Below are 56,497 nucleotides of genomic sequence, written 5' to 3'. Positions count from 1 at the left end.
AGATCGCCGCGGCGTGGATGTCCGTGGGCGTCGGCCTGTCGGTCCACACGATGTCGTGTTACGCGCTGGCCCACCACGGCACCGACGAGCAGCGGGACCGCTGGCTGCCCGGCATGCTGGAGGGTGGGCAACTCGGCGCCTACGCCCTGTCGGAGCCGCACGCCGGTTCGGACGCCGCCGCCCTGTCCACGCGGGCGCGCCGCGACGGTGACACCTACGTGGTCACCGGGGTCAAGGCGTGGACGACCCACGGCGGCGAGGCCGACTACTACACGACGATGGTGCGCACCTCGCCCGACGGCGGCCGGGGCATCAGCTGCCTGCTCGTGGACGGCGCGACTGCCGGGCTCTCGTCCGCGCCCCCGGAGCGGAAGATGGGCCTGACCGGCTCCACCACCACACAGATGATCTTCGAGGACGCCCGGGTGGACGCCGATCGGCTCCTTGGCGCCGAGGGAGACGGCCTAAAGATCGCGCTGTCCTCGCTCGCCTCCGGCCGCCTCGGCATCGCGGCGTGCTCGGTGGGCCTGGCGCAGGCGGCACTCGACGAGGCCGTGGCCTACGCCCGGCAGCGCACCCAGTTCGGCAAGCCGATCATCGAGTTCCAGGGCCTGGAGTTCCTGCTCGCCGACATGGCCGCCGCCGTCGACTCGGCGCGCGCGACCTACCTCGACGCCGCGCGCCGACGCGACCGGGGCCTGCCGTTCCAGCGGCAGTCGTCGGTGGCGAAACTCGTCGCCACCGACGCCGCCATGAAGGTGACCACCGATGCCGTGCAGGTGCTCGGCGGCGCGGGCTACACCCGCGACTTCCCCGTCGAGCGCTACCTGCGGGAGGCCAAGGTCCCGCAGATCTTCGAGGGCACCAACCAGATCCAGCGCATGGTCATCGCGCGGGAGCTGCGCGGGGCGTGAGCGTCACTCGCGGAAGCGCCGCTCCGCGACGACGCCCTCGCCCGAGGTCTCGTCGAAGTGGTACACCTCGCGGCCCCGGACGAACACGCGCAGGGCCCGGTTCATGACGTCGAGCGGGTCACCCGACCAGATCGCCACGTCGGCGTCGAGACCGGGCCGCAGCGCGCCCACCCGGTCATCGAGACCGAGGATGCGGGCCGGGTTGACCGTCAGCGCGCGCAGCGCGGTGTCGCGGTCCAGCCCGTCCTTCACCGCCAGCGCGGCCTGGTAGACGAGGAAGTTGATCGGCACGACCGGGTGGTCGGTGGTGATCGCGATCCGCACGCCGGCCCGCGCGAGGATGCCGGCCGAACGCAGGGTCCGGTGGCGGACCTCGACCTTGACGCGACTGGTGAACAGCGGACCGAGGATCACCGGGATGTCGCGCTCGGCGAGGAAGTCGGCGATCAGGTGGCCCTCGGTGCCGTGGTTGACCACGAGGTTGTAGCCGAACTCCTCGGCCAGCCGCACGGCCGTCACGATGTCGTCGGCGCGGTGGGTGTGCTGGTCCCAGTACAGCTCGCCGTCGAGGACCCGGTTCAGCGTCTCCAGCGTGAGGTCGACGTCGAACGGCTTGCCCTCCGCGCGGGCGTGGTCGCGCCGGGCGGCGTAGTTGCGGGCCTCGGTGAACGCCTCCCGCAGCACGGCGGCGACCCCGAGCCGGGTGGACGGCGTCTTGTCCTTCTCGCCGTACACGCGCTTGGGGTTCTCACCGAGCGCGCTCTTCACGCTGACGCCCTCGGCGAAGAGCATGTCGAGGACCGTGCGGCCCCAGGTCTTGACGCCCACGGTCTGGCCGCCGATGGGGTTGCCCGAACCCGGCTTGATCACCACGCTGGTGACGCCACCGGAGAGCGCGTCGTCGAAGCCGATCTCGAACGGGTCGATCCCGTCGATGGCCCGGAACCGGGCGCCGTTGGGGTCGGTCATCTCGTTGGTGTCGTTGCCCGACCAGCCCTCGCCGTCCTCGTGGACGCCCAGGTGCGCGTGCGCGTCGAGGAAGCCGGGCAGGACCCAGGCCCCCGCGGCGTCGACGACCTCGGTGCCGCCGTCGAGTTCGACGTCGCTCGCGGACCCGACCGCGACGATGACGCCGTCGTCCATGAGCACGGTGCCGCCGTCGATCGGGTCGCCGTCGACGGGGACCACATAGCCGTTGGTGATCGCAGTCTTCATAGTTTGCGAGGCTAACGAATATCGACGAGGATTCCCCACGAGCCACGCCAGGACGTGCCGGGTTCCAGCTCGATCAGGTCCGTGCCCGAGTTCAGCGCGTCGGGCGGGCACGTCATCGGCTCCACCGCGACCGCTCGCCCCCGGCCGGGGAAGTCGGCGGGGGTGAACACCTGCACCCACGCGAAGTCCGGGTCGGTCCACACATCGAGCGTGGTGTCGTGATGGTGGAGCAGGTGGTGGTGCCTGCCGTCGTCGTAGGGGACCAGCCCGCCGAACGCGGTGTCGAGGTCGAGCCCGCCGACGATACGGCCGCCGCCCAGGTCGTACTCCGTTCCCGCGACATCCTGCTCCGGCCCGAACGGCCACGACTGCCCCGCGACGTGCGGGCGCACCCGCGACGCGGCCAGCGTCAGGGTCAGCTCGTCGGTGGGGCTGTCACCGAGGCGCAGGTACGGGTGGGTGCCGAGGCCGAAACCCACGGGCGCGTCGCCCTCGTTGCGGACCTCGTGCGTGACGGTGAGCCCGCGCGGCGCCAGCTCGTAGGTGATCTCCGCGCGCAGCGGGACCGGCCAGCCCGGGTCGGCGCCGACGTCCACGGCCAGCCGGATGAACCACTCGCCGTGTTCCAGCAGTTCCCACTCCCGGTCCCGCACGAGGCCGTGGATGGCGTTGCCCCGGTCGGGTTCGGTGATCTTGAGCTCCTGCGGCTCGCCGTCGTGGGTCCAGCGGGCGTCCCGCGTGCGGTTGGGCCACGGCAGCAGCACCTGGCCCGCCGCCTTGGGAGGCGCGGAGTCCTCGCCGAAGGTCTCCAGGTAGGGCACCCGGTTGATCTCGAACGCGCGCAGTCCCGCCCCGATCTCGGTGACCACGGCGCGGGCGCCGCCCCTGGTCAGCTCGAACTGTTCCCCCGTCGGATTCGCCATGCCCGAAACGATACCCACCGGGGACTACGCGAACTGCGGACACGGCTACCCAGGCTGCGGACACGGCGCCACAACGCCGTGTCCGCAGGTTACGTAGCCGTGTCCGCAGGTTACGTAGTCTTGTCCGCGGTTTCCGTCGGCGCTCGGTAGCGCCAGAACGCCGGCAGCAGTAGCACCGCCACGACCAGGCCCACCAGCACGAGCACGCCACCACCCGACGTCGCCGCCGTGGTGCCCACCGCCGCGGCGGCCCAGCCGTGCGTGAGGTCCGCGACGCGGGGCCCGCCCGCGACCACGACGGTGAACGCGCCCTGCATCCGCCCGCGCATCTCGTCGGTGGCCGCCGTCTGCAGGATCGCCTGGCGAAAGATCGCGCTCACCATGTCGGCTGCCCCGCCGAGCGCCAGGAAGCAGACCGCGACCCACAGCGACGACGACAGCCCGAAGCCCACCATCGCGACACCCCACACGCCGATGGCGGCCACGACCGCCACGCCGTGCCGGCTCACGCGATGCGCCCAGCCCGACAGCAGACCGATCAGCAACGCGCCCAGCGGCAGCGCCGCGTACAGCCAGCCCAGCGCGAGCCCACCGCCGGGCGGATCGCCGAAGGTGCGTTCGGCGAGTTCGGGAAACAGCGCCCTCGGCATTCCGGCCACCATGGCGACGATGTCCACGACGAACGACGCGAGCAGCACCTTCTGGGTCGCCAGGTAGCGGAAGCCGCCGACCACGTCGCGCCACCCCGCCCGGCGGACCTGCCCCGACAGCGGTGGCAGCGACGGCAGTCCCCACACGGCCCACAGCACCGCGACCAGCGCCACGGTGTCCACGACGTACAGGGTGGACAGCCCGATGAAGGGCAGCAGTGCCCCGGCCATCATCGGCCCGAACACGGCGCCGAACGTCATGACCGTGCTGGTCAGCGCCGCGGCGGAGGACAGCAGGTGTGGTGGCACGACACGCGCCACGACGGCCTGCCGGGTGGGCATGTTGATCGCGAAGAACGCCTGGTTGACGCTGAGCAGACCGAGCACGACCCACACGGACCCGAGCTGCACGAAGGCCTGCGCCCACAGCAGCAGGGCCGTCACGGCGATGCCCACATTGCTGACGAGCAGCAGCACACGCCGGTCCACGGTGTCGGCGATGGCACCGCCCCACAGGCCGAAGACCACGAGCGGCACGAACCCGAACACGCCGGTGAGCCCGACGTAGGCCGACGAGCCGGTGAGATCGAAGATCTGCTTCGGCACGGCGACGGCCGTGAGCTGGCTGCCGACCGCGGTGACGATCGAGCTCACCCACAGCCTGCGAAACGCCGGAATGCGCAGCGGCCTGCGGTCGGCCACGACCGAACCGACGGCTCGGCGCAGGCGGCTCGGACGCCCGGAGGGTGCGGTCTGCTCAGTCACGGACCAGGAGCTTAGCGGAGCTAACGAACTGGTCCGTCACCGTTTCTAGGGTGCGACGCGGCGCACCCGCCAGCCGTCGTCGGTGTCGACGTAGCGGAGCCGGTCGTGCAGCCGGTCCTGCCTGCCCTGCCAGAACTCGACCACGGTGGGCCGGATGCGCCACCCGCCCCAGTGCGGCGGCACCGGAATTTGCTCGACGTCGCGGAACCGCCGCTCGATGGCGCTCAGTGCGGTGTCGAGCGCACGCCTGCCGTCGACCAGCTGGGACTGCGGCGACGCCCACGCCCCGAGCTGGGAACCCCGGGGACGTTCGGCCCAGTAGGCGGCGGTCTCGGCCTGCTCGACTTTCTGGACCTCGCCACGCACGTGGACCTGTCGCTGCAGCCCGTACCACGGGAAGGTGGCGGAGGCGTACCGCGTGATGGCGAGGTCGTGGCTCTTGGCGGAGGTGTAGTTGGTGTAGAACACGACACCGCGCTCGTCGAGCCCCTTGCACAGCACGGTGCGCGAGGAGGGAAGCCCGTCGGCGTCGGCGGTGGCGAGCACCATCGCGTTGGGCTCGGCGAGTCCGTTTGCGATCGCCTCGTCGAGCCACGCCTGGAGCTGTTCGGTCCAAGTGGGTGCGAGGTCCGTCTCGTCGAGCGAGCCGCCGTTGTAGGCGACCCGCATGGCGGGCAGCCTGACGGCCACGTCCGCGGTGTTTCCCAGCTCGCTCATGCCAACCTCCCGCACCCGATCTCCCCGGCTTCTGGCCGACGGTAAATGGTCCCGTGGATACGCGAAAGTACGCGGACGGTGATGGGAGCCACTCGGCCCGGCCACGGGTTTCCTGAATCGTTCTCGGAATCGTGACGGAAACCACCGCGCCCGTGATTGCTACCGCTGGGTAATAGGTGCAAAGTCACTATTCACCGCGCGACGGGGCGCGTGATCGTTGTGCCCTGGCGACCGACGGCCCACCGGCGTTTCGCACGAAAGGTCCACTGCCATGACATCCACCACGAGCGGGCAGCAGGCGGCACAGGGTACGGCGGGGACCGAGCCGGACGACGGTTTCCGGCCGGGCCTCGAAGGTGTCGTCGCGTTCCGCACCGAGATCGCCGAACCGGACCGAGACGGCGGCGCTCTGCGCTACCGGGGCGTGGACATCGAGGACCTCGCGGGCACCGCGGGCTTCGGCGACGTATGGGGGCTGCTCGTCGACGGCCATTTCGACGATCCCCTGCCCGCGGAGGACCCGTTTCCGCTTTCCGCGCGCAGCGGCGACGTCCGCGCCGACGCGCAGGCCGCGCTGCCCGCGCTCGCGCCGCGGTGGGGACTCGGGCCGCTGCTCGACGTCTCCGACACCGAGGCGAGGGGCCAGCTCGCCCGGGTGTCGGCCACCGCACTGTCGATCATCGCGCAGTCCGCGCGCGGCACGGCGCTGCCCGACGTGCCACAGCGCCGGGTCGACGACGCGCGCGGCACGACCGAGCGGTTCCTCGTGCGCTGGCGCGGTGAGCCCGACCCGGCCCACGTCAGGGCGCTCGACGCCTACTGGGTCTCGGCGGCCGAGCACGGCCTCAACGCCTCCACCTTCACGGCCAGGGTGATCGCCTCGACCGGCGCCGATGTCGCCGCCGCCCTCTCCGGGGCGATCGGCGCCATGTCCGGCCCGCTGCACGGCGGAGCTCCGGCCCGGGTCCTGCCGATGATCTCCGAGGTGGAGCGGACCGGCGACGCCCGCGCCGTCGTGCGCGGCATCCTCGACCGCGGGGAACGGCTGATGGGCTTCGGGCACCGCGTGTACCGGGCCGAGGACCCGAGGGCGCGCGTGCTGCGGCGCACGTGCCGGGAACTCGGCGCGCAGCGCTACGAGGTAGCCGAGGCACTGGAGCAGGCCGCGCTGGCCGAGCTGCGCGAACGGCGGCCGGACCGGGCGATCGAGACCAACGTGGAGTTCTGGGCCGCCGTCATCCTCGACTTCGCCCAGGTTCCGCCTTCGATGATGCCCGCGATGTTCACGGCGGCGCGGACGGCGGGCTGGGCGGCGCACGTCCTGGAGCAGAAGCGCACCGGACGGCTCGTGCGGCCGTCGGCGAGCTACGTCGGGCCGGGCCCCAGGGCCCCGCGCGACGTCCGGGGCTGGGCTCGCGTGGCCGCCGGGGCCTGACCCGGCCGCACGCTCGGCCTGTTCAGCGCCGGCGCAGGGCCGCGCGCAACAGTCCCGGTGTCCAGCGGGACAGCACGCGGGCGGCCTTCGCCTCGGCCGTGGGTGTCACGACGGCGCGGTTGTCGAGCACCGCACGCAACACGTCCTCAGCCACCGCCTCGGGGCGCGCGTTGCGCGCGGTGTAGAAGCGCTGCGCACCGCGCCGCCGTCGCCGCTGCTCGGCCTCGTCGGTGCCCGCGAACCGCGTCGCCTCGACGATGCCGGTCGCGACGAACCCGGGGCACACGGCGCTGACGCCGATCCCCGAGGACGCCAGTTCGGCCCGCAGGCACTCGCTGAACATGAGCACGGCCGCCTTGACCGTGGAGTACGCGGGCAGGAAGCCGTTGGGCAGGTAGGCCGCCATCGACGCGACGTTGACCAGGTGCCCGCCCTCGCCGCGCTCGACCATCCGCTCGGCGAACAGCGTGCAGCCGCGGGTGACGCCCCAGAGATTGACGTCGGCCAGGCGTTGCCACTCGGCGTCGGTGGTGTCGAGCACCCTGCCCGCCAGTCCGATTCCCGCGTTGTTCACCACGACGTCGGGCACGCCGGACTCGCGTGTCACGGTGTCGGCGAACGCCGCGAGCGCGTCGCCGTCGGCCACGTCGAGCAGGTGGGTCGTCACGTCCACACCGAGTGCGCGGGCCTGCTCCGCCGCCGTGTCGAGCGACGCCGCGTCGAGGTCGGCGAGCGCCAGATCGGCACCCTCCCGCGCGAACGCCAGCGCGGTGGCCCTGCCGATGCCACCACCCGCGCCGGTGACGACGACGAGCCGCCCGTCGAACCGGCGCCGGTGCGCCGCGCCACGGCGGGACCGCCGCAACGCGCGAGGCTCGGGCCCGCCCTCGGTGTGGGCGACCAGCTCGGCCGTGGCTGCGGCGATGCGGCGAGGGTCTGCGCGCACGACCCAGTGGCTGCCGGAGATCCGCCGCACGCGAAGGTCCGGCACCCAGTTCCCGAGTTCGGTCTGCATCGGCGTGCCCACGAATGGGTCGTCGCGGGGCGCGAGCACCTGCACCGGCACCTCGACGCGGCCCGGCTGCCGCGGGCCCCGGCCCCGGATGTTGGCGCGGTAGAGCTCCAGTCCCGCGACGGCGTCGGCGGTCACGGGCTTCGGCTCGGCCGGCTCGGCCCGCCGCACCACGGCCGCCGCGATGCCGGAGCGCCAGGCCAGTTCCGGCAGCCGGGGAAGCTGGAAGAAACCCAGGTACGCGGAGTGCGCGAGCTGCCGCGCCACGGTCGGCAGCGTGCGCGGGCGGCGCAGTCCGGAGCGCAGCCACCGGGCCGCGTGGTCGAGCGACGGGCCCGAGATCGAGGTGAACGACGCCGCCCTGCCGGTCAGCCACGCCCCCGACAGCGCGTGCCAGGTCTGGATGGAGCCCCAGTCGTGTGCGAGCAGATGCACCGGCCGGTCGGGCGAGACGGCGTCGACGACGGCACGCAGGTCCTCGGCGAGCCGGTCGAGCCGGTACGCCTCCCGGGTGCGGGGCCGGTCGGAGTCCCCCGCTCCGCGCACGTCGTAGGTGACCACGCGCAGTGTGTCCGGCAGTTCGGCGAGCACGCCGTCCCACAGCGTCGCGTTGTCCGGGTAGCCGTGAACGCACACGAGCGTCGGCGCGTCCGGCCCCGCCTCCCGCACGCGCACCGCCAGCCGCACACCGTCGCCGACCGTCACAGTCGTTCGCATCGGCTCATGCTACGGCGCCCCCTTCGCCACTCGAACTATTGACGCCGGGCGCACCCGCTGTAACACTTTGTGACCCTGACAACATGGTGGAAGTCACATTCCGCCATGTGAAAGGCCACTCGAACCTCCAACGAAGGCGGGGCGGGCATGGACAACCTGGCAGTGCTGAGTGTGGTCGCGCTCGCGCCCATCGCGGTCATCGGCTTCCTGCTCGTGGGCCTGCGCTGGCCGGCCAAGTACGCCATGCCGATCGGGTTCGCCGTCGTGGTCGCCATCGCCGCCTTCGTGTGGGGCGTCGAGCCCGTCGTCATCGCCGCCTCCGGCATCGAGGGACTCATCCTCGCCGTCGGCCTGCTCTACATCGTGTTCGGCGCGTTGCTCCTGCTCGGCACCCTGGCCGGCAGCGGCGCGCTCGCCACCATCAGGGCCAGCTTCACCGACATCAGCACCGACCGCCGGGTGCAGGCCGTGATCATCGGCTGGCTGTTCGGCAGCTTCATCGAGGGCGCGTCCGGGTTCGGTACCCCCGCCGCCGTCGTCGCACCACTGCTGCTCGCACTCGGCTTCCCCGCGATGGCGGCGGTGATGGTCGGGCTGGTCATCCAGAGCACGCCCGTCACGTTCGGCGCGGTGGGCACTCCGGTGCTGGTCGGGGTCACCGACGGGCTGAGCGGCAGCCCCGCCGTCGAGGATCGGGCCTCGCTGCTCGGGCTGCCGCTGCCCGACTACATCGCCACCATCGCGCTCGACGCCGCGATCATCCACGCGCTCATCGGGACCCTGGTGCCGCTGTTCCTGGCGTGCCTGCTCACCGGCTTCTTCGGCCCGGACGACCGGCCGAGGCTGCGACGGTTCGCCGACGGCCTGGGCATCTGGAAGTTCGCGCTGTTCGCCGCGGTGTCGATGACGGTGCCGTACGTACTGGTCGCCGCCCTGCTCGGCCCGGAGTTCCCCGCGCTGATCGGCGGCCTCGTCGGCCTGGCCGTCGTGGTCGCCGCCGCGCGGCGCGGACTGTTCCTGCCCCGCACGCCGTGGGACTTCGCGCCCCGCGAGCGCTGGCAGCCCGGCTGGATGGGGGCGGTCAAGCCCGACGCCGACGTCGCGGAACGCACGATGCATCCACTGCGGGCGTGGGCGCCGTATCTGCTCGTGGCCGTGCTGCTGGTGCTCACGCGCACGATCGACCCGCTCACCGAGTTCCTCACCGGGCTGTCCCTCGACTTCGACGCCATCCTCGGCACCGGCATCGACGAGAGCCTGCAACCGTTCTACCTGCCCGGTTTCGTCCTCATCGTCGCCAGCGTGTCGGCCTACGCACTGCATCGCATGAACCGGGCACAGATCGCCGCGGCCTGGACGGTGGCGGGCAGGCAGATCGCGGGCACGGCCGTGGCGCTGTTGTTCGCCCTGCCGCTGGTCCGGGTGTTCATCAACTCCGGGGAGAACGGGTCGGGCTACGAGAGTATGCCGCTGACGCTGGCCGACGGCGCCGCGGCGGCCGTCGGCGACGCCTGGCCGGTGCTGGCACCGTGGATCGGGGCACTCGGCGCGTTCGTCGCGGGCAGCAACACGGTGAGCAACCTGATGTTCTCCCTGTTCCAGTTCTCCACAGCCGAGCAGATCGGCGTCGCGCCGGAGACGGTCGTGGCCGGTCAGGCCGTCGGTGGCGCGGCGGGCAACATGATCACCGTTCACAACGTCGTCGCCGCGTCGGCGACGGTGGGGCTACTGGGCCGGGAAGGCGAGACCATCCGGAAGACGATCATCCCGATGGTCTACTACTGCCTGTTCGCCGGTGCGCTGACCTTCGTCCTCACCTCCGGGATCGGGGTCAACCTCGGCACGCTCATGCTGGTGGTGCTGCTGGCCGCGGTCGCGGCGGTGATCTACCGCCTGCAGTCCGGCCGCCCGGCGCGCACGGGCTGAGCAGGCGGCAGAATGGCCGCCATGCTGCCTACCACCGAACTCGCCCTGCTCCGCCGTGTCGCCACCGAACAGTCCGCGGGACGCGCACCGTCGCTCGTGGCCGGCGTGGTCCGCGACGGTGAGCTGAGGTGGTGGGCCGCCCGCGGCACGGTGGGCGGCGAGGGCGACCGGCCGGGCCCCCGCACGCTCTACCGCATCGGATCGATCACCAAGTCGCTGGTCGCCGCCGTGGTGCTGCGGCTGCGCGACGAGGGCAAGCTCGACCTGAACGACCGGCTGGAGACCCACGTCCCCGGCACGAGTTTCGGCGACACGACGGTGGCGCACCTGCTCGCGCACACCAGCGGCCTCACCTCCGAGTCGCCGGGCGCGTGGTGGGAACGCAGCCCGGGTGGCGACTGGGCCCAGCTCAGCGCGACCCTCGGCCCCGCCGAGGTCAAGCACAGGGCGGGGCGCCGCTTCCACTACTCCAACGTCGGCTACGGCGTGCTGGGCGAGCTGGTCGCCCGCCTGCGGGGCACCGACTGGCTGACCGCCGTGCGCGACGAGATCCTGCGCCCGCTGGAGATGACGCACACCACCGACCGGCCCACCGCCCCGCACGCGCGGGGCTACGCCGTGCATCCGTTCGCCGACGTTCTCCTGCCCGAACCCGAGCACGACGCGGGAGCGATGGCACCAGCGGGGCAGCTGTGGTCCTGCGCCGACGACCTCGCCCGCTGGACGGCGTTCGTCGGGGGCGACACCGGTGAGGTGCTGCATCCCGACACGGTCGCGGAGATGCGCGAGGCCGCCGTCATCGACGACAGCGGGCCGTGGACCGCCGGTTACGGGCTCGGCCTGCAACTCGCCTGGGCGAACGGCAAGCGCCTGGCCGGGCACACCGGGTCCATGCCCGGCTTCCTGGCCTGCACCATGATCGACCCGGCGACCGGGACCGGAGCGGTGACCTTCGCCAACGCCACCTCGGGGGTCGGCATCCTGTCGCTGGCGGCCGACCTCGTCGCGATGGCCGACGACTACGAGCCGCCGCTGCCCGAGGAATGGCGGCCCGCGCCCGTCGATCCCGCGCTGCTCGAGCTGACCGGGCTGTGGCACTGGGGCCCGTCGCCGTTCCACCTGCGCGCCCTGCCGGAGGGCTGGCTCGACCTCGCTCCCGCCGGCGGTGCGGGCAGGGCGTCCCGATTCCGGCCGCTCTCCCACGACCGCTGGGTGGGCCTCGACGGCTACTACGCGGGCGAGACCCTCACCGTCGTCCGGGACGGCGCGGGGCGCCCGCACTACCTCGATCTGGCCACCTTCGTGTTCACCCGCACGCCCTATGACCCGAGCGCCCCCGTCCCTGGCGGCGTCGACGAGGCCGGCTGGCTTGGGTCCGAGGGGTGAGACACGTCATTCACCCCTCGGGCACACCGTGAAAGACTGAGGCCATGACCGAAGCCGTTGAGTTGACTCTGCCCGCGGAACTCAAGCCCTCCGACGGCCGGTTCGGGTGCGGCCCGTCCAAGGTGCGCCCCGAACAGCTCGCGAACCTCGCCAGGGAGGGGGCGAACGTCCTCGGGACCTCCCACCGGCAGAAGCCGGTGAAGTCCCTGGTCGGCCGGGTCCGATCCGGCCTGGCCGAGCTGTTCGGCCTGCCCGACGGCTACGAGGTCGTGCTGGGCAACGGGGGCACCACGGCGTTCTGGGACGCGGCGGCCTTCGGTCTCGTGCGGGAGCGCGCGCAGCACTTCACCTACGGCGAGTTCTCGTCGAAGTTCGCGAAGGTGACGGACAAGGCGCCCTTCCTCGGCGACTCGATCGTCGTCAAGGGCGAACCCGGCAGCGCTCCCGAGATCACGTACGACGCGAGCGCCGACCTCGTGGCCTGGGCCCACAACGAGACGTCGACCGGCGTGGCGGTGCCCGTCCGGCGCCCGGCGGGTAGCGAGGGCGCGCTCGTCGCGGTCGACGCCACCTCGGGTGCGGGTGGGCTGCCGGTCGCCGCCGCCGACTTCGACGTGTACTACTTCGCGCCACAGAAGTCGTTCGCCTCGGACGGCGGGCTGTGGGTTGCCCTGATGTCCCCCGCCGCCGTCGAACGGGTGAACGAGCTCGGCGAGTCGGGCCGCTGGGTGCCGGACTTCCTGTCCCTGCCCACCGCGCTGGACAACTCGCGCAAGGACCAGACCTACAACACGCCGGCCGTGGCCACCCTGTTCCTGCTGGCCGACCAGATCGAGTGGATGCTCGCCCACGGCGGCCTGGAGTGGACCACTGCCCGCACCAGGGAGTCCTCCGACCGGCTGTACGAGTGGGCGGAGAAGACCTCCTACACCACGCCGTTCGTCAGCGACCCCGCGTTGCGTTCGCAGGTGGTCGGAACCGTCGACTTCGACGACTCCCTCGACGCCGCGCAGATCGCACGCACCCTGCGGGCCAACGGCATCGTGGACGTGGAGCCCTACCGCAAGCTCGGCCGCAACCAGTTGCGCGTGGGCATGTTCCCCGCCATCGAGCCCGACGACATCACCGCACTCACCCGATGCGTCGAATACGTGGTGGAACACCTCACACAGTGAGTGTCAGCGGTTTCGCCTGATCGGGAAGCGGGTAGACCGGCGCGTCGGCACTGGCATGTGGGCCTTATCGAGCACCATCGATAACGGATGTACAGGGAGTTCGGCGCGCCTCACCCGTCAAGGCGACGCGCCGTTCTACCGTGGACACCCACAGAGGTGATGTTTTTCGGAGGCGGTCATGCGAACGCTACGAGTGGTCGGGTTGCACGAGGACGGCGTGTCCATCGTGTGCGAAGACCCCGAGCGACATGAGCGGTTCCTCCTGCCCGCGGACGAGCGGCTGCGTGCCGCCGCCCGGGGCGACATCGCCCGGCTCGGCCAGATCGAGATCGAGCAGGAGAGGTCGATGCGCCCACGGGAGATCCAGGCCCGCATCCGGGCTGGCGAGTCCGTCGAGGAGGTCGCTTCGGCCGCGGGGATGTCCACCTCGCGGGTCGAGCGGTTCGCCTACCCGGTGTTGCAGGAGCGGGCTCGCACCGCCGAGCTGGCCCAGCGTGCCCACCCGGTCCGCGAGGACGGACCCGACGTGGTGACGCTGGGTGAGACCGTGGCGCACTCGTTCGCCCTGCGCGGGCAGGACTACACCCAGGCGAGCTGGGACGCCTGGCGCCCCGAGGACGGCAAGTGGGTGATCGGGCTGACCTGGGCCGCGGGCCGCTCCGACAACCGCGCGCACTGGTCGTACTCCCCCGGCGCCCACGGTGGCACCGTCGTGGCACTGGACCAGCTCGCGGAGACCCTGCTCGACCCGGAGGCCCACCGCATGCCCAGGGCCGTCGGCGACCGGGCTGAGCCCCCGCGCGCCGACGAGGAGGCGGTGGCCGACCCGTTCGCCCCCGAGCCCGAGCGCGCCACGGTGATCGAGGCGCCGATCCCCCCGCCGCCCCAGGAGGACGACCGCGAGGTCGCGGGTACCGGCGGTGCCGGTGACGACGCCCGGTTCGTGCCCGAGCAGCCCTCGTCGGGACCGGCGGCCCAGACCAAGCCACGCAAGGGCCACCCCACGGTGCCGGCCTGGGAGGACGTACTGCTCGGCGTGCGCAGCCAGCGCGGCTGACGAGACCCCGACACAGTCGAAGGCCCCCGCGACCGATGTGCTCGCGGGGGCCTTCGACGTGTCACGTCACGAGTTCTTGGCGCTCGCCCACTTCACCGTGGGCAGCATGATCTCGTTGTTCACGCGGTCCTTGTTCGCCTCGACGATCGGGAACAGCGACTCGATCAGCGTGTCGGAGAGCAGGTGCGGCTTGAGGCCCAGCTCCAGCAGGCCCGTGTGCTTCACGTTGTAGTAGTGCTCCTCCAGCTCCCAGCGCGGGTTCTCGAGGTAGTCGATCTCCACGGAGCCCGGGAACGTCTCGGCGACGAGCTCGGCGACCTGCTTCACCGAGAAGCTCTCGGTCATCTGGTTGAACACCCGGAACTCACCACGGTCGGCGGGGTTCTCCACCGCCAGCCGCAGGCACTCCACGGTGTCGCGGATGTCGAGCATGCCGCGGGTCTGCCCGCCCTTGCCGTAGACGGACAGCGGCTGGCCCAGCACGGCCTGGATCACGAACCGGTTCAGCACCGTACCGAAGACCGCGTCGTAGTCGAGCCGGGTGGCCAGGCGCGGGTCCCGAGAGGTCTGGTCCGTCTTCTGCCCGTACACCACGCCCTGGTTGAGGTCGGTCGCGCGCATTCCCCAGATCCGGCAGCCGAACTCGATGTTGTGCGAGTCGTGCACCTTCGACAGGTGGTAGAACGAGCCCGGCTTCTTCGGGTAGAGCATCCGGTCCTTGCGACCGTTGTGCTCGACCTCGAGCCACCCCTCCTCGATGTCGATGTTGGGGGTGCCGTACTCGCCCATGGTGCCGAGCTTCACCAGGTGAATCTCCGGGTTGATCTCGGCGATGGCGTACATGACGTTGAGGTTGCCGACCACGTTGTTGTACTGCGTGTACACGGCGTGCTCGCGGTCGATCATCGAGTACGGCGCCGCGCGCTGCTCGGCGAAGTGAATGATGGTGTCGGGTTCGAACTCCCGCACGATGCGGTACACGAAGTCGGCGTCGACCAGGTCCCCGACGTAGAGCGGCAGCTCCTTGCCCGAGACCTCCTTCCACGCCGCGACCCGGACCTCGAGGTCCTCGATCGGGACGAGGCTCTGGGAGCCGAGTTCCTCGTCGTACTTCCTGCGCGCGAAGTTGTCGACGACGGCAACTTCGTGGCCGCAGTCCGAAAGGTGGAGGGCTGTCGGCCACCCCAGATATCCGTCACCACCGAGAACGAGGACTCGCACGACTCGACTGCCTCCAGATCGTTACTCCACAGCACACCCCACGTTGACCTTACTGTGGGTGCGCCCCTCTGCATCCAGGTCTACCGTGTACCACTCGGGGGCACGGATCAACCCGCTCGGAGGATACGGACGCACCGCGGCCACCTGAATGGCGGGTATGCACAATGGAAGAGTGAGCACCGCTTCGACGGCCGCGGCGGAACCTCCGCCAATGCCGGTGACACAGCCCCGACTGGTGGTCCGGTTCTTTCGGGCCGCCACGAGTTCCGCGCTCGCCACCGCCATCAGCCAGGTGATGTTGATCGGGCTGCTGTGGTGGGGTGCCGCTCCCGCGCTGGCCAGCGCCGTGGCGTTCGTCTCGGGGGCCATCCCGAACTTCATCATCGCCCGGCGCTGGGCCTGGGGCCGCAGGGGCAGCCCGCCCGTGAAGGGCGAGTTGCTGCCCTACTTCCTGGTCATCGGCCTCGCCGGTCTCGCCTCGGTGGGCCTGACCACCCTGGCCGGCTACCTCATCGAGCCGCTCGACCTCTCCGGGTTCGTGCGCATCGTGGTGCTCGACGCGGTGTTCCTCGGCGGCTACGTCCTGGTCTTCCTCATGAAGTTCGCACTGCTCGATCGGCTCGTTTTCCGCGGCGGAGAAGGTACTCGCGGAGCCAGGTCCCGGTCATGACCCTCGCGTAGTTGGCGCCGTAGGCGACGCTGCGGCCCTTCTTGCTGGCCCCGTTGTTGCGCAGCCGCATGGTCATCGGGACCTCCCGGACCCGCGCGCCCTGGGCCAGCACGCCGAGCAGCAGCTCCGACGACTGGTACTGCGGTTCCCGCAGCGTCACCGAGGTGGCGAGGTCGGCGCGCATCGCCCGGAAACCGAACGACGTGTCGGTGATCTTGCGGAAGGTCAGTACCGTCGCCAGCCACGCGAAGACGCGCACACCGACCCAGCGGATGGTGCTGTCGTGCTGGTAGCTGCCGAGCCTGCGCGACCCGGTCACGAAGTCGGCCGTGCCGTCCAGCAGCGGCGCCATGAGCAGCGGCATCTCACTGTTGTCGTACTGACCGTCGGCGTCGGTGGTGACGATGTAGCGCGCGCCACACTCGGCGGCGAGGTGGTAGCCGAGCCGCAGCGCGGCACCCTGGCCCCGGTTGCGGCTCGCCACGCACACGTACGCACCGGCCTCGTGGGCGATCCGCGCGGTGTCGTCGGTGGAGCCGTCCACTACGACGAGCGTGGAGACGGGCAACTCGCCGCAGTGGGTCGGCATCTCCCGCAACACGGTCCCGATGCCCTTGGCCTCGTTGTAGGCCGCGATCACCACGACCAGCGGGGTCAGCGGGCTGGTGCCGTACCGCTGCCGGAAGTCGGCAGCCGCCCCGGCGTCGATCTCATCGGGGTAGTCGTCCAACGTGGGCCTCCGACCTCGTGACTGGGGTGAGTGGGGGTTCCGGGGGTACCGGGGTGACACGCCGGACGCCGCCGCGCGCGCACCCAGGATCGCAGCGAGCCCGAGAGCGCCGCCCAGGGGGAGCAGGACCAGGGCGGGGATCTGGTAGCGCCACGAGAACTCGAACGACGCGGCGCCCGCGAGCAGGATCAGGCCACTACCGGTGGCGAGCAGTGCGGCGGCCCGGAGCCCGGACCGGCGTGCCCGGCCGAGGCCGGCCGCCCCCAGCAGCCCGAGCAGCGAGAACGCGGCGAGCAGCGGGCCCCACGTGTAGCCGCCACCGAGCTGGTACGACCGCAGGAACGCCGTGAGATCGGTGTTCGCGTCGGGCAGCACGCCGTCGTAGGCGTAGGTCACCTGGTTGTAGTACTCCAGCGACGACTCACCGACGTTGTAATACGGGTAGGTCAGCTGGAACTGCCACCGCTCGACCGGCACGTCCTTCGGATGCGTGCGCTTGATCGGGTCGAAGTTCTTCAGGAAGTCCCGCATGATGCCGGTGGCGAAGTCGATCGGCTGGTTGAGGATGACCTCCCTGGCGAACTGGTTGGCCAGGTCCTCCTTGGTCCGCTCGTCGGGCAATCCCTCCGCAGGCCAGTCGGGATCGCCGTACACGAAGTGCGTGTAGTAGTCGATCTTGCGGCGGTCGTTCAGCGGCTCGTCGGGGCAGAACAGCTGGAGCCCCGCGTCGTCCTCCGGCAGTTGCGAGCAGTCGGCGATGGTGGCCGTGCGCCCGTAGAGCACGTTGCCGGTGGCGCCCGTCAGCCCCCAGTAGCCCGCCTGCGAGTAGAAGTACGCGGAGTACGGCAGGAGCACCGCCACCAGGCCGAGTACCCCGGCCGCCGTGCGCACGCCGATGCGTTTCCAGCCCGCCCTGCTGCGCCACGCTCCGCCCGCCAGCACCAGATAGACCAGCAGGGGCAGCACGAGCGTCATGCCGATGGACCTGGTGAGGACCGCGCAGGCGATGAGCGCCCCGGCCAGCCCCGCCCGCCACCACGTCGGCTCGCCCCGGCCCAGCAGCGCCCACAGCGCCCCGACCAGCAGCGCCTGGAACCAGACCTCGGACATGATGAGCGCTTCGACCTGCAACTGGTACGCGTCGAGCAGCACGGGAGCGGCGACCAGCGCCCCGAGCCACGTTCTCGACGTGTAGCGCAACGTCAGCGCGTAGAGCGACACCGCGAGCAGCAGGCCGACCAGGTGTTGCACGGCCTGCACGAAGGCGAGCCCGCCGAACGAGAGCAGCGCCTTGAGCACCACCGTGTACCCGAGCGGGTTGAGGTCGGTGGGCCGCAGGTCGTCGAGGTTGCCCAGATACCGGAAGCTGTCGATGTAGAGCAGCGCCGGCTCGTAGGCCAGCCACGTCAGCACGCGCAGCGTGAGGCCACCGGCGAGCAGAACGAGCAGCAACCAGTGGCGGCGGAGGAAGCCGGTCACTCAGAACACTTTCTGCCTGTCGTGGTCGAGGAAGTACTGCCAGGTGGCCGCGAGCCCGTCCCGCAGGGAGTACGACGGGCGGTAGCCGATGGTGTCCGCGCTGCGGGAGACGTCGACGACCACCGCGGGCATCTCACCGCCCGGAGCGGGAACGTGCTCGACCGGGATCGGGCAGCCGGTGACCTCCCGCACGGTGTCGATCAGTTCCAGCACCGACACCGAGTGGCCCGCGCCGACGACGGCTCGGCCGACGTGGCCCGAGTCCCAGGCCAGTTCGATGGCGCGCACCACGTCGTCGAGAAACACGAGGTCGCGCCGCTGGCCGCCGTCACCGTAGACCTTCACGCCACCGCCGGTCAGCGCCGCGCGCATGAGCCGGGGCACGAAGCTGTCCTTGTGGCTCATGCCGGGCCCGTAGACGTTGGTGAACCGCAGGGCGCAGGTGGCCATGTCGTAGGCGCCCGCGTAGCCGGACATCAGCATCTCGCACGCGGCCTTGGTGGCACCGTACGGCGTCAGTGGCCGCAGCGGCATGTCCTCGGTGATGGTGGCGGTGCCGACGTCGCCGACGACGGCGTTGGTCGAGGCCAGGACGAACCGCCGCACCCCGTGCATGCGCGCCAGTTCCAGCAGCTCGTGGGTGTTGGCGACGTTCTCGGAATACGTCCTCGACGGCATCTCCACCGAGCGCAGCACCGACGTGATGGCCGCGAGATGCACGATGCCGTCGGTCCCGGGGACCACCGCGCGCTCCCGCACCTCGGGGTCGGCCAGGTCGCCCTGCACGGCGACGACGCCCTCGTCGGCGACGGTCACCGGTTCCCGGTCCACGATCGTCACCCGCGCGCCACGCCTGCGGAAGGCGGCGACGACCGCGCGTCCGATGAAGCCGCAACCACCCGTGACCACGACGTGGGGCGAGCCTGAGTTCGTGGGCGAAGACATGTGGTCAAAACTACCCCGTGCGCCGATCGGCCCAACGCCATACCCGCACCACAGCGCGGTCCACTGCGCACGGGCGGGTCACGAGAAGGCGATGACCAGCACTCCGAGCCACGACACGGCGGTGCCCACCACCGCGCCGAGGACGAGCCAGCGCACCACGGGAACGGTCCGGCCCAGCCACAGCGACGGAGCGAGTCCCGCGCTCACCACGGCGGCGGCGAGGATCGCGACCCAGCCCGCGGTCTCCGAGGCCAGTGTCGAGGCCAGCGCGAGCATCGCCACGACGACGAACACGGCGGCGAACGCCGCGACGGTGAGCCCGGTGGCCCACGGCGGTGTGGGGTCGACCGTGCGCCCGTGCGGGGGCCGGGCGAAGGCGGGTGAACGTCCCGGCCTGACCACGCGGCTGTGCCCGCTCGCCGGGTCGCGGTAGCGCACCGGCCCGCCCAGCCGCACGGCGACTCTGCCCGCGAGCTGGCGCCCCCGGCGGGAGACGACCTCGCTGCCCGCGCCGCTGCCGGTGCGCGACATCGCCGCGCACACCCGCGCCCACTCCGCGAGCGCGTCGGCGAGGTCGGCGCCGAGCACGTCGGCCAGCTCGGCGCTCCGCTGGTCCGTGTCGCCGTTCTCGCGGCGTGTGGGCAGCACGAGGACGGCGCGGTCGTCGCGCAACAACAGCTCGGCCTCGTCAGTCACGCCCGCTCACCGGCTCGCATGTCACCTCGTCACCTCGTAGAACGCGACGGCCGCCGCCGTGGCGACGTTGAGTGAGTCCACGCCCTCCGACATCGGGATGCGCACCGCGCTGTCGGCGGCGGCGAGCGCGGCGTCGGAGAGGCCGTGCCCCTCCGAACCGACCAGCAACGCCAGCCGCTCGTGACCCGCGTCGCGGACGTCGCGCAACGCTACCGCGCCGGGCCGCGGCGTGAGAGCCGCGACGTGGAACCCGTGGTGGCGCACCTCGGCCAGCTCGGCGGGCCAGCGCGAGGCGAGGGCGAACGGCACCCGCAGCACGTGCCCCATCGACACCCGCACGCTGCGCCGGTATAGGGGGTCGGCACAGCCTGCGCCCAGCAGCACCCCGTCCACCCCGAGCGCGGCGGCGTTGCGGAACAGCGATCCGAGGTTCTCGTGGTCGTTGACGCCTTCGAGCACGGCGAGCACGCGGGCACGGGACAACACGTCGGGCAGCGACGGGCTCGGCGCGCGGTCGGCGACCGCGAGGACACCGCGATTGAGGTGGAAGCCCACGACCTCCGACATGGTCTCCGCCGAGGTGACGTACGCGGGGACGGCGAGCCCGGCCAGGTCGTCGCGCAGCTCGGCGATCCGCTTCGGCACGCCCAGCAGCGCACGTACCGGGTAGGGCGAGTGCAGCAGCCGCCGCACCACGACGGTGCCCTCGGCGATGACCAGCCCCCGCCCGCCGGGGCGGTCGGGCCTGCGGTCGGCCGTGGTGAGGTCGCGGAAGTCGTCGAGGCGCTCGTCGTCGGCCCGGTCGGTCTCGATCAGTGTGGCCACGCCCGGAGTCTCGCACTCCGCCATTACGGCAGGCGTTGGTGCTCCGAATGCGGGGTAGCCCGGTCGTACGAACGGGCCTTCGCGTGCGCAGCGTTAAGGGCAGGTGACCCAGAGCACCAGATTGGCCGCTAGTCGCGGCCCCGACGGTGTGTCACGGTTGCCGCCTGGCAAGGGGTCAACGCCAAGGCGTTCGGGTGTGCCGAGGCCGAGCAGGAAAAGGACGATCCCATGGGTAAGGACGTGTCACCGGACGCCTTCACCCCGAGGGACAGGGGGCGGTATCGCCGCAAGGTGCAACGCTGTCTGGACACTCTGGCGCGAATGCTCTCGGACGGCAGCTTCACGTTTCCGCGCAAGCACATCGGTCTCGAGGTGGAGCTGAACCTCGTCGACGCCGACATGCGGCCGTCGATGGCCAACACCGAGGTACTCGACGCGCTGGCCGATCCGGCGTTCACCACCGAACTCTCGCAGCACAACATCGAGCTCAACGTGCCGCCGTGTCCGCTGGACGGCACGTCCGCGCTCCGGCTGGAGTCGATGCTGGACGAGTACCTCGCCAGGGCGGAGCGGCAGGCGACGGAGGCGGAGTCACAGGTCGCGATGATCGGCGTGCTGCCGACCCTGCGCTCGGAGCACTTCGACCAGAAATGGCTCACCAGCAGTGCCCGGTACTCCCTGCTCAACGACGAGATCCTCGCCGCGCGCGGTGAACAGCCACTGCTGTCGCTGGAGGGCGTCGGCCTGCCGGGCCGCGAACCGGAACGGTTGCGTGCCTTCGCCCAGTCGATCCTGCCCGAGGCGGCGTGTACGTCGGTGCAGCTGCATCTCCAGGTCGCACCCGAGGAGTTCGCGGCGCACTGGAACGCGGCCCAGTGCCTCGCGGGCGTTCAGGTGGCGCTCGGCGCGAACTCGCCGTTCCTGCTCGGCAAGGCGCTGTGGCACGAGACGCGCATTCCGCTGTTCCTCCAGGCCACCGACACCCGGCCCGAGGAGCTGCGGAATCAAGGGGTACGGCCGAGGGTGTGGTTCGGCGAGCGCTGGATCACGTCGATCTTCGACCTGTTCGAGGAGAACGTCCGGTACTTCCCCGGCCTGTTGCCGGAGACCGACGACGAGGACCCGATGGAGGCACTGGAGTCGGGCCAGGTGCCGAAGCTGACGGAGCTGCGACTGCACAACGGCACGGTGTGGCGGTGGAACCGGCCGGTGTACGACGTGGTGGACGGCATGCCGCACCTGCGGGTGGAGAACCGGGTGCTGCCCGCGGGGCCCACGGTGCTCGACATGATGGCCAACGCCGCGTTCTTCTACGGTGCGCAGCGCGCGCTGGCGGAGCAGGAGCGGCCCGTGTGGACACAGATGTCGTTCCAGGCCGCCGAGGAGAACCTGTACTCCGGCGCTCGCAACGGGTTCGACGCACACCTGTACTGGCCCGGCATCGGCTGGATCCCGCCGGACGAGCTCGCGTTGCGGGTGCTGCTGCCGCTGGCCCGGCAGGGGCTGCGGGACTCGGACGTCCCGGACAGTGTCGCCGACCGGTACCTCGGGGTGATCGAGCAGCGGTGCCTGCGGCAGCGGACCGGAAGCGTGTGGCAGCGGGAAGCCGTCCTGCGCGCCGAGGACCGTGGCCTGGACCGCGACTCCGCGCTCGCCGCCATGCTGGCGCGCTACGTCGAACTCTCGCGCACCGGCGAGCCCGTGCATTCGTGGCCGGTGGACTGAACCGGTCGGGGTCCGCCCCGCTGTGGCGCGAGTAACAGTGCCTTGACCTCGACCTAACTCCACTTTGCAAGGTCAACTACGTCACGCCCCGGTTAGCCCGAGCACACAGTGGCTACTAGGTTTGGCAGCGACGACAAGGCTTGGTTCGCGAGACAAGAAGGAGGGCTCATGCCCACGTACGAGCTTCCCGACCTCGACTACGACTACGGTGCCCTCGAGCCGCACATCTCCGGCGAGATCAACGAGCTGCACCACAGCAAGCACCACCAGACCTACGTCAACGGCGCCAACCAGACGCTGGAGAAGCTGGCCGCCGCGCGCGACGCCGACGACTTCGGCTCCATCGTCGGCCTGGAGACCACGCTGGCCTTCAACCTGGCCGGCCACGCGAACCACGTCGTCTGGTGGAAGATCCTCTCGCCCAACGGCGGCGACAAGCCGACCGGCGAGCTGGCCGCCGCGATCGACGAGTCCTTCGGCTCGTTCGACAAGTTCAAGGCGCAGTTCACCGCGGTCTGCACCACCATCCAGGGCAACGGCTGGGGCGCGCTGTCGTGGGACCCGATCGGCAAGACGCTGATCACCCAGCAGCTGCGCGACCACCACAACAACCTGATCCTGCCGACGACCCCGATCCTGCTGGTCGACGTCTGGGAGCACGCCTTCTACCTGCAGTACAAGAACGTGAAGCCGGACTACGTCAAGGCGCTGTGGAACGTGTTCGACTGGGCCGAGATCGGCAGGCGCTTCGAGGACGCGAAGGCAGGCCGCAACGGGCTGCTGCTGCCCTGATCGCTTTCCGCCCGAGCCGGAAACACGTGAGGCCCCGTCCTGCCGGAGTTCGCTTCCGGAAGGGACGGGGCCTCACGTGTTTCCCGAACTGACTGCCGCTCCCACCACGAAGCGACGAAACTGAGGCTAACCTAACCTCACTCCTGGGGCAAGGGGCGCGTGGTGCCCGGACGCCGGGCGCCGCGACGGGCCCGGTGCGCCACGTACCCGCACACCAGCGCCGCCACGAGCGCCACCGCGCCGCCGACGTAGAACGGCGACCGCCCGCCGAAGGTGCCGGCCAGCCAGCCCGTCAGCAGGCCGCCCACCGGATTGCCACCCATCAGCACCAGGACATACAGGCCCATGACCCGCCCGCGCAACTGCGGGCTCACCGTCGTCTGCACGAGGGCGTTGGCCGTGTTGAGGAACGTGATCGTGGCGAACCCCAGCGGCACGAGGCCGAGCCCGAACAACAGGTAGGTCGGCAGGAACGCGCCCCCCAGCTCGCACAGCCCCAGCGCCGCCGCGGACACCACGAGCAGCCGCAGCGTCGGCCCGCCCCGGCTGCCCCGGCGCGCGGCGGCGAGCGCGCCGGTGAACGTCCCCACCGCGAGCATCGTCGAGAGCAACCCGTAGCCGTCGGCCTCGGTTCCGAAGACGTTGGCCGCGACCACGGCCAGCGACGTGAAGAACGTGATGCCGAAGGTGCTCACGAAGAACACCAGCACCATCACGGTCAGCAGATCCGGCCTGCCGCGCACGTAACGCAGTCCGTCGCGCAACTGTCCCTTGCCGCGCCCCACCGAGGGCGCGCGGAACAGTTCGGCGGGATTCATCCGCGCCAGTCCCGCGATGACCGCCACCGTGCTGACCGCGTTCGCCACGAACAGCCAGCCCGTGCCCACGAGCACGATCGCGAACCCGGCGACGGCGGGGCCCGCGATGCGAGCCAGGTTGAAGATCGAGGAGTTCAGTGCCACCGCGTTGGCGGCCTGGTCACGGCCCACCATCTCGGCCACGAAGGCCTGCCGCGTGGGCACCTCCAGCGCCGACAGCGTGCCGAGTACGACACACAGCGCGTAGACCTGCCACAGCGCGGCGACCCCGGTCAGCACCAGGGCACCGAGCACCAGCGCCTGCGACGCCACCGCGGTCTGGATGCCGATCAGCAGCCGCCGCTTGTCCACGCGGTCGGCGAGCACCCCGGCCCACAACGACAGCAGCAGGGTCGGCAGGAACTGCAACGCCACCGCCACGCCCAGCGCCACGGGGTCGTACCCGCTGAGCTCGAACACCAGCCAGTCCTGGGCGATGCGCTGCATCCAGGTACCGACATTGGAGATGATCTGCCCGCCGAAGAACAGGCGGTAGTTACGCACGCGCAGAGACGCGAACATGCCTCCGCCTCGCTCCGGCGGCTCCGGCGGAGGTGGTGAGTCACGGGTGGCGGTCGGCTTCCTCGGTGTCGTCGCGTCGCTACCCGTGATGGTCACGCGGTGATGTCGCCTCCCGTCTGCGCCACGGGGAACGCGGGCGTCAGCCGCGCTCCGCCATGCGTTCGATGATCTCGGCCGCGTCCGACAGCACCCGCCGCTGCTCGTCGCTCAGCTCGGCGAGCCGGGTGTCCAGCCATGCCTCCCTGCGGGAGATCGTGGCCAGGACGTAGTCCCGGCCCGCGTCGGTCAGGGTGACGATCGCCTGCCTGCCGTCGGTCGGGTGCGGGGTGCGCACGACGTACGCCCGCTCCTCCAGCGCGGCGATGACCCGCGTCATCGACGGCGGCTGCACACCTTCCCTGGCGGCGAGCTGTCCGGGTGTCACTGGGCCGCATTTGTGCAGCGTGGACAAAGCCGAGATCTGGGTGAGCGACAGGTCGTCACCGGCGCGCTGTGCCCGCAACCTGCGGTTGAGCCGGACAACCGCCAGCCTCAGCCTACTGGCCAGCGATCGTTCGTCAGCGGTTTCCGACACATCCTTAGCATACCTCACGATTGCGCGCGCGTGCCCGGCCCGCCGCCGGTGACGCCGCGCGTCAGCCGAGGAGCTGCTGGATCGGGTCGATCGCGAAGTACACGACGAACGCCACCGACGTGACCCACATGAGCGGGTGTACCTCGCGGGCGCGCCCGGTCGCCGCCCGCAGCACGACGTAGCTGACGAAGCCCGCGCCGATGCCGTTCGCGATGGAGTACGTGAACGGCATCACCACGATCGTCAGGAACGCGGGCAGCGCCACCGTGAAGTCCCGGAAGTCCACGTCGGCGATCTGGCGCACCATGAGCGCGCCGACGACGACGAGCGCGGGCGCGGCGGCCTCGATCGGCACCGCCTCGTACAGCGGCGTGAAGAACATGGCGGCGATGAACAGCAGACCGGTGACGACGTTGGCCAGTCCGGTCCGCGCGCCCTCGGCGATCCCGGCGGCCGATTCGACATAGACGGTGTTGGAGCTGGCCGACGCCGCGCCACCGCCGATGGCGCCGAGCGAGTCCACGAACAGGCCCTTGCCCACGTTCGGAAGCCGCCCCCGGTCGTCGTCCAGCCCGGCCTCCCGACCGAGCCCCGTCATCGTGCCGATGGTGTCGAAGAAGTCGGTGAGCACCAGCGTGAACACCAGCAGCGCCGCCGTGAGCGCGGGCACCTGCACCCAGGCGTCGAACGAGACCTGCCCCACGAGCGAGAGGTCGGGCAGGCTCAGCACCGAGTCCGGCAGCGCCGGATAGCCGAGGTTCCAGCCCTTCGGGTCCACGCCCTGCGAGGGACCCGCGGCCACGATGGCCTCGATGACGATCGACAGCACCGTGCCCGCGAGCACACCGATCAGGATGGCGCCCTTCACTCCGCGCGCCACCAGAACGCCCATCAGCACGAGTGTCACCACGAACACCGCCGTGGGCCACGAGGCGATCGAACCGTCGATGCCGAGCTGCACCGGCACCGTGGTTCCCGCCGCGTCGGGCACCCGCCGCACGAAGCCCGCGTCCACCAGGCCGATCAGGGCGATGAACAGCCCGATCCCGACCGCGATGCTCGCCTTGAGCTGCTGCGGCACGGCGTTGAACACCATGCTGCGCACCCCGGTGATCACGAGCAGCAGCACCACGACGCCGTTCACGAGCACGAGCCCCATCGCCGCCGACCACGTCATCTGGGGCGCGATGGTGACGGCGACGAGGGTGTTGATCCCCAGCCCCGCGGCGAGCGCGAACGGGAAGTTCGCGACGACGCCCATCAGGATGCTGAGCACCCCGGCGACGAGCGCGGTGACCGCCGTCACCTGGGCGACCGGCAGGATGGCTCCGGTGACGTCCTTCGCCGCGCCCGCGTCGTCCGGCGAGAAGCTGCCGAGGATCAGCGGGTTCAGCACGATGATGTAGGCCATCGTCACGAAGGTGACCAGACCACCTCGGACCTCCCGGCCCACGTTGGAACCCCGCTCGCTGATCCGGAAGAACCGGTCGAGCCTCGGGGGCCGTTGCCGCGTGGTCACGTCTGACATCGCTCACCTGCTTCGCGTCGTGTACGGCGGCGGTAGCCTGACCCCTGTGGACGAACCGAACGACCCACCTGAGATCACCGGACGGCTTCGTCCTACCCCTGACCTGCCGACATCAGTGGTCAGTCCCTGGATTCCCGTGGTCGGCGGCACGGCGGTCTGGCTGATCGCCTCAGTCGTGCTGCTGGCCACCGGCGTCCACGGGATGTGGCTGTGGACGGCCCTGACGGGCGGCGGGCTCGGCCTGGTGGGCATGGCAGTCATGCTCTGGCAGCGCGCCGCGTCCCGCAGAGGGTCGCGTTTTGCTCAACGAAACCTTTAACACACGCGGGTGAGGGCGCGGTGCTCGGCCCGCCGGTCAGCCCAGCACGGTGCGCGGTCCGGGGTCGTCGAGCAGCCGCTCCACGACCACCCGTTCGGTCCACCGGCCCGCCTCCCACGCGAACGCCCGCGCGAGCCCGTCCGGCGAGTCGCTGGCATGCGCCGTCCCGAACTCGCCGTCGTGCCACCACGGCACGACGACGCCGCCCACGGTCAACTCGTCGTGAACCAGCACACCGCCGTCGGGAAGCTCCGCGCCCAGCAGGTCGGCCACCTCCACGATCGCGGGCAGCTCCGCCCACGCCGCGAACTCGCCGTCGTCGTCGGGCCCCACGGTGGTCTCGTCCGAGGCCAGGGGCAGGTCCAGCACGTCGGCCAGCGCGGCAGCGTCGGCGAACTCGGCCGCCGCGACGAGCCGGTCGGCGGGCCAGACACCGAGCAGCCACGGCGCGTCCAGCACGACGGCGTCGGCCGCGTCGCACACCGACCCGGCCAGCGTGCGCACGCGCGCCGGTGGCTCCACGTCGTCGGGCGGAAGCTCCGACAGCGCGCCGTGGGCACGCAGCACGACACCGGGCGGCACGGTTCTGTCCGGGTCACCGAGCCGCGCGCAGACCAGCGCGGCGTCGTCGGCGTCGCGCACGGCGAGACCGACGACGCCGGTGCGCACCCCTGCCGCCACCAGCAGGTCGTCGCCGAGGCCCACGTCGGGTACCGGGTCGAACAGTCCCACCGCCGCGCGCGCCGAGGCGAGCCGCCACTGCCCGGGCGACCGTCCCGCCAGCAGCGCGTGCGCCGCGAGCCAGTCCCGTAACCGGCCGTCGGGCGCGCTGAGCACCCGCCACGTCGCGGGTTCCGAGGCGAGCAGCCGCAGCGCGGCGGGCCAGGCGTCGTCGGCCACGAGATCCAGGTCGGCGACGGCGGGCTCGGACTCGTCGGTGGTGGCGTGGCCCACGGGGAAGGTGTCGCGCACCCCGGCCCTGACGAGGGTGTCGCGGTTCCAGCGCTGGGCGAGGTCGCGTGCCAGCACGTCCAGCGGCGCGTCGTCGCCGACGGCGTCGGGATCGAGCACCGGCAGGATCGCGGCGTCCGGCAGCAGCAGCTCGTCAGCCCGGCGCGGGCCGTGGACCGACGGCAGCGCGAGCGCGCCCAGCGCGGCGCGCTCCGGCTCGGGCAGGCCCGGAGCCGACGACAGCCAGCTCAGCACCGCCTCGGCGAGCGGCTCGACGTCGAGCCCGGCCAGCGCGTCGTCGACGCTCCGGTCGACGGCCGCTGCCACCGGGGGTGCGGCGAGCAGATCGGCGGGACCGGCCCGCCGCGCACCCAGCCGGTGCAGCAGCGGATGCGCGGCACCCGGATGCACCACGTGCAGCCCCGGTATCGCCAGCTCGGCGACGGCACTCATGGCACTGACGGCACCCTCCGCGTCGTCGAGCAGCAGCGCACCCCGCGCCCCCGGCACGGTGCGGCCGTCGGTGAGCGGCACCGGGAGCGCGCCCAGTTCGTCGGGATCGACCTCGGAACGCTCCACGGCCGCGTGCAGCTCCGTGTACACGGCGTGCCACCACGACGGAGGACGCTCGACTCCGGTCAGCGCCTCCGCCAGCTCCGCGACCCCCAGGGGCCGGGCCCCCGCCACCGCCGCCGTGCGCGCCGCCTCCCGGCCACACAACGGGGCCGCGGCGAGGTCGGGCACCAGCTCGGCCACCAGCTCCACCAGCCGGGCAGCGGCGAGGTCCAGCACCCGCGCCCGCCTGCCGGGCAACGATCCGCCCTCGGCCGAGGGAACCCACTCGGCGTCGGCGAGCCGGCGGGTGACCCGCTCCCGCAGCACCGCGTCGACATCCGAGAGCGGGAAGTGGGGCCGAGGGACGAGCGCGAGCCGGTGGCGGGGCGGCAACGCCCGCACGAGCCCGGGATAGGCCGCCGCGGCGGCGTCCAGTGCCCGCGTCACCTCGGGGGTTCCCGCCGAGGCGAGCACCCTGCGCCGCGACGGTTCCAACGGCACGGCGGTCGTCAGCAACCGCGCGGGCAGCGACAGGCGCTCGTCCGTCGGAGTCGGTGCGTGCAGAACGTCACCGGGGTCGCCCGGCAGGGGCCGGGGCGCGCCGTCGTCGGCCAGCGGCAGTGCCCACACGCAGCCCTCACCACGGTGGGTCAGCCAGCGGGCCCGCCGCTCACCGGGCAGGGTGAGCACGACCTCGTCGGAGGCATCGGCGGTACCGCCCTCGGTGCGGCGGGTCCACCGGCGCTGTCCCACCTCCACCTCGGCCAGCCACGGCAGCACCAGCAGCACGTCCGCCACCTCGGCGGCGACCTGCTCCAGCAGCGGGCCCGGATCGTGGCGCAGCGGCAGCCGCACCTCGGTGTCGAACCCCTCCGGCAGCGGCGGCTCGTCCTCGGGCAGCGGCCACGGCAACCGGAGCACCGGGACCTCGGGGGCCTCCCACACCTGCCGGGTCCGCCGTTCCGAGAACGCCACACCGCCCGTGCGCGAAACGACCCTCGGCTCGGCCGTGACCGCCAGCACGGCGGCGAACCCGACCCCGAACCGGCCCACCAGGCCCTGGCCCGACGGGGGCTTGCCCGAGGCACGCAGAGACGCGAGCGCGGCGACACCACGACGGTCGAGCGGAGCCCCGGTGTTCGCCACCCGCAACTCGCCGTCGACGACGCTCACCCGCAGCCTGCCCGGACGCCCCGCCAGTGCCGCCGCGTCGGCCGCGTTCTGCGCGAGCTCCACGAAGACCCGGTCGCGGTAGGCGCCGCGAAGCAGGTCGCGCTCGGCCTGGGTGTCCTCGGTGAAGCGGGTGGGCGAGTCATGCCACGACCGCAGTACCGCCTGCCTGAGTTCGTCGAGATCGCCGGAGGACAGCAGTGTTCCGGGTCCGCTCAGTCCGCCGCGACGGGATCGGTGGCGGCCGTGTCGGCAGTGTCGACGTCCAGCAGCGAGTCGTCGTACACCAGCTCGGCCACCGGGACCGAGGACCGCGCCTCGATCTCGACCTCGGAGTGCGCGCCGCAACCGAACTCCGCGTGGACCACGTGGCCGTCCGCTGGCGAGAGCTCGTTGCCGCACACCCCGAAGGCCGACCGCAGCGATCCGGCGAGCTGGAGGTAGAAGCCGCAGGTACCGCACGTGGCGGGAGCGCTGCGGGCCATGTCGGTGCGGGGTCCGTACTCGCCGCGGTGCCAGCGGGTCGCGGCCTCACCGCGCCCGAGCCGCGACAGCACCCTGACCCTGCCGAGCCCGATCTCGTGCGTGGCCTCGACGGCCTCGGGGTCGTCGAGCGTCGAGTACGCGGGCGCGAGCCTCGGATCGTCGGCTTCGGTGGGAAAGATGTCACCGACGCCCAGGTCGCCGGGCCGCACGCGCCGCTCCCACGGCACCCACCGGGGCGCGACGATCGCGTCCGGCCCCGGGGTGAGCACGACCTCGCTGATGGTCACGGGCGCGTCCTCGTCGGCCGTGGCCACGGTGACCGACCAGCGCCAGCCGCGATAGCCGGGCAGCCTCGCGTCGAAGAGATGGGTGACCGACACGGCGTCCTCGTGCACCACACCCACGTGATCGCCCACCGTGCCGTCACCGGCGTCCCGCACCGCCGCCTCACGCGCCGACTCGACCGCGTCGAGCAGCTTCCTGCGGATCGTGCCGTCGTCGTGCGTCAGCAGCAGGGTCATGACACCAATTGTGCAGCACTGGGGCCCTACACCGAAGCGGTGGGTTCGTGCCAGTCTGGGACGGTGCGGGTAAAGATCAGCCGGATGGTCGGCCTTCTGACGGCGGCACTGTCCGCGCTGCCGATCGCGGCGTGCGCGCCGGAGGCGCCCCGATCATCGCAGGACACCGACGCCGAGGACCCCGCGCCGCGTCCGCTCCGGGCCGAGGTACTCGACGTGCTGCCCCACGACCCCGAGGCGTTCACCCAGGGCCTCGAAGTATCCGGGGACACGCTCTACGAGGGCACGGGGCTCGTCGGCGAGTCCACGCTGCGGGCGGGCCCGGTCGGTGGCGAGCCCACCACCACGGTCGCCGTGCCGGAGCCGCTGTTCGGCGAGGGCATCACCGTCGTCGACGACCGGATCTGGCAGCTCACCTGGCGCGCGGGCATCGCCATCGAACGCGACCGCGACACGCTGGAGGAACGCCGCCGCGTCGACTACGACGGCGAGGGCTGGGGCCTGTGCCACCAGCCGGAACGGGACCGGCTCGTGATGAGCGACGGCTCCGCGACGCTCACCTTCCGCGATCCCGCCGACTTCACGGTGCTCGGCACCGTCACCGTCACCGACACCGGCACCCCGGTCACGGACCTCAACGAACTGGAGTGCGTGGACGGCGACGTGTACGCCAACGTCTGGCACAGCGACGACCTGCTGCGCATCGACGCCGAAACGGGAGCCGTGACCGCCCGCGTCGACGCCGGGGGCCTGCTCACGCCGGAAGAGGCCGCCGAGGCCGACGTGCTCAACGGCGTCGCGGCACTGCCCGGAACGGACCACTTCCTGCTCACCGGCAAGCTGTGGCCCAAGATGTTCGTGGTGAGGTTCGTCCCGACGGGTTGAATGCCCCGACGGGTCCGGCTCGAGTACGGCAGGATTGGTCTATGCGTTCCGGTCGCAGGGGTAGGCGGAAGTGGGCGCCCGGTGAGGGCGCGCCCGAGCCGTCCGCACCACCCGAGCGCGAGCGGCGGCCCGCGCCGCCTCCCGCGACCAGGGCGTACTCCCGTGGTGACGCCCCCACGGCCGACGACGCCCCGACCGGCGCGGTACCCGTGACGCCCCCACCCCCGCGCGGGGCGCGCTCGTATCGTCGGGGAGCACCGCCGCAGACTCCGCAGACTCCACCGGCTCCACCGCCGTGGCGGTCGTCGCAGGGCAGGCCGCGCTACGAGCACTACGACACCGGGGGCTATCCGCCGGGATCGTCGCGGGAGCAGTTCGACGCCGACGAGCCCGAACCGCCCACCGCCCGGCACGGCTTCGACTCCGCCGAGAACTCGGCCCGTGTGCCGAAGAAGCTCACGGTCACCCGGGTCGCGGCCCTGCGCAGCCGCCAGCTCAGCGGCCAGGCCGTCGACGCGTTCCGCCGTGCCACGCGGGCCGACGGGGCGGACAAGTCGGGCCTCACCTCGCTGTCGTACGCGGTGATGCTCAACTACGCCAGCGACGCCGCCATGGCCGTCGCGCTGGCCAACACGCTGTTCTTCGCCGCGAGCAGCGGCGAGAGCCGGGGCAAGGTGGCCCTGTACCTGCTCATCACGATCGCCCCGTTCGCACTGGTGGCCCCGGTGATCGGCCCCGCGCTCGACCGCATCCAACGGGGCCGCAGGCTGGCCATGTGCGTGTCCTCGGCGGGGCAGGCGCTCATGTGTGTGCTGATGGCGCTGAACTTCGACAGCTGGATGCTCTATCCCGCCGCGCTGGGCAAGATGGTGCTGTCGAAGTCGTTCATGGTGCTCAAGGCCGCCGTCACACCCCGGGTACTGCCACCGGAGATCACGCTGTCGAAGACCAACGCGCGACTCGCCGTGTTCGGGCTCGCCGCGGGAGGCGCGTTCGGCGCGGTCGCGAGCGGGTTCAACTGGGCGTTCGGTTCGGCGGGAGCACTGTGGTTCACCGCGGTGATCTGCGTCGTGGGCGCGGTGCAGGCCATGCGCATCCCGGCCTGGGTCGAGGTCACCGAGGGCGAGGTGCCCGCGTCGCTGACGGCCGCCACCCCGGCCGCGAAGAAGCCCCGGCAGCCGATGGCCCGGCACGTGGTGGTGGCCCTGTGGGGCAACGGCTCGATCCGCCTGCTCACCGGCTTTCTCATGATGTTCGCCGCGTTCGCGGTGAAGTCCGACACCGAGAACAGCGGGCAGAGCGCCTTCGTGCAACTGCTGCTGCTCGGCATAATCGGCGCGGCGGCCGGAGCGGGCGGGTTCCTCGGCAACGCGCTCGGCTCGCGCATGCAGTTCGGCAAGCCCGACCAGGTCGTGCTGGCGTGCCTGGCGAGCGCGCTCGCGGCGACTCTCGTCGCGGCGGTCGCCGCGGGTCTGGCGACCGCCGCGCTCGTCGGACTGGTCGGCGCCACAGCCAGCGCCCTGGCCAAGAACAGCCTCGACGCCGTGATCCAGCAGGACATGCCGGAGGAGTCCCGCGCGTCGGCGTTCGGGCGCTCCGAGACGGTGCTCCAGCTCGCGTGGGTGTTCGGCGGCGCGGTCGGCCTGCTGCTGCCGCCGACCTACTGGATCGGCTTCCTCGTGGTGTCCGGGCTGCTCGCACTGGGACTCACGCAAACCTGGCTGGTGCGCGGTGGCTCGTCGCTGGTGCCGTCACCACGGCGCCGCCGCGCGGTCCGACCCGATCCGCAGCCCGACCGGACCGGCTCGTAGTCTCGCCTCATGCGACGTTCGGTAGTAGCGCTGGTCGCGGTGGGCGCGGCCGTCCTGACGGGGTGTTCGGCACCGCACCCGCCCGAGGTCACCTTCTACACCGACGGCGAGAGCGTCGCGGCCCCGCCGATGGACTACTGCGACGCCCTGCGCACCGAGTGCTCGGTGACCGGCGGCGACCCGGTGGTGCTCGACTCGCGCCCTGGCCGGCCCGTACAGATCTCGGTGCCCAGCGAGATCGCCGAGACACCGTGGCTGGTCATCGTGCAGAGCCTCGACCCGGAGGGCAACCTGCTGCCGATGCGGCAGGAGGTGTTCACCGACGGGACCACCCACGCCCACACGGTGGTTCCCGAGACGTTCGGGCATCAGCCGCTCGTGGTGGAGGTTCAGCAACTCGGCGCCGCACAGGCGGTCGACTCGGAGAACAACCCCGTCGTCGACGAGAACGGCGACCCGCAGCTGGTGGTCAGCCCGCGCGGCATCTGGTCGCTGCAGCTCGACCCGCCGGAGCAGCGGGACGACTGAGTAAACGGCTGAGAGAACGGCGGCCTACGGGTCGAGATCGCGCGCGACGGCGCGCATCACCTCGGCGATGCGCTTGGTGGACCGGCGCTCGGGATAGCGGCCCTTGCGCAGGTTCGGCTGCACCGTCGTCTCCAACAGCTTGATCATGTCCTCGACGAGGCCGTGCAGTTCCTCGGCAGGGCGCCGCCGCGCCTCCGCCACCGACGGCGGCGGGTCGAGCAGGCGCACGGACAGGGCCTGCGGGCCGCGACGCCCGTCGGCGACCCCGAACTCCAGCCGCTGACCGGCCTTCAGGGCCTCGACGCCCTGCGGTAGCGCGGACTTACGGACGTAGACGTCCTTGCCTCCGTCCTGGGTGACGAAGCCGAAGCCCTTGTCCGCGTCGTACCACTTGACCTTGCCGGTCGGCACTGCCCCTCACCGTTCCTTCGCTCTCCTGCCACGGGCCGCGACATCGACGTCACAGCCCCCGCACGACGAACGCGCCCCAGGCGTACCCAGGACGCGCACCCGACAAGCGTATCTCCCCGCACGCGCCACGGCTCAGGCCGTGGCCCGCCTCTAAGATGTCCGACATGGGAACCACTGTCCACGACAAGAATTCGGCCATCACGCGAAAGCCCTGGCTGATGCGGCTCGGCATCGGACTGTTCGCGGTGGGCATGGTCGCCGTGGTGGTCGTGTTCCTGCTCTTCGCGGCGGGCTACTCGGAACTGCCCATCTGGCTGTCCGCGTTCGCCGGGATCGTCAGCCCGCTCGGCCTCGCGCTGGGGCTCATCGCGCTGGTCCGGGAGCACCGCCAGGCGTGATCGCGCCGCGCTCACCGTGTGCCGCGAACCAGCGCGGGAACTCGGTGAGCGAGTCCAGCACCACGTGCGCGCCCGCGGCCAGCAACTCGTCCCGGGGACACGGTCCGGTGGCGACCCCGACGGCGACGGCACCGGCGGCCAGCGCACCCCGGATGTCGCCGACGTGGTCCCCCACGTACACCGACGCCCGGTGTTCGGTCAGCGCCGTGGCCTTCGCCGTTGACCAGAGCCCGCCGACGAGCCGGTCCACGGTCCAGCCCAGCGCCCGCACGTGGCGCTGGGCGTTGGGCGCGTACTTGCCCGTGACGACCAGCGTCCGCGCGCCCGCACCACGCACGGCGGCCAGTGCCTCGCCCGCGCCGGGCAGCGCCACGGTGCGCGGGATGACGAGGTCGGGATACGTCTGCCGGAACCGCGCGACGAGCGCGGGCAGCCGGTCCTCGGGCGCGCCGAACTCGCGCAGCACGTGCTCCAGGGGTGCTCCGAGGTTCGCGGCGAAGTGCTCGCCGTCGAACGGCAGCCCCGACTCCCCGGCGAGGGTGTTCATCGCCTCGGCCATGCCGGGCCGCGGATCGATGAGGGTCATGTCGAGGTCGAAGCCCACGCACGCGGTCACGGCGACCACGGTAGCGGGTTGACGGCCCGACATCGCACGTCCAGCGGATTGACGCGAACGTGCGCGGTGTCAAGAATCCCATCGTGTCCTCGATCACACCGTTCACCGAGCGAGCCAGAGCGTCGCTGCGCGAACAGCTGCTCGACGCCACGGCCGCGTTGCTGCCACGCGGCGGATACGCGGGCCTGCGCATGGCCGACGTGGCCACCGCCGTCGGGGTGAGCAGGCAGACCGTCTACAACGAGTTCGGCAGCAAGTCCGCGCTGGTGCAGGCCGTGGCGCTGCGCACGCTCGCCGAGTTCACCGACGGAGTACGGCAACGGCTCGACGGCGCGGACGACGTCCTCGCGGGCATCCGCGCCGCCACGGCCTACACCGTCCGGCACGCCAAGGAGAACCGGCTCGTCGCCGCCGTCACGGGCGCGGAGGCCGCCGAGGACCTGCTCCCGCTGCTCACCACCCGGGGGCAACCGGTGCTGCACGCCGCCACCGACCTGGCCGAGTCGTACCTGCGCGAGCGGCTCCCGGCGATCCACGATCCCCGGTTCGTGGCCGAGACCATGACCCGGCTCACCCTCAGCTACGTCGTCCTGCCCACCCGTTCCGCCACCGACGCGGCCGAGGCCGTGTGCGCCGCGGTCGGTCCGCTGCTCCGTACCGAGCACTCCGACGAGACCGGAAGGACAACGCCATGACCGACACCGGCACCAAGCACCGAGACGGCTTTCAGTCGCTGCGCCGAGGGGGACTGAACTGGGACTCGTTCCCGCTGCGCCTGTTCGTCAAGGGCAACCGGCGGTTCTGGAACCCGGCCGACATCGACTTCGGCTCCGACGCCGCGGACTGGGCCGCCCTCACCGACGAGCAACGCCGTTCGGCCACCTACCTCTGTGCGCAGTTCGTGGCAGGCGAGGAAGCGGTCACCGAGGACATCCAGCCGTTCCTGCGGGCGATGGCCGCCGAAGGCAGGCTCGGCGACGAGATGTACCTGTCGCAGTTCTGCTTCGAGGAGGCCAAGCACACCGAAGTGTTCCGGCGCTGGATGGACGCCGTGGGGCTCACCGACGACCTGCATCCCTTCGTCGCCGAGAACCCGCACTACCGCAGGCTGTTCTACGAGGAGCTGCCCGCGTCGCTGCGCGTCCTCGCCGACGACCCCAGCCCCCGCAACCAGGTGCGCGCCAGCGTGACCTACAACCACGTCATCGAGGGTTCGCTCGCGCTGACCGGCTACTACGCCTGGCAGAAGATCTGCACCGGCAGGGCGATCCTGCCCGGCATGCAGGAACTCGTGCGCCGCATCGCCGACGACGAGCGCAGGCACATGGCGTGGGGCACGTTCACGTGCCGCCGACACGTCGCCGCCGACGACTCGCTGTGGGACGTCGTGCAGCAGCGCATGGGCGAACTGCTGCCCCACGCCCTCAGCATGATCGAGTGGGTGAACGAGCAGTTCGACGAGCATCCGTTCGGCATCGACAACCAGGAGTTCGTCCAGTACGCCGCCGACCGGGCCCAGCGGCGCCTCGGCGCGATCGAGTCGGCACGGGGTGCCGACGTCGCCGAGATCGACGTCGACCACTCCCCCGAACAGCTGGAGGACACGTTCGGCAGGGAGGACGAGAAGGCATTCGCCAGGGCCGCCGAGCAGTCCTGACCACGCGGCGTCCGGCGCGCGCGATGCCGGGCACCGCGTGAGGCGATCACGGCGGCGTGCTTCACTCTGGTACCGACATCTCGTGATCTCCGGAGGGCCGGATGCTGTTCGTCCTGTCGCGGCTGCTGTCGCGGCTCGCGGTGGTGACGTCGTGGGCGACACCCGTGATCGTGATCCTGGGTGTGTTCGCCACGAGCTGGCCGCTGATGGCGCTGGCCGAGCCGGGCAACGAACTCACCGAGCCCGCGAACTACTGGTGGTACTTCGTCGTCACCGCCTCGACCGTCGGCTACGGCGACTTCTACCCGGAGTCGGCGGCGGGACACGCCGTGGGTGTCTACGTCATCATCGGCGGCATCGTGGCCCTCACCACGGTGTTCACGAAACTGGCCTCGGTGCTGGAGAAGGTGAGGGGGCAGCGCATGCAGGGAACGATCACGATCGACGAGTCGGGCCACACCGTCCTGCTCGGCTACACGCCGGGCCGCACCGAACGCATCGTCACGGAACTGCTGTCCGACGGCGAGAACCGCACGCTCGTGCTGTGTGCGTGGGACGAGGTCGGCTCCCACCCGATGTCCGGTGAACCCGTGGCGTTCGTGCGCGGCGACCTCACCGACACCGGCGTCCTGCGCAGGGCGGGCGTCCACCGGGCGCGCACCGTGCTCGTTGACGCCCGCGACGACAACGAGGCCCTCGCGGTGGCACTGGCGGTGGACGAGGTCGACGAGGGCGCGCACGTGGTGGTGACACTGCGGGACCTCGAACGGGCGCGACTGCTGAACTATGTCAGCGACCGGGTGCAGCCGGTGCAGTGGCACACCACCCGCATGATCACCGAGGAGCTCCAGTCCCCGGGGATCAGCGAGGTCTACGCGGGCCTGATGACCCACGGCGGCGCCAACACCTACTCGCTCACGCTGCCCCGTGAGCTGGGTGCCGTGCCGGCGGCGCGGTGCCGCACCGCGCTCGCCCGCGCCCACGACGCCACCCTGCTGGCCGCGCGCGGCGACGACGGCCTCGTGGTCAACCCGGGCTGGCGCGCCGAACTCCCCGCCGGCGCGATCCTGTACTACGTGAGCGAGCGGCCACTGACCCCGGCCGACGTGGCCACGGCCCTGCGTCAGGACGGCGGCTAGCGCAGCGGTGTGTGCCGCGAAGGCCACCCTGACTGCGTGAGACGCAGCGAGGGTGGCCTTCGCGGCGACCCACCCCAGCCGACCACGTGGCATGATGCCGCCATGACGGCACGGCGCTCGGAGTCGCAACGGTTGCGGGACATCGTGGCGCTGCGTCGTGTCCGGGACCGGATCGACCGGGACTACGCCAAGCCGTTGAACGTGGAGGCGCTCGCCCGCGAGGCGCACGTGTCCGCCGGGCACCTCAGCCGCGAGTTCCGGCGGGTGTACGGCGAGGCTCCGTACTCCTATCTGATGACCCGGCGCATCGAACGCGCGATGACATTGCTGCGGCGTGGTGATCTCACGGTCACCGAGGTGTGCTTCGCGGTGGGCTTCTCGTCGCTGGGAACCTTCAGTACGCGGTTCACCGAGTTGGTGGGTCTACCTCCGAGTTCCTACCGCCGCGACCAGGCCCACGCCGCTGCGGGGGTTCCTCCGTGCCTTGCCAAGCAGGTGTCCAAGCCGGTCAGGAATCGAGAAGCGCGACCCCAGTAGGCGCCCTAGCGTGACGGGTATGGACATCACCGTGCAGTACGCCTTCCTCCCGCAGACCGACCCCGAGGCCGCACTGGGCTTCTACCGCGACAAGCTCGGCTTCGAGGTCCGCAACGACGTCGGCTACCAGGGCCTTCGCTGGATCACCGTGAGCCCGCCCGGGCAGGCCGACACCTCGATCCTCCTGCACCCGCCCGCCCTCGATCCCGGCATCAACGACGACGAGCGCCGCACAATTTTCGAACTGATCGCCAAGGGCGCCTACACGGCCATCACCCTGGCCACCGACGACCTCGACGGCCTCTTCGAACGGCTCGAAGCCGCCGGTGCGGACGTGGTCCAGGAACCGATCGACCAGGACTACGGCGTCCGCGACTGCGCCTTCCGCGATCCCTCCGGCAACCTCATCCGCATCAACCAGCGCGGCTGACCGGCCCACCCGGCACGTCACACCACCCACAACGGAGCCACGCCTTGTCACTCACCCTCGACCTCGTCACGCTCGGCGTCGCGGACGAGCAGTCCGCCCGCGCGTTCTACACCGGCGCGTTCGCCGCGACCGAAGATCACGGAAACAACCTCGACCTGCACGGCATCGGAAAGCTGGAGCTCCGCGAGATCGGCACGCTCGCGAGCGACGTCGGCACCTCCCCGGCGACGACCGGATTCCGCGGCGTCGTTCTGTCCGCCATCGTCGAGGCGCCCAGCGACGTTGAGACACTTCTCGGCACGGCCACCGACCACGGCGCGACCGTCGTGAAACCGGCGAAGAAGCAACTCTTCGGCGAGTTCACCGGCGCGTACCGGGCGCCGGACGGGGCCCTGTGGAAGCTGGCGGCTACGGCGAAGAAGAACACCACACCCCCGCACGCCCAGCCGAAGCCCCTCGAACTCGCGGTCTACCTCGGGGTCGCCAAACCGACCGCGTCCCAGGCGTTCTACGAGGCGCTGGGCATGAGCGCCGACCACGACTACGGAGACAAGTTCGTCGACTTCACCCGCCCCGGGGGCGGATACCGGCTCGGCCTGCTTCCCCGCAAGGCCCTCGCCAAGGACGTCGGCGTCGACGAACGCGGCGACGGCTTCTCCGCCGTGGTCCTCGCCCACACCGCCGCCTCCCGCGACGACCTCGACGCCCTGCTCAAGGCCGCGGCCGCCGCCGGGGGCCGGGTCACCGCCCCGGCGAGCCGGACCGCCGACGGGCGCCACACTGGGCGCTTCACCGACCCCGACGGCTACCACTGGCGGGTGACGGCACCGGGCTGAGCGAGCGCCGCCAACCTCTGTCCACCTGCCGCCGCCCGGCCGACCCCGAGAAATCAGCATCTTGCTGGACTCGCGGGTGACCTGCGCCGATCTACCGTGAGTTGGCCAGCCGTGCCACGGACGACGCACGAAGGGATCAGGGAATGGACACGAGTGTTGCCGCCGCCATGAACGACAGTGAGCTGTCCCGGGACTCGACCGAGTTGGCCGCCGCACTGGCCGAGAAGGCGATCACGGGATTCATCAGCGGTTTCGACATGACGATGTACGTGTGCGGGTGTAGCTGCGACGTGGCGAGCGCCAACTACGGGATCGCGGTCGAGGAGACCGTGGCGCGGCTTCCGGAGGACAGCAGCGCGGCCGAACTGATCAACGCTCGCCGCGAGCTTGTCACGCAGTGAGCGAAACACTGACGACATGACCGAATGGAACCGGGCGAGCCCGGAACTCACCTTGGACGCCCGGTTCCATGAGGCGCCCCACGACACCTTCGCCGAGCTCAGGGCCGAGGGCGGCCTGCACCGGTTCCTCGCCGGTGGCAGGCAACAGTCGTGGCTGGTGGTGAACTACGACGACATCCGCCGCCTGCTGCGAGACCACCGCCTGAGTAAGGACCCGGAGACGTTGATCGCCGCCAACAGGCGGCAGCTCGGCATCGGGGACGATCCGGAGGCCCAGGCGTCCGAACAGGTCATGCGCACGTTCGGGGAGCACCTTCGGGGCCTGTTGCGCACCGAACTCGGCACCACCCATGCGACGTCGCTGGAGGGGTCCGCGAGGCGGCACGCCGAGCGGTTCCTCGACCGGTTCGCCGCCGGAGACGACGATGACCTGCTGCGCGGCTTCGCCCTGCCGTACGCGTCGGCGATGTGCTGCGAGCTGCTCGGCATCGCCGAGGATCGGCAGGACGAGGTGGCCGGGCACGTGCGCGACATGGTGCTCGGCGGAAGCAGGGCGGCCAACCGCGCGTTGATCGGCGTACTCGCCGACACGATCGTGCGGCTCCGTTCTGCGCCCGGTGCCGACCTGCTCTCCGCTCTGCTGGCTCGCGCACGCGAGGATTCCCGGCTCTCCGACACCACTCTGCTGCACAGCGGGCTGATTCTGATCACTCTCGCCGTCGAGACGACGTTCAGCTTCATCACCACCTCCGTCCACACCCTGCTTCGCCACCCGGAAAGCCTCGCGGCGATCCGACGCGATCCGTCGCTGTTGGACGGTGCCGTGGAGGAGCTGTTGCGGTACAACGGCCCGCACAACATCAGTGCCGTGCGCGCGACGACTGCACCGGTGCGGGTCGCCGACACCGAGATCCCGGAAGGGAAACTGGTCTCCTTCGCGTTGACGTCGGGCAACCGGGACCCGCGACAGTTCACCGACCCGGATCGCTTCGACCCCACCCGGGACGCATCAGCGCATCTGGCGTTCGGGCACGGGAAGTACCGTTGTCTCGGCGCGGGGCTGGCCAGGCTGGAGTCGAAGATCGCGATCGGCACACTGCTGCGGCGTTACCCACAGCTGCGGATCGGTTGCCGACCGGAAGAACTCGACTGGGCGCAGAACCCCTATCTGCACTCGCTGCGACGCCTTCCCGTCAAACTCGGAGCACGCGCGAGCGACTGACCCCGCGTCGTCGGTGAGCCTCCCGCCCGTCAGATCCGGTGGAACGACGACACGTAGACGGCTTCGGGCCGCACGTCCGGCTCGTGGGAGGCGGACGTGGCGAGCAGGAACTGGACCCGGTCCCCCGACTTCACCCCTTCCGCCCGGTTCGTCACGTAGTTGAGCAGCGTGAGGTACGGGACGGTCAGCCGGACCTGGTCCCGGTTCTCGGTGCGCTGGGCCGTGCGGAACAGTTCGTTGGCGGCGTCGAACAACGCCTTCTCCTCGCGCCTGCCCGGATGCCAGACCAGGTGGCCCGTCCGCCGGGGCTCGATGATTCCGATCTCGCGCCACGGGCTCGGTTCGCCGTGGTCGGCTTCCACCCGGTACAGGAGGTTGTAGTCGTGGCGCACCGGAGTGGGGGCGAAGAACTTCCACTCGGGTACGAACACCGAACTCGGGTCGAGCCGTTTCGACCACGGGTCCCGGCGGTTGAGCTGTTGCAACACCGACACCCCGAGCCAGGCCCCGAACCCGGCGATCGCCAGCAGACCCGACAACCGGTGCCCGCGCGCGACGGACCTCTCCACCGGCACGGGGCTCGCACTGCGCCACCGCCGGCCGGCGACGTGGGCGACGGCGGGATAGCTCCCGACGAACGACCAGAAGAACCTGTTCAAGCCCATGAACTTGGCGTTCGCGACATGGAAGGCCGCCCCGGCACCGAAGAACAGCGGCCGCAGCCGCTGCGGAGCCACCAGCACGAGCGGGAACGCCAGCTCACCGACGATCACACTCCATGCGAGCACGCGGGCGAGCCACGGACGGTGGCGGCACAGCTCGTACAGCGTCCGGTCGCCGTAGGTCACGCATCGGAAGATGTGCAGGATCGCGGTGCCGTCGCGCCACGTGGACGACACCAGCTTCGCCGCACCCGAGGTGCCGTAGGCGAGGCAACTCTGCGCGGCCACGAAACCGAGTGCGATCTCCCTGCTGACCCGGTCGTCCACGGCGGCGAGCTTCTCCAGACTCGCCGCCGCGTAGCTCAGTGTCGCCAGCTGGTCCGACCCGTCGGAGCCGTACACGTTGCGCAGGTGCAGCACCGTGTTGCTCCCCGCCATGGCGGCGGTCAACGAGGCTCGGCCGCGCCGGCTCCGCGCGCCCAGCAGGAGACCGGCGGCAGCGGTGGCACGGGCGGCCAGCGTCAGCTTGACGTTCGGGTACGCGACCAGCGCGTTCAGTACGCTGCCCGCCCTGCCGTTGAACCCGCGCAGCCGCGTGCGCGCGACCGGCCACGCCAGCAGACCACGATCGCTCATGCTCCGGGCCGTGGTGAGCTGCTCCAGCGTCCCGATCAACCCGCCCACCGCGGTGATCCGTTCGACGCGGCCGAACGCCCGGTCGACATCGTCCCGGTACTCGCGGCGAGCGCGGCGCGAAAACGGGCGTAGCGATCGCAAGGGCCGGGTCCTTCCAGGCGGGTCGGGCGGCAGCGTGAACGGGGAGAAGCTAGCACCGCGGGCGGGGTGGTCCCCATCCTTCAATCAACGGATATTCGGGCCGCGTCGACTCGGCATCGCACTTCGCCCGCGTTGTGCCGCGAAGGCGGCGTCCCCCCAGCCACCCGGCAACCGGGCAGAATGGGATCATGCGCGCTCTGCTGAACGTGATCTGGCTGGTGCTGTCGGGGTTCTGGCTCGCCCTCGGCTACGTCGTCGCCGGCATCATCTGCTGCGTCCTCATCGTCACGATCCCGTTCGGGCTCGCGTCGTTCCGCATCGCGGGCTACGCGCTGTGGCCGTTCGGGCGGACGATGGCCGACCGCGACACGGCGGGCATCCCCTCGCTGCTCGGCAACATCATCTGGCTCGTCGTCGCGGGCTGGTGGCTCGCCCTCGCCCACGTCGTCACCGGCATCGCGCTGTGCATCACCATCATCGGCATCCCGCTGGGGATCGGGAATTTCAAGATGATCCCCGTGTCACTGCTCCCGCTGGGCCGCGACATCGTCCCAGTGCGCGACTGAGGTCACGGATCGATTGAATCCCTCGTCGTCGCGTGATCACGCGGCCCGTGGCCGGTACTGTCGCCCCACACCGGTGTTCGTCCTGGGAGGGTGACCGATGGCTCCGGAGACCGAGTACACGGTCGTGCTCGACGCCGATCCGCGCCGGGTGTGGGAGGTCGTCAGCGACATCACCGTCCCCACGAACTTCAGTCCGGAACTGCGTCGGGTGCGCTGGTTGGACGGGGCGACGGGGCCCGCGCTGGGAGCCCGCTTCGAGGGTCACAACCACAACGACTTCCTCGGGTGGTGGCGCACCGAGTCACACGTCGTGGCCTGGAAGGAGTGCCGGGTGTTCGCCTGGGCCGTGGTCGATCCCGAACGGCGGTTCGGCGGGGAACCGGACCCGGCGCGGCCCGTGGCCACGTGGCGTTACGACCTGGTTCCCGAACCCGGCGGTGCACGGCTGCGCCACCACGTCCGGCTCGGCCCCGCTCGGTCGGGGCTGAGCCTGGCGACCGACGCCATGCCGGACAAGGCCGAGGCCATCGTGCGGCAGCGGCTGGCCGACCTGCGCACGGCCATGACGGCCACCCTGGAGGGCATCGCACGGCTGGTGGCGGAGCGCGACGCCGGGCCGCCTGCCCCGTTCAGTCCCGGGAACTGACCGACTCCCAGCCGACGTCGTCGGTGGGCTCGCCCGGCTCGTAGGGCAGTTCGGTCACCAGGCACGGTCCGCCCGCGAACAGTCCGGTGTCCACCCCGAGCACCCGGCCCCCGGCGTAGAGGTGCGGAGCGTCCAGTTCCACGGGGTGAACCCCCACCTGGTCGGCGATCACGCTGTGCCCGTGAACGACGCGGTCACCGCCGAGTTGCGCCAGCAGCGCGTCGGCGGCCTCCGCGCCCTCCGGGCCCCGGAACGCGAACCGCGTGGTCATGCGACGCCACACGCCCCACCAGTGCATGATGTCGTCGGCGGCCAGCACCCGCTTCACCTCGGCGTTGATCTCGTCGACGGTGTCGCCCCAGTCGAGGTACTCCAGGGTGTCCGAGTGCAGCAGCAGGTGGTCGGCGGCGAGCGCCACGACCGGCCGCGTGATCAGCCACTCGACGTGCTCGCGGGTGAGTGCGTCCTGGTCGGCCACCTGGCCACCGTTGACGGCCCAACTGCGCGCGAAGCTGCGGCCGGCCGGGGCGCCCGCGTCGGCGGGCAGTGTGGTGTCGCCGAAGAAGTAGGTACCGAGCAGCAGGATCTCGTGGTTGCCGAGCAGCGTCTCGACGGAACCGTCCGACGACGGCGCCTGCTGCTGTAGTGACCGGACCAGGTCGATCGCGGCGACGCCGTCGGGCCCCCGGTCCACGAAATCGCCCAGGAACCACAGGCTGGCGTCGGCGCCGCTCCACCGGTCCGCGTCGTCCAGCAGACCGGCGTCGCGCAGGGCGTCGGCCAGTTCGTCTCGATGACCGTGAACGTCGCCGACGACGAACATGGGATGGTCCATCACGCCCCGACCATAATCCCTGGTGCTCGCGGCCCCCGTCTCAGCCCGCCCGGAACGGGTCGTTCGTTCGGCCCACGAGGTCGGCGACCGAGTCCACGACCATGGTCGGCCGGAACGGGTACCGTTCGGCCGACTCCCGCGTGGAGATGCCGCTGAGCACGAGCACCGTCTGCAGCCCGGCCTCGATACCGGAGTGGATGTCGGTGTCCATCCGGTCACCGATCATGATCGTGTGCTCGCTGTGCGCTCCCAGTGCGCGCAGCGCGGAGCGCATCATCAGCGGATTCGGCTTGCCGATGTAGTACGGCGACCGCCCGGTGGCCCGCTCGATCAGCGCGGCGATCGAGCCCGTGGCCGGCAGCACGCCCTCGCGGCTCGGCCCGGTGGGGTCGGGGTTGGTGGCGATGAACCGCGCCCCCTGCTCGATCAGCCGGATGGCCCTGGTGATGGCGGTGAAGCTGTAGGTGCGGGTCTCACCGAGCACCACGTAGTCGGGCTCGATGTCGGTGAGCACGTACCCGGCCTCGTGCAGCGCGGTGGTGAGCCCGGCCTCGCCGATCACGAACGCGGAACCGCCCGGCCGCTGGTTGCGCAGGAACCGCGCCGTGGCCAGCGCCGAGGTCCAGATCGACTCCTCCGGCACGTCCAGGCCGGACCGCGAGAGCCTGGCCCGCAGGTCGCGGGGCGTGTAGATGGAGTTGTTGGTCAGGACGAGAAACGGTGCGCCCTGGGACTTCAACTCGTCGAGGAACTGGTCGGCCCCCGGCACGAGGTGCTCCTCGTGTACCAGCACGCCGTCCATGTCGGTGAGGTAGTTCCACTGCGGCTCGGTCATGGTGCCCCAGCCTATGGCCTGCGCGGCTGCTCCGGGGCAGGATGAACCGTGACGGCGGCGGCCTTGACGGCGAGCCGGACGGCCGATCCCGGATCGAGCGCGAGATCGGCCACCGACTGCGGGGTGAGATCGGCGCTGACGTTCTCGCTGGTGCGCAGGCGCACGACAGGGCCGTGGGGTTCGACCGCCGTCACCACGGCGGCCAGGATGTTGCGGGGCGAGCCGTGTACCTCCGCGTCCCCGGCGTGGACCGCCACGGCGCCGGGGGCGAACACGGCGACGGCGGCGTCGCCGTCGCCGAGGTCGGGCGCGGGCACGCCGTACACGTGACGGCCGTCCGGGGTGCGCACCGCGGCGCCCGTCGCCGACCGCCGTGCCACCCCCGCGACGAGGTTGAGCCCCGCCAGCCTGGCCGTGAACTCCGTCCTCGGGGCCGCGAGCACCTGCCGGGTCGGCCCCCGCTCCACGATCCGGCCCCCGGCCAGCACGGCGACGTGGTCGGCGAGGGTGAGCGCGTCCAGCGGATCGTGGGTGACGAGCACGGTCGTGAGCCCCCGGCCGCTCTCGCGCAGCACCCGGCGCAACACACCCCGCACGGCGGGCGCGGCATCGACGTCGAGTGCGGCCAGTGGTTCGTCGAGCAGCAACAGTCCGGGCTCGCCGGCCAGTGCCCTCGCCAGCGCGACGCGCTGCGCCTGCCCGCCGGACAACGCCGCCGGGGCGCGGCCGGCGAGTTCGGCCGCGCCGACCTCCGACAGCCACCGCCGCGCCACCGCGCGTGCCGCCCTGGTCGAGGCCCCCCGCGAGCGGGGCGAGAAGGCCACGTTGTCGAGCACGGACAGGTGCGGAAACAGCAGCGCGTGCTGGGCGAGCAGGCCGATGCCCCGCGCGTGCGGCGGCACGTGGCCACGGTCGTCGTCGAGGACGCGCTCGCCCAGGCTCACGCTGGCCCGCTGCGCGCGCAGCAGACCGGCGAGAGACGACAGCACCGTGGACTTGCCCGCGCCGTTGGGGCCCAGCACCGCCAGCACGCCGCCGTCGGGCACCTCAAGGGACACCGAGAGCGCGAACGTGGTCCTCCGCAGCGACAGCGAGGCGCGCAGTGTCACGACCGCACTCCTTCCAGCGCCCTCGGCCGGGCCACGGCGATCACGAGGACAGCCACCACCACCAGCAGCAACGCCATCGCCACCGCGCTGTCGACGTCCACCTCCACCTGGTGATAGACCTCCAGCGGCAGGGTCCTGGTGACGCCCTCCAGGCTGCCCGCGAAGGTGATGGTGGCCCCGAACTCGCCCAGTGCGCGGGCGAAGCTCAGCACCACACCCGAGCCCAGCGCGGGCAGCAGCAGCGGGAGCGTGACCCGCCGGAACACCGTCCACGGCCGGGCTCCGAGCGTGGCGGCGACCCGCTCGTAGCGATCACCCGACCCGCGCAGCGCCCCCTCGAGGCTGACCACCAGAAACGGCATGGCCACGAACGTCTGGGCGAGCACCACGGCCCCCGTCGTCAGCGGGACGCGCACCCCGGCCACCACGTCGAGCAGGTAGCCGAGGAAGCCGTTGCGGCCGAACAGGAAGAGCAGCGCGAGCCCGCCCACCACCGGCGGTAGCACCAGCGGCAGCAGCACCACGGCCCGCAGCAGCCGCACGCCCCTGGCGGTGGACCGCGCGAGCACCACGGCCAGGGGAACCCCGAGCACGACACAGGCCAGCGTGGACAGCGTCGCCGTGAGCAGCGACAGGCGCAGCGCGTTCAGCGACGCCGGTGTGGTCAGCAGCGCGGGCAGCCGGGTGAGGTCCGTGCGCGCCAGCAGGCCCACCACCGGCAGGACCACCAGCGCCAGTGCGACGGCGGCGGGCAGCCACAGCACGCGCGGCACCCCGGTGGCGACCTCGCGCGAACCGCGCTCAGCCCGGGCGGCCAAAGCCCGCCTCGCTCAGCAGCCGCCTGCCGTCCCCGGACAGCAGCAGCGCGCGGAACTCCCTGGCGAGCTCCGGCGCCGCCGGGTCGGCCAGGACCGCCACGGGATAGGTGTTGACCACGTTGACGTCGTCGGCGAGCGGGACTCGTTCGACGCGGTCGGAGGCCGCCACATCGGTGACGTAGACGAGTCCCGCATCGGCCTCGCCCAGTTCCACCTTCGTCAGCACCGCCCGCACGTCGAGTTCCTCGCTGTCGGGCCGCAGTGTCACCCCCGCGCGCCGCTCGACGCGGTCGGCCGCGGCACCGCACGGCACCGTCGGCGCGCACACCACCACGGTGCGGTCCGGGTCGGCGAGGTCGGCCAGTCCGGTGACCCGCGCCGGATTACCCCTGGGCACGGCGATGGTGAGGGTGTTCGTGGCGAACGGGGTGGCGGGGCCGTCGAGCAGGCCCTCGCGGGCGAGCTCGCCCACGGCGCGCTCGTCGGCCGAGGCGAACACGTCGGCCTCGGCACCCTCGGTGATCTGCCGCGCGAGCCGGGAGGAACCACCGAGATTGACCCGGACGTCGACGTCGTGGGTCCGCTCGAATCGCCGTTCCAGCGAGGTGACGACCTCGGTCAACGACGCGGCGGCGAAGACGGTGAGCGTGCGCTCGCCCGTCGCGGGGCCGCACGCGGACAGCGCCGCCACCAGCAGGGCGGCGACGGCCAGGCGGAGTGCGCCCGGCCGCGCCGTCCGGGACGTGGCCGGACTCATGGCCGGACTCATCGCGGGCCCTCGGCTGGCGTCTCGACGATGACCTGCGTCGCCTTGACCACGGCCACCGCCATCACCCCGGGCCGCAGCCCCAGCTCGGCGACCGCCTCGGCGCTCATGAGCGACACGATCCGGTTCGGCCCGCACTGGAGCTCGACCTTGGCCATCACGGTGTCGGTGACGACGTCGGTGACCAGCCCGACGAACCGGTTCCGCGCCGAACGCCAGACCCCGGTCGGATCGGGCGACGGATCCGGGGTCTCGCCCATGCGCCGGGCGAACGCGGCCAGCTCGGCACCGTCGACGACCTTGCGCCCCGCCGCGTCGGTGTTCTCGGCCAGCAGCCCCGCCTTGGTCCAGCGACGCAGGGTGTCATCGCTGACGCCGAGCAGCCGGGCTGCCTGGGCTATCCGAATCTGCGTCACGAAAACCAGAATATCGCCGCAGTTGCGGATCGGACAGCCAGCAACCCTGAAGCCCGGCGTGCGCTCGTGCCCGATTTTGTCGGAGTCGGCACTAGGCTGGGAGAGGTGACGGGAGTGGACCTCGGCATCCCCCGGGTGCCCGGCGAACGCACGGCCCCCGATCGGTCGCGCCCTGACGATCCTGCGCTCATCGACAGCTTCGGCCGGGTCGCCACCGACCTCCGGGTCTCCGTGACCGACCGCTGCAACCTGCGCTGCACGTACTGCATGCCCGCCGAGGGGCTCGACTGGATGCCAGGCGAGCAGGTACTCGGCGACGACGAGCTGATCCGCCTCATCGACATCGCGGTGCGGCTGCTCGGCGTAACCGACGTACGGCTGACCGGCGGCGAACCCCTGCTACGGCGCGGGCTGGAAGACCTGGTCGGCCGGATGGCTGCGCTGCGGCCCCGGCCCAGACTGGCGATGACCACGAACGGCGTCGGCTTCGCCAAGCGGGCACGCGCGTTCGCCGATGCGGGACTCGACCGGGTGAACATCTCGCTCGACACGGTCAACCCGGAGACCTTCGCCCGCCTCACCCGGCGCGACCGGTTACGCCACGTGCTCGACGCGCTGGAAGCCGCGCGCGACGCCGGACTCGAACCGGTCAAGATCAATGCTGTCCTCATGCGGGACCTCAACGACCACGAGGCGACCGACCTCCTGCGGTTCGCGCTCGATCACGGCTATCACCTGCGGTTCATCGAGCAGATGCCGCTGGACGCCCAGCACGGCTGGAACCGTTCCAACATGATCACCGCGGACGAGATCCTCGACCTGCTCGGCACGGAGTTCACGCTCACCCCCAGCCCGACGGAACGCGGCGGAGCGCCGGCCGAACGCTGGCTGGTCGACGGCGGCCCGCAGGAGGTCGGCGTCATCCCGTCCGTCACGCGGCCGTTCTGCGCCGCCTGCGAACGCACCCGGCTCACCGCCGACGGCGCCGTGCGTTCGTGCCTGTTCAGCACCAGCGAGACCGACCTGCGCGCCCTGCTGCGGGACGGCGCCGACGACGAGGCCATCGCCAACGTCTGGCGCGACACGATGTGGGGCAAGCTGGCGGGCCACGAGATCAACGAAGCCGGTTTCGCCCAGCCGATCCGCCCGATGAGCGCCATCGGCGGCTGAGCGCCCTGACCGAGGAGTGGTGGTTGAACACAGCAGGCTCTGGTGACGCTGGTGACGCTGGTGACGCGACCCAGGCCGCCACGTCGACCGCCAGGCACGCGGTGACCGTGCTGGTCCGGTACTTCGCGTCCGCGCGTGCGGCGGCGGGAGTGGAGACCGAGACACTGCGCCTGCCGCCCTCCGCCTCGGTCGGCGAGGCGGTGGAGCACCTGCGCCGACTCCATCCCGAGACGTTGCCGCGCATCCTCGACGCCGCCAGCTTCCTGCTCGACGGGATCGCCGTGCGCGAACTCGACCGGCCCGTCCCGGACGGCTCCGAACTCGACGTGCTGCCCCCGTTCGCCGGCGGTTGAACCACCCCCGCGCCCGTGCCGGGAGGGGACGTGGCGGCCCTCGCGCGGGCTGCCACGAACGGAGCAACAGGGTCTAGACCGGCGTGATTCAGACCTCACATTGGGTGAATTATTTCGAGAAGGAAACGGAGTTATAACGGCCGTCTGATCAGGGAAAATACCACGATCGCACAAGGTTGCGTGCCGTTACTGTGGTCTAGCTCACGTCGACGAAGATTTCCGATCACGCTCGGGGTTACGTACCGTCGCATTCCGGTTGGCCCCGAACCGACCGACAACCGGGATTCCGTTGCGCCGAGCCCAGTCCGGCGGGACCCCGGAACCGAACCCCGAGCGAAAAGAACTTCTCGGACTGGGACGGGAAGGAGCCGGCATCCCCCGGTGCCGGCTGCCGACCGGACTGCCCGGACGGCCAGGCCACGCGAGGACGCGCTGGACCGCGCTGAGTCGCAACGAGTCGCACCGAGTCGCACTCGGCCGCGCTCAGCGGTGCCCAGTCGCACTCACCGGCCTGCCTGCCCTCTCGTAGGTGCGGAAGTCGAGCGAGTCGACATGTCCTACCGAGGCAAGCACCGCAAACCCTCCGCCGCGTCCCGCAACCTCGCCCGCGTCGCTGTCGCGGGCATGGCGGTGGGCGCCCCGCTCGCCATCGCGGCGACGCCCGCGCAGGCGGACAGCGTCAACTGGGACGCCATCGCCGAGTGCGAGAGCAGCGGCGACTGGAGCATCAACACCGGCAACGGTTACTACGGCGGTCTGCAGTTCAGCCTCAGCACCTGGCAGGCCTACGGCGGTACCGGCATGCCGCACGAGCAGTCCCGCGCGCAGCAGATCGCGGTCGCGGAGCGGGTCCTGGACGGCCAGGGCATCGGCGCGTGGCCGGTGTGCGGCTCCCGGGGCTACACCAGCGGGAACTACGAGGGCACCAACACGCAGGGCGCGCCGAGCACCAGCAGCGGCAACTCGTCCGGTGAGGCAGCGCAGGAGACGCAGGAGAGCGCCCCCGCGCCGGCCCCCGAGCCCGCCTCGCCCGAAGCGATCGCGAAGTCGAACCCCGACGGCGACTACGTCGTCGAGAAGGGCGACACCCTCAGCAAGATCGCCAAGGAGCACGACGTCAAGGGCGGATACCAGACGCTCGTCGACCTCAACGACGGCTACATCTCGGACGCCGACTACATCGTGGTGGGTCAGAAGATCGCCACCGAGTAACCCGTCGCCGGTCCGACGCGAGCGTGCGCGGAGGTCCCACCACTGTCCCCCGGGTGGTGGGCCCTCCGGCTCCCGTTCAGGGCAGGGTGCCGCGCCCTACGGCGAGTTGACCCACTCGTCGGTGCCGTCGGCGAACCACTGGTGTTTCCACACCGGCAGGCGGGCCTTCACCTCGTCGACCAGCTCCGAGCAGGTCGCGAACGCCTCACCGCGGTGGTCGGCGGCCACCGCGCACGCCAGGGCGACGTCCCCGATCGCCAGCGCCCCCAGCCGGTGGCTCACCGCGACCGCGCGGACACCACCGCGTCGGCCGACCACCTCCGTCACCACTCTGGCCAGAACCTCACCGGCGGTCGGATGCCCCTCGTAGTGCAGCGCGGTCACGGTGCGGTCGTGATCGTGGTCGCGCACGACCCCGCCGAACGTGACCACGGCACCGGCCCCGGCGTCGGCCACCAGGCGCGCGTGCTCGTCCACCGACAGGGCCGAATCGGTGACCTGCGCCAGCGCCACCCTGGCCTGACCGCCGTCGCCCTCGGCCGGGACGCCACCCGGAGGCACCCCTGCCCCGGCCTCGCCCTCCGGCAGCACGTGCGCCACCGGCTGCTGGTGATCCCGTCCCGCGATCTGGTCCAGCGCGTGGTCGAGCACGCCCTCCAGCACGGCCAGCCCGTCGCCGACCCCGCCGCGCGAACCCGGCAGGTTCACCACCAGCGTGCGTCCCGCGACACCGGCCAGCCCGCGCGAGAGCATCGCCGCCGGGACCACGTCCTGCCCTGCCGCACGGATCGCGTCGGCCAGCCCCGGCAGCCGGACGTCCAGCACGCCCGCCGTGACCTCCGGTGTCCGGTCGGTCGGGGAGATCCCGGTACCGCCCGTGGTGACCACCAGGTCGACCCGCTCGGCCAGGGACGCCCGTAGCGCGTCCGCCACCGGCTCGCCGTCCGCCACCACCAGCGGGGCGGGGACCTCGAAGCGGCGCTCGGCCAGCCATTCGACGATGACCGGCCCGGTCCGGTCGGGATACACGCCCGACGCAGCCCGGTTCGATGCCACGATCACTCTCGCCGTACGCCGCGGCCCTGCCACGCCGGACGGCGTGTCCAGCTCGTTCACGGCGTCCTCTCCTCGTCGGGGCGCTGCCAGAGTCCTGACTTCCCGCCCTCCTTGCGCACCAATCGCACGCCGTCCAGCGAGGCGGCCGGGTCCACCGCCTTGATCATGTCGTGCAGCGCGAGCCCCGCGACGGCCACGGCGGTCAGTGCCTCCATCTCGACACCGGTGCGGTCGCTCGTGCGCGCGGTCGCGGTGATCTCGACGCTGTCGGTGCCCAGGTCGAAGTCGACATCCACCTTCGTCAGCGCGATCTGGTGACACAGCGGGATCAGCTCCGAGGTGCGTTTCGCGCCCATCACGCCCGCGATGCGCGCCGTCGCCAGCGCGTCGCCCTTGGGCAACTCCCCCTCGGCGAGCAGGCCCACGACCTCGGCGGTCGTGCGCACCGTGCCCCCGGCCACCGCCGTCCGCGGCGTGACGTCCTTACCGGAGACGTCGACCATGCGGGCCGCACCGGCGTCGTCGACGTGGCTCAGTTCACTCACGCCGTCGAGACTACGTCTTCCTTCCTCGCCGCTACCTTGACGGCCTCGGCGACGGCGGGCGCGACGGCGTTGTCGAAGACGCTGGGCACGATGTAGGACGCGTTGAGCCGGTCGTCGACGACGTCGGCGATGGCGTTGGCGGCGGCCAGCAGCATGTCGTCGTCGATGTGGTGTGCGTGCGCGTCGAGCAGGCCGCGGAAGACACCGGGGAACGCGAGCACGTTGTTGATCTGGTTCGGGTAGTCGCTGCGTCCGGTGGCCACCACGGCGGCGTGCCGCTGCGCCTCCAGCGGGTCGATCTCGGGGTCGGGGTTGGCCAGCGCGAAGACGATGGGGTCGTCCGCCATCGTGGCCACCTGCTCGGCCCCGAACAGGTTGGGGGCCGACACCCCGATGAACACGTCGGCCCCGACCAGCGCGTCGTGCAGCGAGCCGCTGAGCTGCTTGCCGTTGGTGTTCTCGGCGACCCAGCGCAGGTTGTCGTCCAGCCCCGGCCGGTCGGCGTGGACGATGCCGTCGATGTCGACGGCCACGATGTCGGCGGGCGACTTGCGCCGCAGCAGCCGGATGATGGCCGAACCGGCCGCACCGACCCCGCTCACCACGATCCGCACCTGCTCGATCGGCTTGTTCACCACCCGCAGCGCGTTGCGCAGCGCGGCGACCACGACGATGGCCGTGCCGTGCTGGTCGTCGTGGAAGACCGGGATGTCGAGCTGGTCGCGCAGGCGCCGCTCGATCTCGAAGCACCGGGGCGCGGCGATGTCCTCCAGGTTGATCCCCGCGTAGACGGGCGCCAGCGCCGTCACAATCCGGATGATCTCCTCGGTGTCCTGGGTGTCCAGGCACACCGGCCAGGCGTCGACTCCGGAGAACTTCTTGAACAGCGCCGCCTTGCCCTCCATCACGGGCAACGCGGCGGCGGGGCCGATGTTGCCGAGCCCGAGCACGGCGGAGCCGTCGGTGACCACGGCGACCGTGTTGCGTTTGATCGTCAGCCTGCGGGCGTCCTCGGGGTTCGCCGCGATCGCCTGGCAGACCCGCGCGACACCGGGGGTGTAGGCGCGGGAGAGATCGTCACGGTTGCGCAGCGCGACCTTGGGACTGACCTCCAGCTTGCCGCCGAGGTGCATGAGGAACGTCCGGTCGGACACCTTCCGCACGCGCACGCCGGGCAGCGAGTCGAGTTCCGTGGTGATGCCGTCGGCATGGTCGGCCGAGGCCACGTTCACGGTGATGTCGATGACGATCGCGTCGGCGTGCGACTCGACGACGTCGAACGCCGTCAGCACGCCACCCACCCGGCCGACGGCGGTCGTCAGGTCACCGGCGGCGCTGGCGGACGGTGGCGCCTCCAGTCGCACGGTGATCGAGTAACCGGGACCGGGAACGGGCATGGCAGGACCCCCGCATCAAGGAATGGCGCTGGATTCGACGCACAGCTTAATGCGGTGCGCGCCGTCACTCGGGGGCGGCTGGGTGACTGACCAGTAACGTCGGGTCCGGCGACGGCACCTACTTGTTGATCTCGGTTTCCGGGTGCTCGTACGGGACCGACTCCAGCGGGAAGGTCATCTCCCCGTACGGCGACAGCGCACCCTGCCGGTCGGCCGCGAGCTCGCTCACCGGGTGGTCGGCGTTCGGCCACTCCGGGTCGATGCGGTGCTCCTTGCGGTTGTCGGCCTTGGCCACGTCGTCCTCCCTGCACTCGACCACACGACTGACCATAGTGTGCCCGATGCCCGGCTCCGGGGGATATCGTGGTGACGATGGCCGCCCACTCGTCGCTCGCGGACTGGCTGCGTTCGCTGCCCGACGACGCTCTCGCCGCGCTCCTGCGGGCCCGGCGCGACCTCGCGACGCCGCCGCCCGCCAACTCCGACGTGCTCGCCACCAGAGCCGGCACGGCGGGCTCGGTCGCGCGCGCCTGCGAGGACCTCGACAGCGCGGCGCTGGCCGTACTCGAAACCCTGCTCGTGGCAGGCGCCGACACCGAGCCCGTGCCCGCCGACCGGCTCGCCACGCTGCTGGCCTCACCTCCGGCGCTGCCGCCGGGCACACTCGACCGGCTCCGGTCGCTCGCCCTCGTCTGGGGCGACGACGACGCCCTGGCGGTCCCCGCGGCGGCGCGGGACGTGTTCGGACCCTTTCCCGCCGGGCTCGGTGCGTCCTCGCCGCAGCTCGCGGCGGGAGAGCCCGGCACCGTGGCGGCTCGCCTCGACGACCTCGGCGACGACGAGCGCGCACTGGTCTCCACCCTGTCGGCGGGCCCGCCGATCGGGCGCACCCGGGACGCGGCCACGACGGCGTCACTGGAGGCGGCGACGACCCCCGTGGCGAAGTTGCTGGCCCGTGGCCTGCTGCTGCGGCGCGACGAGCAGACCGTCGAACTCCCGCGTGAGGTGGGCCTGGCCCTGCGCGGCGGAGTTGTGCCTGCCCCCGACGTGCTCACCGAGCCCGAGTTGCCCACCAGCCCGCACCCGCAATCCACAGTGGATGCCGCGGCCGCCGGTGAGGCCGCGGAACTGCTGCGGCTGGCCGAGGCGTTGCTGCGGGCCTGGTCCGAACAACCACCGCCGGTGCTCAAGGCGGGCGGGCTCGGCGTGCGCGAACTGCGCCGCCTCGCGCGCGAACTCGACCTCGACGAGCGCACCGCCACCCTGGTCGTGGAGCTGGTGGCCGGTGCGGGGCTGGTCGCGTCCGACGACGACCCCGCATCGGCCTGGGTACCCACCACGCTGACCGACTCCTGGCTGTCCTCGCCCCCGTCGGGACGCTGGTTGACCCTCGCGACGGCCTGGCTGGACCTGCCCCGGATGCCGGGACTCGCCGGGGCGAGGGACGCGCGGGACAAGGTCATCGTGCCCCTGTCGGAGGAAGCACGCCGTCCGTTGGCGCCCTCCGTGCGGCGCCGGGTCCTCGGTGTGCTGGCCGACCTCCCGGGCGGCTGCGGGGTGAAAAGCGTCGACGAACTCGTCGCCCTGCTCGCCTGGCGAGCGCCGCGCAAGGGCGGCAGGCTGCGCGACCAGGGCGTCCGGGACACCGTGGCTGAGGCGGGCGCACTCGGCATCGTGGGCCTGGGTGCCCTGACCACGGCGGGCGGGGCGCTGCTGGACGACGACCCGCACGGTGCGGCGGCCGCCATGGCGGAGGCGCTGCCGCAACCGGTGGACCACGTGCTGGTCCAGGCCGACCACACCGTCGTCGCGCCCGGCCCGCTGGAACCCGACCTCGCCAGGCAGATCGAGGCGGTCGCCGACGTCGAGTCGGCGGGGCACGCCACGATGTACCGGGTCAGCGAGACCTCGGTCCGCCGGGCACTCGACGCGGGCCGCACCGCCGACGAGCTGCACGAGCTGTTCCGTGCCCGGTCACGGACACCGGTCCCGCAGTCGCTGTCGT

The 56,497-nt window shown here is 71.6% G+C and carries 56 protein-coding genes (2 of these 56 only partly in view); 28 read left to right on the top strand and 28 right to left on the bottom strand.

Annotated elements, in window-relative coordinates:
* Positions 1-914: the 3' portion of an acyl-CoA dehydrogenase family protein gene (locus FFT09_RS11750; RefSeq protein WP_081192363.1), read on the top strand. Its footprint begins 244 nt before the window's first position; only the last 914 of its 1,158 coding nucleotides appear in the window; the start codon falls outside the window, past its left edge; it ends in the stop codon at positions 912-914.
* Positions 915-917: 3 nt separating this feature from the next.
* Here FFT09_RS11750 and FFT09_RS11745 read toward each other — a convergent pair whose 3' ends face one another.
* The 4 genes from FFT09_RS11745 to pdxH all read right to left on the bottom strand — a co-directional run bounded on the left by FFT09_RS11745 (position 918) and on the right by pdxH (position 5,184).
* Positions 918-2,129, bottom strand: coding sequence for an amidohydrolase (locus tag FFT09_RS11745; protein WP_081191707.1), 1,212 nt, complete (start codon positions 2,127-2,129; stop codon positions 918-920).
* Between the two features lie 11 nt (positions 2,130-2,140).
* Positions 2,141-3,052 carry an aldose 1-epimerase family protein gene (locus FFT09_RS11740; RefSeq protein WP_138382693.1) on the bottom strand — a complete coding sequence of 304 codons (912 nt, stop codon included), beginning with the start codon at positions 3,050-3,052 and terminating at the stop codon, positions 2,141-2,143.
* A 110-nt stretch (positions 3,053-3,162) separates the two neighbouring features.
* On the bottom strand, positions 3,163-4,467 hold the full coding sequence (locus FFT09_RS11735; protein WP_138382691.1) for an MFS transporter: 1,305 nt from the start codon (positions 4,465-4,467) through the stop codon (positions 3,163-3,165).
* A gap of 45 nt (positions 4,468-4,512) precedes the next feature.
* Positions 4,513-5,184 (bottom strand): pyridoxamine 5'-phosphate oxidase, encoded by a 672-nt coding sequence (gene pdxH, locus FFT09_RS11730; RefSeq protein WP_138382689.1) that lies wholly within the window; start codon positions 5,182-5,184, stop codon positions 4,513-4,515.
* A 271-nt stretch (positions 5,185-5,455) separates the two neighbouring features.
* Here pdxH and FFT09_RS11725 point away from each other — a divergent pair, with 271 nt between their 5' ends.
* Positions 5,456-6,619, top strand: coding sequence for a citrate synthase 2 (locus FFT09_RS11725; RefSeq protein WP_138382687.1), 1,164 nt, complete (start codon positions 5,456-5,458; stop codon positions 6,617-6,619).
* A 22-nt stretch (positions 6,620-6,641) separates the two neighbouring features.
* Here FFT09_RS11725 and FFT09_RS11720 read toward each other — a convergent pair whose 3' ends face one another.
* The gene (locus FFT09_RS11720; protein ID WP_138382686.1) at positions 6,642-8,348 is read right to left on the bottom strand and encodes an SDR family oxidoreductase; all 1,707 of its coding nucleotides are present in this window, start codon (positions 8,346-8,348) and stop codon (positions 6,642-6,644) included.
* A gap of 147 nt (positions 8,349-8,495) precedes the next feature.
* Here FFT09_RS11720 and FFT09_RS11715 point away from each other — a divergent pair, with 147 nt between their 5' ends.
* The 4 genes from FFT09_RS11715 (at position 8,496) to sepH (ending at position 13,892) form a co-directional block, all read left to right on the top strand.
* Positions 8,496-10,274, top strand: coding sequence for an L-lactate permease (locus tag FFT09_RS11715; RefSeq protein WP_138382685.1), 1,779 nt, complete (start codon positions 8,496-8,498; stop codon positions 10,272-10,274).
* 21 nt (positions 10,275-10,295) lie between these two features.
* On the top strand, positions 10,296-11,660 hold the full coding sequence (locus FFT09_RS11710) for a serine hydrolase domain-containing protein (protein WP_138382684.1): 1,365 nt from the start codon (positions 10,296-10,298) through the stop codon (positions 11,658-11,660).
* Positions 11,661-11,704: 44 nt separating this feature from the next.
* A complete protein-coding gene (serC, locus tag FFT09_RS11705) occupies positions 11,705-12,835 on the top strand; it encodes a phosphoserine transaminase (protein ID WP_024875201.1) in 1,131 nt (376 codons plus the stop codon).
* A 178-nt stretch (positions 12,836-13,013) separates the two neighbouring features.
* Positions 13,014-13,892, top strand: coding sequence for a septation protein SepH (gene sepH, locus FFT09_RS11700; protein ID WP_138382683.1), 879 nt, complete (start codon positions 13,014-13,016; stop codon positions 13,890-13,892).
* 66 nt (positions 13,893-13,958) lie between these two features.
* Here sepH and FFT09_RS11695 read toward each other — a convergent pair whose 3' ends face one another.
* Positions 13,959-15,113 (bottom strand): NAD-dependent epimerase/dehydratase family protein, encoded by a 1,155-nt coding sequence (locus tag FFT09_RS11695; RefSeq protein WP_024875203.1) that lies wholly within the window; start codon positions 15,111-15,113, stop codon positions 13,959-13,961.
* 148 nt (positions 15,114-15,261) lie between these two features.
* Between FFT09_RS11695 and FFT09_RS11690 the strand changes: the two genes are divergently transcribed.
* Complete coding sequence (locus FFT09_RS11690) at positions 15,262-15,783, top strand: GtrA family protein (protein WP_081191714.1); 522 nt, start codon at positions 15,262-15,264, stop codon at positions 15,781-15,783.
* Here the strand turns inward: FFT09_RS11690 and FFT09_RS11685 are convergent.
* The 4 genes from FFT09_RS11685 to FFT09_RS11670 form a co-directional block, all read right to left on the bottom strand.
* Positions 15,707-17,992 (bottom strand): glycosyltransferase family 2 protein, encoded by a 2,286-nt coding sequence (locus tag FFT09_RS11685; RefSeq protein ID WP_138382682.1) that lies wholly within the window; start codon positions 17,990-17,992, stop codon positions 15,707-15,709. The two genes, FFT09_RS11690 and FFT09_RS11685, sit on opposite strands and share 77 nt — an antisense overlap.
* On the bottom strand, positions 17,993-18,937 hold the full coding sequence (locus FFT09_RS11680) for an NAD-dependent epimerase/dehydratase family protein (RefSeq protein ID WP_024875206.1): 945 nt from the start codon (positions 18,935-18,937) through the stop codon (positions 17,993-17,995).
* Positions 18,938-19,015: 78 nt separating this feature from the next.
* On the bottom strand, positions 19,016-19,633 hold the full coding sequence (locus FFT09_RS11675) for a DUF2537 domain-containing protein (protein ID WP_138382681.1): 618 nt from the start codon (positions 19,631-19,633) through the stop codon (positions 19,016-19,018).
* Between the two features lie 21 nt (positions 19,634-19,654).
* Positions 19,655-20,458, bottom strand: coding sequence for a TrmH family RNA methyltransferase (locus FFT09_RS11670; protein WP_081192369.1), 804 nt, complete (start codon positions 20,456-20,458; stop codon positions 19,655-19,657).
* 228 nt (positions 20,459-20,686) lie between these two features.
* On the opposite strand from FFT09_RS11670, the gene FFT09_RS11665 reads away from it, so the two are divergent.
* Together FFT09_RS11665 and FFT09_RS11660 are read left to right on the top strand one after the other, a co-directional pair.
* Positions 20,687-22,183: a glutamate-cysteine ligase family protein gene (locus FFT09_RS11665; protein WP_138382680.1), complete on the top strand. Its 1,497-nt coding sequence runs from the start codon at positions 20,687-20,689 to the stop codon at positions 22,181-22,183.
* A gap of 168 nt (positions 22,184-22,351) precedes the next feature.
* Positions 22,352-22,975, top strand: coding sequence for a superoxide dismutase (locus FFT09_RS11660; protein ID WP_024875210.1), 624 nt, complete (start codon positions 22,352-22,354; stop codon positions 22,973-22,975).
* Between the two features lie 137 nt (positions 22,976-23,112).
* Here the strand turns inward: FFT09_RS11660 and FFT09_RS11655 are convergent, their stop codons facing one another.
* The 3 genes from FFT09_RS11655 to FFT09_RS11645 all read right to left on the bottom strand — a co-directional run bounded on the left by FFT09_RS11655 (position 23,113) and on the right by FFT09_RS11645 (position 26,456).
* The gene (locus FFT09_RS11655) at positions 23,113-24,450 is read right to left on the bottom strand and encodes an MFS transporter (protein WP_138382679.1); all 1,338 of its coding nucleotides are present in this window, start codon (positions 24,448-24,450) and stop codon (positions 23,113-23,115) included.
* A gap of 43 nt (positions 24,451-24,493) precedes the next feature.
* Positions 24,494-24,928, bottom strand: a complete 435-nt coding sequence (locus FFT09_RS11650; protein ID WP_024875212.1) for a MarR family winged helix-turn-helix transcriptional regulator — start codon at positions 24,926-24,928, stop codon at positions 24,494-24,496.
* A gap of 61 nt (positions 24,929-24,989) precedes the next feature.
* Positions 24,990-26,456 (bottom strand): NCS2 family permease, encoded by a 1,467-nt coding sequence (locus FFT09_RS11645; protein ID WP_024875213.1) that lies wholly within the window; start codon positions 26,454-26,456, stop codon positions 24,990-24,992.
* A 46-nt stretch (positions 26,457-26,502) separates the two neighbouring features.
* Here FFT09_RS11645 and FFT09_RS11640 point away from each other — a divergent pair, with 46 nt between their 5' ends.
* Complete coding sequence (locus tag FFT09_RS11640; RefSeq protein WP_176218262.1) at positions 26,503-26,775, top strand: DUF2530 domain-containing protein; 273 nt, start codon at positions 26,503-26,505, stop codon at positions 26,773-26,775.
* A gap of 36 nt (positions 26,776-26,811) precedes the next feature.
* Here FFT09_RS11640 and FFT09_RS11635 read toward each other — a convergent pair whose 3' ends face one another.
* Together FFT09_RS11635 and FFT09_RS11630 are read right to left on the bottom strand one after the other, a co-directional pair.
* The gene (locus FFT09_RS11635) at positions 26,812-29,652 is read right to left on the bottom strand and encodes a sacsin N-terminal ATP-binding-like domain-containing protein (protein WP_138383174.1); all 2,841 of its coding nucleotides are present in this window, start codon (positions 29,650-29,652) and stop codon (positions 26,812-26,814) included.
* A 14-nt stretch (positions 29,653-29,666) separates the two neighbouring features.
* Positions 29,667-30,458, bottom strand: coding sequence for a DUF3027 domain-containing protein (locus tag FFT09_RS11630; RefSeq protein WP_081191720.1), 792 nt, complete (start codon positions 30,456-30,458; stop codon positions 29,667-29,669).
* An 84-nt stretch (positions 30,459-30,542) separates the two neighbouring features.
* On the opposite strand from FFT09_RS11630, the gene FFT09_RS11625 reads away from it, so the two are divergent.
* The 3 genes from FFT09_RS11625 to FFT09_RS11615 are packed head-to-tail and all read left to right on the top strand — an operon-like array spanning position 30,543 to position 33,682.
* Complete coding sequence (locus FFT09_RS11625) at positions 30,543-31,343, top strand: glutaminyl-peptide cyclotransferase (RefSeq protein WP_081191721.1); 801 nt, start codon at positions 30,543-30,545, stop codon at positions 31,341-31,343.
* Positions 31,344-31,384: 41 nt separating this feature from the next.
* Positions 31,385-33,154, top strand: coding sequence for an MFS transporter (locus FFT09_RS11620; protein WP_081191722.1), 1,770 nt, complete (start codon positions 31,385-31,387; stop codon positions 33,152-33,154).
* A gap of 9 nt (positions 33,155-33,163) precedes the next feature.
* Positions 33,164-33,682, top strand: a complete 519-nt coding sequence (locus FFT09_RS11615) for a DUF2771 family protein (protein ID WP_138382678.1) — start codon at positions 33,164-33,166, stop codon at positions 33,680-33,682.
* A gap of 24 nt (positions 33,683-33,706) precedes the next feature.
* Here FFT09_RS11615 and FFT09_RS11610 read toward each other — a convergent pair whose 3' ends face one another.
* Positions 33,707-34,093: a cold-shock protein gene (locus tag FFT09_RS11610; protein WP_024875220.1), complete on the bottom strand. Its 387-nt coding sequence runs from the start codon at positions 34,091-34,093 to the stop codon at positions 33,707-33,709.
* 164 nt (positions 34,094-34,257) lie between these two features.
* Here FFT09_RS11610 and FFT09_RS11605 point away from each other — a divergent pair, with 164 nt between their 5' ends.
* A complete protein-coding gene (locus tag FFT09_RS11605; RefSeq protein ID WP_138382677.1) occupies positions 34,258-34,491 on the top strand; it encodes a hypothetical protein in 234 nt (77 codons plus the stop codon).
* Here FFT09_RS11605 and FFT09_RS11600 read toward each other — a convergent pair.
* Positions 34,457-35,107, bottom strand: coding sequence for an HAD family hydrolase (locus FFT09_RS11600; RefSeq protein WP_138382676.1), 651 nt, complete (start codon positions 35,105-35,107; stop codon positions 34,457-34,459). The genes FFT09_RS11605 and FFT09_RS11600 overlap by 35 nt on opposite strands.
* An 83-nt stretch (positions 35,108-35,190) precedes the next feature.
* On the opposite strand from FFT09_RS11600, the gene FFT09_RS11595 reads away from it, so the two are divergent.
* The 8 genes from FFT09_RS11595 (at position 35,191) to FFT09_RS11560 (ending at position 41,329) form a co-directional block, all read left to right on the top strand.
* Complete coding sequence (locus FFT09_RS11595; protein WP_024875223.1) at positions 35,191-35,802, top strand: TetR/AcrR family transcriptional regulator; 612 nt, start codon at positions 35,191-35,193, stop codon at positions 35,800-35,802.
* Positions 35,799-36,764: a R2-like ligand-binding oxidase gene (locus tag FFT09_RS11590; RefSeq protein WP_138382675.1), complete on the top strand. Its 966-nt coding sequence runs from the start codon at positions 35,799-35,801 to the stop codon at positions 36,762-36,764. The genes FFT09_RS11595 and FFT09_RS11590 overlap by 4 nt, the downstream gene beginning before the upstream one ends.
* Before the next feature lie 101 nt (positions 36,765-36,865).
* Positions 36,866-37,903: an ion channel gene (locus tag FFT09_RS11585; RefSeq protein ID WP_081191727.1), complete on the top strand. Its 1,038-nt coding sequence runs from the start codon at positions 36,866-36,868 to the stop codon at positions 37,901-37,903.
* Positions 37,904-38,005: 102 nt separating this feature from the next.
* Positions 38,006-38,440: a helix-turn-helix transcriptional regulator gene (locus tag FFT09_RS11580; protein ID WP_081191728.1), complete on the top strand. Its 435-nt coding sequence runs from the start codon at positions 38,006-38,008 to the stop codon at positions 38,438-38,440.
* Between the two features lie 19 nt (positions 38,441-38,459).
* Positions 38,460-38,870, top strand: a complete 411-nt coding sequence (locus tag FFT09_RS11575; protein WP_081191729.1) for a VOC family protein — start codon at positions 38,460-38,462, stop codon at positions 38,868-38,870.
* A 44-nt stretch (positions 38,871-38,914) separates the two neighbouring features.
* The gene (locus tag FFT09_RS11570) at positions 38,915-39,706 is read left to right on the top strand and encodes a VOC family protein (protein WP_081191730.1); all 792 of its coding nucleotides are present in this window, start codon (positions 38,915-38,917) and stop codon (positions 39,704-39,706) included.
* Between the two features lie 143 nt (positions 39,707-39,849).
* Positions 39,850-40,107, top strand: coding sequence for a hypothetical protein (locus FFT09_RS11565; protein ID WP_138382674.1), 258 nt, complete (start codon positions 39,850-39,852; stop codon positions 40,105-40,107).
* Positions 40,108-40,123: 16 nt separating this feature from the next.
* Positions 40,124-41,329 carry a cytochrome P450 gene (locus FFT09_RS11560; RefSeq protein ID WP_138382673.1) on the top strand — a complete coding sequence of 402 codons (1,206 nt, stop codon included), beginning with the start codon at positions 40,124-40,126 and terminating at the stop codon, positions 41,327-41,329.
* A gap of 29 nt (positions 41,330-41,358) precedes the next feature.
* On the opposite strand, the gene FFT09_RS11555 is transcribed toward FFT09_RS11560, so the two are convergent.
* The gene (locus FFT09_RS11555) at positions 41,359-42,768 is read right to left on the bottom strand and encodes a hypothetical protein (RefSeq protein WP_138382672.1); all 1,410 of its coding nucleotides are present in this window, start codon (positions 42,766-42,768) and stop codon (positions 41,359-41,361) included.
* A gap of 188 nt (positions 42,769-42,956) precedes the next feature.
* Here FFT09_RS11555 and FFT09_RS11550 point away from each other — a divergent pair, with 188 nt between their 5' ends.
* Both FFT09_RS11550 and FFT09_RS11545 read left to right on the top strand, forming a co-directional pair.
* The gene (locus FFT09_RS11550; RefSeq protein ID WP_081191733.1) at positions 42,957-43,334 is read left to right on the top strand and encodes a YccF domain-containing protein; all 378 of its coding nucleotides are present in this window, start codon (positions 42,957-42,959) and stop codon (positions 43,332-43,334) included.
* Between the two features lie 97 nt (positions 43,335-43,431).
* Positions 43,432-43,980, top strand: coding sequence for an SRPBCC family protein (locus tag FFT09_RS11545; RefSeq protein WP_081191734.1), 549 nt, complete (start codon positions 43,432-43,434; stop codon positions 43,978-43,980).
* Here the strand turns inward: FFT09_RS11545 and FFT09_RS11540 are convergent.
* The 6 genes from FFT09_RS11540 to FFT09_RS11515 are packed head-to-tail and all read right to left on the bottom strand — an operon-like array spanning position 43,964 to position 48,759.
* Positions 43,964-44,815, bottom strand: a complete 852-nt coding sequence (locus FFT09_RS11540) for a metallophosphoesterase (protein ID WP_081191735.1) — start codon at positions 44,813-44,815, stop codon at positions 43,964-43,966. The genes FFT09_RS11545 and FFT09_RS11540 overlap by 17 nt on opposite strands.
* A gap of 40 nt (positions 44,816-44,855) precedes the next feature.
* Complete coding sequence (locus FFT09_RS11535) at positions 44,856-45,650, bottom strand: HAD-IIA family hydrolase (protein ID WP_024875234.1); 795 nt, start codon at positions 45,648-45,650, stop codon at positions 44,856-44,858.
* Positions 45,651-45,661: 11 nt separating this feature from the next.
* The gene (locus FFT09_RS11530) at positions 45,662-46,759 is read right to left on the bottom strand and encodes a sulfate/molybdate ABC transporter ATP-binding protein (protein ID WP_138382670.1); all 1,098 of its coding nucleotides are present in this window, start codon (positions 46,757-46,759) and stop codon (positions 45,662-45,664) included.
* Positions 46,756-47,577 carry an ABC transporter permease gene (locus FFT09_RS11525; RefSeq protein ID WP_081191737.1) on the bottom strand — a complete coding sequence of 274 codons (822 nt, stop codon included), beginning with the start codon at positions 47,575-47,577 and terminating at the stop codon, positions 46,756-46,758. The genes FFT09_RS11530 and FFT09_RS11525 overlap by 4 nt, the downstream gene beginning before the upstream one ends.
* A complete protein-coding gene (modA, locus tag FFT09_RS11520) occupies positions 47,561-48,334 on the bottom strand; it encodes a molybdate ABC transporter substrate-binding protein (protein ID WP_138382669.1) in 774 nt (257 codons plus the stop codon). Before modA ends, FFT09_RS11525 begins: the two co-directional genes overlap by 17 nt.
* Before the next feature lie 8 nt (positions 48,335-48,342).
* Entirely contained in the window at positions 48,343-48,759 is a 417-nt protein-coding gene (locus FFT09_RS11515; RefSeq protein WP_081191739.1) for a TOBE domain-containing protein, read from the bottom strand.
* 105 nt (positions 48,760-48,864) lie between these two features.
* On the opposite strand from FFT09_RS11515, the gene moaA reads away from it, so the two are divergent.
* From moaA to FFT09_RS11500, 3 genes are all read left to right on the top strand, one after another.
* Positions 48,865-49,929, top strand: a complete 1,065-nt coding sequence (moaA, locus tag FFT09_RS11510; protein ID WP_024875239.1) for a GTP 3',8-cyclase MoaA — start codon at positions 48,865-48,867, stop codon at positions 49,927-49,929.
* A gap of 23 nt (positions 49,930-49,952) precedes the next feature.
* Positions 49,953-50,282, top strand: a complete 330-nt coding sequence (locus FFT09_RS11505) for a MoaD/ThiS family protein (RefSeq protein ID WP_420852681.1) — start codon at positions 49,953-49,955, stop codon at positions 50,280-50,282.
* Positions 50,283-50,834: 552 nt separating this feature from the next.
* Positions 50,835-51,494: a transglycosylase family protein gene (locus tag FFT09_RS11500; protein ID WP_138382668.1), complete on the top strand. Its 660-nt coding sequence runs from the start codon at positions 50,835-50,837 to the stop codon at positions 51,492-51,494.
* A 96-nt stretch (positions 51,495-51,590) separates the two neighbouring features.
* On the opposite strand, the gene FFT09_RS11495 is transcribed toward FFT09_RS11500, so the two are convergent.
* The 4 genes from FFT09_RS11495 to FFT09_RS11480 form a co-directional block, all read right to left on the bottom strand.
* A complete protein-coding gene (locus FFT09_RS11495; protein ID WP_244231327.1) occupies positions 51,591-52,610 on the bottom strand; it encodes a molybdenum cofactor biosynthesis protein MoaE in 1,020 nt (339 codons plus the stop codon).
* Entirely contained in the window at positions 52,607-53,095 is a 489-nt protein-coding gene (gene moaC, locus FFT09_RS11490; RefSeq protein WP_024875243.1) for a cyclic pyranopterin monophosphate synthase MoaC, read from the bottom strand. The genes FFT09_RS11495 and moaC overlap by 4 nt, the downstream gene beginning before the upstream one ends.
* Complete coding sequence (locus FFT09_RS11485) at positions 53,092-54,492, bottom strand: NAD-dependent malic enzyme (protein ID WP_081191741.1); 1,401 nt, start codon at positions 54,490-54,492, stop codon at positions 53,092-53,094. The genes moaC and FFT09_RS11485 overlap by 4 nt, the downstream gene beginning before the upstream one ends.
* A gap of 118 nt (positions 54,493-54,610) precedes the next feature.
* On the bottom strand, positions 54,611-54,823 hold the full coding sequence (locus FFT09_RS11480; protein WP_037334069.1) for a hypothetical protein: 213 nt from the start codon (positions 54,821-54,823) through the stop codon (positions 54,611-54,613).
* 41 nt (positions 54,824-54,864) lie between these two features.
* On the opposite strand from FFT09_RS11480, the gene FFT09_RS11475 reads away from it, so the two are divergent.
* Positions 54,865-56,497: the 5' portion of a helicase-associated domain-containing protein gene (locus FFT09_RS11475; protein WP_138382666.1), read on the top strand. Its footprint extends 635 nt past the window's final position; only the first 1,633 of its 2,268 coding nucleotides appear in the window; its start codon is at positions 54,865-54,867; the stop codon falls past the right edge of the window.

It is taken from the genome of Saccharomonospora piscinae (assembly GCF_005862235.1).
GTDB lineage: Bacteria > Actinomycetota > Actinomycetes > Mycobacteriales > Pseudonocardiaceae > Saccharomonospora > Saccharomonospora piscinae.
The sequence above is the reverse complement of the archived record's forward strand: the minus strand, read 5'-3'. Positions and strand labels throughout refer to the sequence as shown.

Excerpts from the sequence above, each read along its gene's own strand:
- FFT09_RS11745 (WP_081191707.1), bottom strand. The coding sequence starts at position 2,129 with ATGAAGACTGCGATCACCAACGGCTATGTGGTCCCCGTCGACGGCGAC.
- FFT09_RS11740 (WP_138382693.1), bottom strand. The coding sequence starts at position 3,052 with ATGGCGAATCCGACGGGGGAACAGTTCGAGCTGACCAGGGGCGGCGCC.
- pdxH (WP_138382689.1), bottom strand. The coding sequence starts at position 5,184 with ATGAGCGAGCTGGGAAACACCGCGGACGTGGCCGTCAGGCTGCCCGCC.
- FFT09_RS11725 (WP_138382687.1), top strand. The coding sequence starts at position 5,456 with ATGACATCCACCACGAGCGGGCAGCAGGCGGCACAGGGTACGGCGGGG.
- FFT09_RS11720 (WP_138382686.1), bottom strand. The coding sequence starts at position 8,348 with ATGCGAACGACTGTGACGGTCGGCGACGGTGTGCGGCTGGCGGTGCGC.
- FFT09_RS11715 (WP_138382685.1), top strand. The coding sequence starts at position 8,496 with ATGGACAACCTGGCAGTGCTGAGTGTGGTCGCGCTCGCGCCCATCGCG.
- FFT09_RS11710 (WP_138382684.1), top strand. The coding sequence starts at position 10,296 with ATGCTGCCTACCACCGAACTCGCCCTGCTCCGCCGTGTCGCCACCGAA.
- serC (WP_024875201.1), top strand. The coding sequence starts at position 11,705 with ATGACCGAAGCCGTTGAGTTGACTCTGCCCGCGGAACTCAAGCCCTCC.
- sepH (WP_138382683.1), top strand. The coding sequence starts at position 13,014 with ATGCGAACGCTACGAGTGGTCGGGTTGCACGAGGACGGCGTGTCCATC.
- FFT09_RS11690 (WP_081191714.1), top strand. The coding sequence starts at position 15,262 with ATGGCGGGTATGCACAATGGAAGAGTGAGCACCGCTTCGACGGCCGCG.
- FFT09_RS11680 (WP_024875206.1), bottom strand. The coding sequence starts at position 18,937 with ATGTCTTCGCCCACGAACTCAGGCTCGCCCCACGTCGTGGTCACGGGT.
- FFT09_RS11665 (WP_138382680.1), top strand. The coding sequence starts at position 20,687 with ATGGGTAAGGACGTGTCACCGGACGCCTTCACCCCGAGGGACAGGGGG.
- FFT09_RS11660 (WP_024875210.1), top strand. The coding sequence starts at position 22,352 with ATGCCCACGTACGAGCTTCCCGACCTCGACTACGACTACGGTGCCCTC.
- FFT09_RS11645 (WP_024875213.1), bottom strand. The coding sequence starts at position 26,456 with ATGTCAGACGTGACCACGCGGCAACGGCCCCCGAGGCTCGACCGGTTC.
- FFT09_RS11630 (WP_081191720.1), bottom strand. The coding sequence starts at position 30,458 with ATGACCCTGCTGCTGACGCACGACGACGGCACGATCCGCAGGAAGCTG.
- FFT09_RS11625 (WP_081191721.1), top strand. The coding sequence starts at position 30,543 with ATGGTCGGCCTTCTGACGGCGGCACTGTCCGCGCTGCCGATCGCGGCG.
- FFT09_RS11620 (WP_081191722.1), top strand. The coding sequence starts at position 31,385 with ATGCGTTCCGGTCGCAGGGGTAGGCGGAAGTGGGCGCCCGGTGAGGGC.
- FFT09_RS11615 (WP_138382678.1), top strand. The coding sequence starts at position 33,164 with ATGCGACGTTCGGTAGTAGCGCTGGTCGCGGTGGGCGCGGCCGTCCTG.
- FFT09_RS11605 (WP_138382677.1), top strand. The coding sequence starts at position 34,258 with ATGGGAACCACTGTCCACGACAAGAATTCGGCCATCACGCGAAAGCCC.
- FFT09_RS11590 (WP_138382675.1), top strand. The coding sequence starts at position 35,799 with ATGACCGACACCGGCACCAAGCACCGAGACGGCTTTCAGTCGCTGCGC.
- FFT09_RS11585 (WP_081191727.1), top strand. The coding sequence starts at position 36,866 with ATGCTGTTCGTCCTGTCGCGGCTGCTGTCGCGGCTCGCGGTGGTGACG.
- FFT09_RS11580 (WP_081191728.1), top strand. The coding sequence starts at position 38,006 with ATGACGGCACGGCGCTCGGAGTCGCAACGGTTGCGGGACATCGTGGCG.
- FFT09_RS11575 (WP_081191729.1), top strand. The coding sequence starts at position 38,460 with ATGGACATCACCGTGCAGTACGCCTTCCTCCCGCAGACCGACCCCGAG.
- FFT09_RS11565 (WP_138382674.1), top strand. The coding sequence starts at position 39,850 with ATGGACACGAGTGTTGCCGCCGCCATGAACGACAGTGAGCTGTCCCGG.
- FFT09_RS11560 (WP_138382673.1), top strand. The coding sequence starts at position 40,124 with ATGACCGAATGGAACCGGGCGAGCCCGGAACTCACCTTGGACGCCCGG.
- FFT09_RS11550 (WP_081191733.1), top strand. The coding sequence starts at position 42,957 with ATGCGCGCTCTGCTGAACGTGATCTGGCTGGTGCTGTCGGGGTTCTGG.
- FFT09_RS11545 (WP_081191734.1), top strand. The coding sequence starts at position 43,432 with ATGGCTCCGGAGACCGAGTACACGGTCGTGCTCGACGCCGATCCGCGC.
- FFT09_RS11540 (WP_081191735.1), bottom strand. The coding sequence starts at position 44,815 with ATGGACCATCCCATGTTCGTCGTCGGCGACGTTCACGGTCATCGAGAC.
- FFT09_RS11535 (WP_024875234.1), bottom strand. The coding sequence starts at position 45,650 with ATGACCGAGCCGCAGTGGAACTACCTCACCGACATGGACGGCGTGCTG.
- modA (WP_138382669.1), bottom strand. The coding sequence starts at position 48,334 with ATGAGTCCGGCCACGTCCCGGACGGCGCGGCCGGGCGCACTCCGCCTG.
- FFT09_RS11500 (WP_138382668.1), top strand. The coding sequence starts at position 50,835 with ATGTCCTACCGAGGCAAGCACCGCAAACCCTCCGCCGCGTCCCGCAAC.
- FFT09_RS11485 (WP_081191741.1), bottom strand. The coding sequence starts at position 54,492 with ATGCCCGTTCCCGGTCCCGGTTACTCGATCACCGTGCGACTGGAGGCG.
- FFT09_RS11480 (WP_037334069.1), bottom strand. The coding sequence starts at position 54,823 with ATGGTCAGTCGTGTGGTCGAGTGCAGGGAGGACGACGTGGCCAAGGCC.